Raw genomic sequence first — 53042 nt, 5'->3', positions numbered from 1 at the left:
AGCCGCGATGCGGCAGCAGCTGCACCAGCCCCTCAGCGGCGAGCACCTTGAGCGCCTCGCGCAGCGGCGTGCGCGAGATCTGGAGCCGCTCGCACAGCTCTCGCTCGGGTATCCGCGCGCCCGGCGGGATCTCCCCGTCGAGCAGGATGGCGCGGATGCGGCCGACGACCTCCTCATGCAGCATCGGAACTACTCCAGTTTGAATGCAAAAATGCAAATATGCGCCGAGAACGGTAAATTCCCGCTTGATAATCACAGATTTTGCATTCAAAACGGTAAAAGACAAGAGGACGTGAGGAAATGGACCAGGCGGTCGAGGCGGATGACCTCGTTTTCGAATGCAAAGACGGCATCGGGCGGATCACCTTCAACCGCCCGCAGGCGCGCAATGCCTTCACCTTCGCCATGTACGAGCGACTTGCGGCGATCTGCGAGGAGGCCAACCGCGATCATGCGATCAAGGTGCTGGTGTTGCGCGGGGCCGGCGACAAGGCTTTTGCCTCGGGCACGGACATCAACCAGTTCCGCGAATTCAGGACGCCGCAGGACGCGATCGACTACGAGAACCGGATCGACCGGGTGCTCACCACGCTCGAGCAATGCCGCGTGCCGACCATCGCTGCGATCAACGGCTTCTGCACCGGCGGCGGGGCGGGTATTGCCGCGGCCTGCGACCTTCGCATCGGCACGATGAGCACCAGAATCGGATTTCCGATCGCCCGGACGCTCGGCAATTGCCTGTCCATGTCCAATGTCAGCCGTCTTACCGCATTGATCGGAGCCGCGCGTGTCAGGGATCTGATCTTCACCGCGCGCCTCGTCGATGCCGCCGAAGCCACCCGCGTCGGCTTGCTTGGCGAGGTCGTCGACGACATCGCAGCGCTCGACAAGCGCGCCGACGAGGTGGCCCGGCTGCTCGCAAGCCATGCGCCGCTGACGCTGACCGCAACCAAGCAGGCGGTCGCCCGGCTGCAAAGGCCGCTGACTGGGGACGAGGGCGAGGACCTCATCCTGATGTGCTACACGAGCCAGGACTTTCGCGAAGGGCTCGATGCTTTCCTCAACAAGCGCGCGCCGCAGTGGCGCGGGCAATAGGACGCCCCCGATGCAAAGCTCGCAATCCCCCTCTCGCCGTTCCGGACCGCTCGCTGGCCTCAAGGTCATCGATCTCACCCACGTCATGGCGGGACCGACCTGCACCCTGATGCTCGCCGACATGGGCGCCGACGTCATCAAGATCGAGAAGTCGCCGAACGGCGACGACACCCGCCATTCGGTGCCGCCCAAGATCGGCGACGAGGCAGCCTCCTTCCTGATGATGAACCGCAACAAGCGCGGCATCGTGCTGGACCTCAAGACCGACGGCGGCAAGCAGGTGCTGCGGCGGCTGATCGCCACCGCCGACGTGCTGGTGGAGAATTTCGCGCCAGGCGCGATGGAGCGCCTCGGCTTCGGCTATGAGGAGCTGCACAAGCAGCATCCCTCGCTGATCTATTGCTCTCTGTCGGGTTTTGGTCGCACCGGTCCCTACAAGCATCGCCGCGGCTTTGACCTCGTCGCGCAGGCCATGAGCGGCATCATGAGCTTCACCGGCGAGCGGCCGGATGGACCGCCCGTCAAATGCGGGCCGCCGCTCTCCGACATCACCGCCGGCCTGCTCGCGAGCATGGGCATCTTGGCCGCCTACACGCATCGCCTGAAGACCGGCGAAGGGCAGTGGGTCGAGACCTCGCTGTACGAGGCTGCGCTGGTGCAGACCTATTGGCAATCGACGATCGCACTCGCCGCCGGCACGGCGCCGCGCGCGATGGGCTCGGCCCATCCGCTCAACGCGCCGTATCAGGCCTTCGAAGCCTCCGACGGCTGGCTCGTGGTCGGCGGCGCCAACAAGAAGCACTGGCTGCTCATGCTGGAAGCCCTCGGCGCGAGCGAGCTCGCCGCCGATCCGCGCTTCGTCAACGGTGCCGACCGCATGGCCAATCTGAAGGAGCTCGAGGCGGTCCTGAGCGAGCGCTTCCGCACCAAGCCGCGGGCGCATTGGCTCGCGGCTCTCGACGAGAAGGGCGTGCCTTGCGGGCCCGTGCACGACATGCTGGAGGCCTTGAGCGATCCGCAGACGCTGGCGCGCGAGATGGTGGTCGAGGTCGAGCATTCCACCCTCGGCCCCGTCAAGACGATCGGTCTTCCCGTCAAGTTTTCGGAGACCCCGGGCAAAGTGCGCTCAGGCGCGCCGGTCTATGGTGAGCATACGCGCGAGGTGCTGGCCGAGCACGGGTTCGACCAGACGCAGATCGAAGCGCTCGAAAAAGAAGGCGCAATCGTTTCGGCCTTGGAAAGGCGCGAGGAACGCGTCGCCTGACCGAACGTCGATACGACAAGAACAAAGACAAAGATCAGCTGGAGGAAATCATGGGTCGGACGTCAACATTTCTGCTCTCCGCAGCCGCGGCCGTGCTCGCCGGCACGATGCCGGCGCTCGCCGCCTGGCAGCCGCAAAAACCGATCGAGTTCGTGGCGACCGCCGGGCCGGGCGGCGGCACCGACAATCTCGCCCGCGCGGTGCAGAACATCATCACCAAGTACAGGCTGACGGAGCAGCCGATCGTCGTCGTCAACAAGGGCGGCGGCAGCGGCGCCGAAGGCTATGTCTACGGCAAGGCCTCCGCCGGCGATCCCTACAAGGTGATCTTCGGCACCTCGAACGCCTGGCAGCAGCCGCTCGTGTCCAAGGTCGCCTTCAACTACACCGATCTCACCCCGATCGCGGCGATAGCGCAGGACGAGTTCCTGCTCTGGGTCAAGCAGGACGCGCCCTACAAGACTGCGGGCGACTATCTGAAGGCGGCCGCGTCCGGCGAGTTCAAGATGGGCGGCGCGCAGTCCAAGGACACCGACGAGGTGCTGACCCGCATGATCGAGAAGGTCGGCAAGGTCAAGCTGACTTACATCCCCTTCAAGAGCGGCGCCGAGACCGCCGTGCAGCTCGCCGGCGGACACCTCGATTCCCACGTCAACAATCCCAGCGAAAGCGTTGGGCAATGGCGCGGCGGGACGCAGCGACCGCTGTGCGTGTTCAGCCCGAAGCGCCTGCCGCAAGGGCCAAAGGTCACCGCGACGGAAGGCTGGAGCGACGTTCCGACCTGCGTCGAGCAGGGCCTCGACATCAAGCAATATGAGCAGCCGCGCACCGTATGGCTCCCCGGCAAGATCACGCCGGACCAGGCCGCCTACTATGTCGACCTCATGAAGAGGGTGCAGGCGACGCCTGAATGGAAGGACTACATCGAGAAGACCTCGCAGGTCGATACTTTCCTGACTGGCGCCGAGTTCGACAAGTTCATCAAGGAGGACCTCGAGCACGTCAAGCAGGTCGCCGGCGAGCAGGGCTGGCTGGTGAAGTGAGGCGACCATCGTGCCACAATCTCCACTGTCGTCTCGGCGAACGCCGGCACCCGTACCGCGTGATCTCTCGATGACGGTTGATCGTCGTACCGATGTGGCTTCGGGGCGTCGTCAAATTCCTCCCTGGGATTTTGGGTGCCGGCGTTCGCCGGGACGACCTGTAGTGGTGGGTAAAACACGCCATTCGACTGGAGCACTCGATGATCTCGCGCCGCGCGCTTGAGCTTGCGACCGCCGCTCTCACCGGCAGCTTCGGTGTCGCCGTCGTCGTCTCCAGCCTCGACAACGGCATCGGCTGGTCGAGCGCGGGCGTGGACGCCGGCACGTTCCCGTTCCTGACCGGCATCATCATCGTTACTGGGAGCCTCTACAATCTGGTGCGGGGCGTGCTGCCGGTTGCCTCGCTCGCAAGCGTGCCGATCGCGATCACGGGAATCGAGCTGCGCCGGCTCGCCGGCCTGTTCGTGCCGGCCGCGATCTTCGTGGCCGCCATCCCGCTGCTCGGCCTGTATCTCTCCTCGGCGGGTTATGTCTTCGCGGTGCTGGCGATCCCCAGACATCAATCCGTGCCGCGCGCGCTCGCCATGGCAGCGACCACGGCGCTTGCGCTCTATGTCGTGTTCGAGCGCATGTTCCAGGTCAGCCTGCCACACGGCGCGCTGGCCGTTGCGCTCGGCTTGTGAGGGGAGTCCGATGGACAATCTCCAGGAGCTCCTCCACGGCTTCACCATCGCGGTCACCATGCCGCATCTGCTGCTGATGGCGGTCGGCGTGCTTCTCGGCATCCTCGTCGGTGTGCTGCCGGGGCTGGGTGCGCCGAACGGCGTGTCGCTGCTCTTGCCGCTCACCTTCGGCATGCAGCCGGTCTCGGCGATCATCCTGCTCTCCAGCATGTATTGGGGCGCGCTGTTCGGCGGCTCGGTGACCTCGATCCTCTTCAACATCCCCGGCGAGCCGTCCTCAGTCGCGACCACCTTCGACGGTTATCCCATGGCGCGCGATGGCCGGCCGACCACGGCGCTCGCGACCGCCTTTGGCTCGGCCGCCTTCGGCGCGCTGATCGGCGTCATCCTGATCACGTTCCTCGCGTCCTGGGTGGCGCAGGTCGCGCTCGCCTTCGGGCCGCCGGAGTATTTCGCGGTCTATTTCCTGGCCTTCGCCAGCTTCGTCGGCATGGGCGGCGCAGCGCCGATCAAGACCGTGGTGGCGCTCGCCATCGGCTTTGCCATCGCCGCCATCGGCATCGACACCGTCTCCGGCAGCGTCCGTCTCACCATGGGCGTGGACGAGCTGGTCAAGGGCGTGAACTTCGTCGTCGCTGTTATGGGCCTGTTCGGCATCGGCGAGCTCTTGGTTGCCGTCGAGGAGGAGTTTCATGCCCGCGCCGTCTCCTCCAGGATCGATTGGCGCGAGGTGTTCCGCGCGGTCGGAAGGCTGCCGCGGCACGGCGTTGCGCTGCTGCGCAGCGCCGCGATCGGCTGCTGGATGGGGATCACGCCAGGCGGTCCGACCGCAGCCTCCTTCATGAGCTACGGCATTGCCCGTCGCTTCTCACGCCGCGGCCGCTACTTCGGCACCGGCGAGGTCGAAGGCATCATCTCGCCGGAGACAGCCGACCATGCCGCCGGCACCAGCGCGCTGCTGCCGATGCTCTCGCTCGGCATTCCCGGCTCCGCCACCGCGGCGGTGATGATGGGCGGCCTGATGATCTGGGGCCTCAATCCCGGGCCGATGCTGTTCGTGGACCAGAAAGACTTCGTCTGGGGCCTGATCGCCTCGATGTATGTCGGCAACATCGTCGCCGTCGCGCTGGTGCTGCTGACCGTGCCGGTCTTCGCCGCCTTGATGCGGATTCCGTTCGTCGTCATCGCCCCGCTGATCGTCATCATCTGCGTCGTCGGCGCCTATTCGGTGTCGAACTCCTATCTTGACGTGGTCATGATGCTCGGCTTCGGCATCGTCGGCTATCTCTTCAAGAAGCTGTTCTATCCGCTGGCGCCGCTGGTGCTCGCGATCGTCATCGGCGACAAGGCCGAGGATGCGTTCCGGCAGTCGATGCTGATGTCGAAGGGATCGCTCGGCATCTTCTTCGCCAACAAGCTGGTGACCTGCCTGATCGTGGGCGGCATCGCGCTGCTGCTGCTTCCGCTCGCCTTGCAGCTTGCGCGCCTCTTTCGCAAGCCCGCGCCATCCGCCAATGAGACGACGACAGCTCAGGAAAAGGTGATCATATGACCGCAAAGCCGCTCATTGCACTGGCGATGGGAGATCCCGCCGGCATCAGCCCGGAGCTGACCGCGAAGCTCCTAGCGCAGTATGACATCCGCGCGCGCTGCCGCCTGGTCGTGATCGGCGACCGCCGCATCTTCGACGAGGGCGCGCGCGTTGCGGGCGTCACGCCGGAGCTGACGATGGTAGAGCAGGGCGCTGATCTACGTACGGCCAAGGGCAATGCGTTGTTCATCGATCTCCGCCACCTCGCTCCCCAAGAGGTCGAGCCGAAGACCGCGACGCTTGCCGGCGGCAAATTCGCGCTGGCTAATTATCGCCACGCGCTCGAGCTTGGCCGCGATGGCCGGGTCGATGCCGTCTGCTTCACCCCCTTTAACAAGCAGGCGATGCGGCTTGCCCGCGCCGAGTATGACGACGAGATCGCGTTTTCCGCGGAAGTCGTCGGACTCAAGACGCCCGCAAGCGAATTCAACGTGCTCGGTGAACTCTGGAACGCACGCGTCACCTCCCACATTCCGCTGAAGGACGTCGCCGCAAACCTGTCCAGCGAGCGTATCCGCCGCGCGCTGAAGCTCACCGATGCATGCATGCGCAACGCCGGCTTTGCGCGGCCGCGGATCGCGGTCGCCGGGCTCAATCCGCACGCCGGCGACGGTGGCAGTTTTGGCCGCGAGGAGATCGATGTGATTGCGCCTGTGGTCGCGGCCGGGCAGGCGGAGGGCATTGCCGCGGAGGGGCCATTCCCGGCCGACACCGTGTTCCTGCGCGCGAAAGCCGGTGCGTTCGACGCGGTGCTGACGATGTATCACGACCAGGGCCAGATCGCGATGAAGCTGATGGGGTTCGATCGCGGCGTGACCCTGCTCGGCGGCTTCCCATTCCCGATCTGTACGCCTGCGCACGGCACCGCCTACGACATCGCAGGCCAGGGCATCGCATCGATCGGCGCCAGCCGCGCCGCGCTGCTGCTCGCGGCGGAGATGGCGGCGCGCCGCGCCGTCTGATCTGCGCGCATCAAGGGGGCGAGTGCCGACTGCGCTCGCCTTGCGGGGATTAGACTTTCCGGGAAAAACCGGAAACTTCCGCGGTCGCGACGAGTTGACGTGCCATGGACATCTCCGCCTTGGAGCTGGGAACATGGTCGACGACGGCCCGCTACGGACAGCGGTGGAGACCGCATGGTGCGTGTACCGCGCCCGGCATCTCGATGTCGATGCTGCGGATGGCCGTCGCTGTCTCCTCGAGCGTCATCTGCAAGGGAGGCGGGAAGCGCGCGACAGTAACGGCGATGCCCAGGACCTCACGGGGTTCGGGCTGGCCTATCTCGAGCGCCTCTCCGACGACACATGCTAGGCCGCAGTGAGCGCCTTGCATGTCGCACGGCACGCGTAAGAAGACTGGCGTGGACGTTGCTTGCGATGTCCAACCTCCTGTCAGCAGCCATCGTGCTGATCTTTCGCTCAGCGGTATAGCGGGCATCCATGCGCATCGCTCAGCTCGCTCCCCTGGCCGAAAGCGTCCCTCCGAAGCTCTACGGCGGCACCGAGCGGGTGGTGGCCTGGCTGGTGGATGAGCTGACCAGGCTCGGACATGACGTCACGCTGTTTGCCAGCGGCGACTCCCGCACGACCGCCAGACTTCACCCCGTATGGCCCCGTGCGCTGCGTCTTGGCCGCAAGGGGGCGGATCCGAGTGCAGCCTGCGCGATGTTGATGGAAGCGATTGCGACGCGAGCCAGGGATTTTGACGTGATCCACGCCCACATCGACTGGCTGCATTTGCCGTTGCTCAGCCGCCTCGGCGTGCCGTTCCTGACGACCCTGCACGGCCGTCTCGATTTGCCCGGGCTGCCCGACGTCGTTCGGCAGTTCCCGGAGGCAAGCTTCGTGTCCATTTCCGATCATCAGCGTCTGCCGCTTCCGGATGCGAAATGGAGCGGAACGATCCAGCATGGATTGCCATCCGAGGCGTTGTGCCCCTGCTATGAGGAAGGATCCTATCTGGCGTTTCTTGGCCGCCTTACGGCGGACAAGGGTCCGGAGGACGCCATTCGCATTGCGCACGCAGCCCGAATGCCTCTCCGCATCGCCGCAAAGATTCCACGGGCGGAGACCGCATACTTCAGGAAACGCCTCGAGCCCCACGTTGACGGCGAGACGATCCAGCTTGTCGGCGAAGTCGACGACGTGAAGAAGCAGCCCTTCCTCGGCGGAGCCGCGGCTCTCTTGTTTCCGATCGATTGGCCGGAGCCGTTTGGCCTGGTCATGATCGAGGCGATGGCCTGCGGGACCCCGGTGATCGCCTACCGCTCTGGATCGGTCCCTGAGGTCATCGAGCATGGCGTGACTGGCTTCATCGTCGAGAACGAGGAGCAGGCCGTCGAGGCGGTCGGTGAATTGGGCAAGCTGGATCGAAGGACGGTGCGCGCCCGTTTCGAGCAGCGCTTCACCGCGCGCCGGATGGCGCGACAGTACGAAGACCGCTACCGCGAGCTGGTTGCCGCTGCGGGCGGAGAAGTCGATCCGCAACGGTTGGAAATTTGAAAGGAGGCAGCGATGTCGCTGACGAAAACGGGGCAGGTTTGCATCTTTGTTGTCTTCGCGCTGGCAACGTTGCCAGCGTTCGCCGCCGAAATGACCGCGGATGCCGTCAATTCTGCCGAGCCCTCGAAGAAGAGTCTCTCGAACGAGAAGCCGACGCCAGCGGGCGTGCGTCTGCAGGTCCTTCTCGACAGGGCTCATTTCTCGCCCGGCGAGATCGATGGCAGGTTCGGCGAGAACGCGAAGAAGGCGCTGCGGGCCTATGCCGAAGCCCGGCAACTGCCGAGTTCGGACATCCCGACCGAAGAGGTCTGGAAGGCACTGCGGGCGGACGACCGGCCGGTGACGCTGACCTACACCATCACCGAACAGGACGTGGCGGGACCGTTTCTGAACAAGCTGCCGTCGAAGATGGAGGACATGAAAGGCATCCCGAAGCTTGGCTACACCAGTCCGCGCGAAGCGCTGGCCGAGAAGTTCCACATGAGTGAGCGGCTCCTGGCCGCGCTCAACCCCGGGCGCCAATTCGATTGGGCCGGCGATACCATCGTCGTCGTCGACACCGCGAGCGCAGGCGATGAGGCTCCCGCCAAGGCCGACCGGGTCGAGATCGACAAGGTCAGGCAGACCGTCAAGCTGTTCGACAAGTCCAATGCGCTGATCGGGTTCTATCCGGCAACCGTCGGGAGCGAGGAGAAGCCATCGCCTTCAGGTACGCTCAAGGTGACAGAAATCAGCAAAAATCCCTTCTATCGCTACAATCCCGCTTATCGCTTCAAGGGCGTCCATTCCCGCAAGCCCTTTACCATCAGGCCCGGTCCAAACAACCCGGTCGGCACGGTCTGGATCAACCTTTCCGCCGAAGGCTACGGCATTCACGGCACGCCGTCGCCGGACAAGATCTCCAAGGCGGAGTCCCATGGCTGCGTGCGTCTGACCAATTGGGACGCCGAACGCGTTGCGGCGCGTGTCGCCAAAGGGACGCCGGTCGCGTTCGTGGACGATCATTATCCGACCGCTGCCAGGTAGAGCTGCGCATCGAAATAGTTGGATGCGCGGAGGGCATTGGTGTTACCGGCGCCCGTCATGAAGACGTCGCTGACCTGCTGCAACCATTTTGCGACGGTTCCGTTCCCATAGAGGCGCCGCCATTCACGCGCGGAGTTGCGACTTGCGATTGCGCATGCGCGGCAGGCGTGAGGAGAAGGAATGAAGCCGTCAGAAATGCTCTTCTCATGGCTTCCTCTCGCTCAGAACGGATTGACGTAGTTCAGGATGGCGATCTGCCGCAGGATCACGCGGCGGACGACATGGGTCGGCTTGACGCGATCGGTATAGATCGCCGCCGTTCCGGCGCTGCCGGCCGGCAGGCGCCCTGCAAACTCGGCATCGTCGAGCTTCACGCGAACGACGAAAGGCGCGGCCTCGATCGCTTTCGGCATGACGGCGGTTCCCGACGTCTGTGTCTGTCCCGGCGCAATCGCCTGAAGCACGCTCTCGACCTTCCCAGCAAAAATCTGCCCAGGCGCGAATTTGAAGGTCGCCTCGACCTCCTGGTCGGGCGCCACATAACGCGCATCGATCTGGTTGATCTCGACACCGATGATGGTGGACGAGGTATCGATGAAGGCCATCACCGGCGACAGCGGCAAATTGGCGACGCGCGCGCCCTTGCGCAGCGCAAGATTCGTGACGTAGCCGTCGCTAGGCGCCCGGACTACGGTCTTGTCGAGATTCCACTGCGCGGCCTCGAGCTGGCCGGAGAGCTGATCCGCCTCGGACTGCCGCTGCTCGACATCGAAGCCGCTGCCGGCGTCGCGCTCGTAAAGTTGCGTCATCTGGCCGAGCCGGGTCTTGGCGAGCTTGAACTGGGCCTCGATCGCCTTGACCTGGGCGGCGTAGGGCGTCGGATCGATCTTGAACAGCACGTCGCCGGATTTGAGCGGCACATTGGGGCTGACCGGGACATCCGTCACTTCGCCGGCAACATCGGGCACAATGGAGACCGCATTGCGCACGACGAGCGCATTGCCCTGCGGCGCGCCCCATCCCATCGGGATGAAGAGACAGATCAGCACGATCGCCATGACGATGAAGGGCGACGCCTTCCAGAACAGGTTGAAGCGCACGACGCGGAAGTGCACCAGAAGGAACAGCAGCACTAGGTAGGTGTTGAGGATCGCGACGGCCATCACGCATCTCCCGCCTTGCGCGCGGGCACGTCGAGATAGGCCCAGATGAATGCGATCGGCCACAGCGCGAAGCCGAAGAACAGCGTGATCCAGCCGGCGACGGTGACGGCCTGCGCATGCGGATGGTTGCGCGACTTGGCAATGTACCCCGGCAGCCAGCCGGCGATGCAGACGACGCTGATCGCGCTGGCGAGCAGGATCACCAATACGATCCATGCGAAGATGTCGTAGCCGCTCATGACGGCCGCCTCGTCATTGCGAGGCCCCTGTGTTGCTATGCTCAAATGCGAACACTGTCTTCCAGTCCTTGGCCATGTCGACCACGGTCCAACCACGCTGCACCGCTTCATCCCAGGCCTTGTCCAGCTTTCCGATTTTGGACCGCCGGTCGTAGGCATATTCGCGGGCTGAATCGGTGTGATGGACGATGCCGAGGAAGCGCGCGCCGGACCCGGCCGCGGTCCACTGCAGCATTTGCTGGTCGCCGTCCGAATTGCCGAAGGCGAGGATCGGGCGGCGGCCGATGAAGCGGTTGATGCCTGACGGCTTTCCGGGGCCGTCGTCGATGAATTCGACCTTGGGCAGCTTCGTCAGGAGAGGACGTCCGTCGGGGCTAATCTTGAATTGCGTGACGCCGGAGGAGCCGACGACCTGCTCCGGCGGAATGCCATAGGCTTTCTCGGCCCACACCCGCATGAATTCGACGCCGCCGCCGGAGACGATGAAAGTCTTGAAACCGTTCGCGCGCAGATAGGCGAGCAGCTCGACCATCGGCTGATAGATCAGTTCGTTGTAGGCGCGGTCAAAGTGCGGGTGCCTGGCCCGCGCGAGCCAGCCGGCTACCGATACGGCATAGTCATCCGTGTTCATGCCGCTATGTGCGGCGGCGATCAGCCCCAGCAGGCCCTTCTCGCCCTGCGACGCGAGGCCCTCCTTGTCACCCGAGAGGAATGCCTTGAACGGTTGCTGATGCCTCCATTCGGGGTGCTTCGGCGCCATCGCCCTGACGCTGTCGAGGCCGAAGGCAAGCTGGAAATACATCGGCTGCTCGCACCACAGCGTGCCGTCATTGTCGAACACCGCGACGCGCTCGGCGGGCGGCACGAAATCGGTGCCGCCCTGTGTCGTTACGCGCGTGACGAAATCGGTGATGGCCTGCTTCGCCGCACCGTCGTTCCAGGATGGCAACGGATCCGCATGAGCGCGCGCGCCGTCTTCGGGGACTGCTAGCCCGATGATCAGGATAGTGATGAATGCAGTCAGGGTCCGAAGCATTCCGGCCATCTCGTGAAGCTGGGTTCGGTCGAGCCGACCGGCCGTCGCGAATGCTTGATCTTACCGGCTCTGAAGCTGCTGCTGGATGATCCGGTTCAAGTTTGCCCGAACCTTTTCCGTATCGATGCCTTCGGCGAGCGCCTTCTTCTGTTTGATGCCATCCATCATGCCTTCCAGGATGTTGGCCGGATTGAAGCTCGGCGGAAACGAGCGAGGCGGGAACTCCTTGAAAGTCGCCACGAAATCGAACACGTCCTGCATCATGCCGTAGGCGCCACCCACGTGGTTCAGATTCCAGTCCCAGAAGGTGTTGGACGTGATATCGGCTCGCTCGAACGGGTCCTGCATGAGATTGAATATCTTCTGCAGACGCAATGTGGTGAAGGGCTCCGCCCACAGACCCATCGTTCCCTGCATGCGCTGCTCCGAGAACACGTATTTGTAGTCGCCCTGCCGCATGCACACGAGTAGGCCGTCGTCGTCGGAATAGAAGAACTTGCCGCGGGCGCTCTTGGTGCCGTTGTTGTTGGCGGCGGTGCCGCTCACGTTGCGCAGGAATGCCGACTGGTCGTAGCCGTCCAGATGGACTTTGTAATTGATGCCGTTTGCGGTGTAGCCGGCCTTGAGCTTGTTGACGATGTCGGGCTCGCCGGCGATCGCGCACAGCGTCGGGATCCAGTCATTGTGGCTCATCAACTCGTTGCTGACTGTGCCCGGCTTGATGTTGCCGGGCCAGCGCACCAGGCACGGCACGCGGAAGGCGCCTTCCCAGTTGGTGTTTTTCTCCGAGCGGAACCAGGTCATGGCGCCATCCGGCCAGGTGTTCATATGGGGGCCGTTGTCGGTGGAATAGACCACGATGGTGTTGTTCGCGATCCCCATCTCGTCGAGCGCCTTGAGCAGGTTGCCGACGATCTCGTCGTGCTCAATCATGCCATCGATATATTCGCTGTCGCCGTGGGTGTAGCGGCCGCGATGCTCGGAACGTACGTGTGTCCGCAGATGCATGCGCGTCGAGTTGAACCAGGTGAAAAACGGCTTGCCCGCCGCATTCTGCCGCTTCATGAAGTCGATTGCCGCAGCCGAGGTCTCGTCGTCGATGGTTTCCATTCGTTTTTTTGTCAGCGCACCAGTGTCCTCGATGGTCTGCTTGCCGACCTTGCCGAAGCGTGGGTCCTCGGTCGGGTCGTCGCGATCGGTGGCCTTGCAGCGAAGCACGCCGCGCGGCCCAAACTTGGCACGGTAGGCGGGATCCTTGGGATAATCGGGCAGCTCCGGCTCTTCCTCGGCATTGAGGTGGTAGAGGTTGCCGAAGAATTCGTCGAAGCCGTTCACCGTGGGCAGCGATGGGTTGCGGTCGCCGACGTGGTTCTTGCCGAACTGACCGGTAGCATAGCCGAGGTTCTTGAGCAGGCCACCAATCGATGGATCGAGCTGGCTCATACCCATCGGCGCGCCCGGGAAGCCCACTTTGCTGAGCCCGCTTCGGATGATGTGTTGGCCTGTCAGGAACGCCGAGCGGCCGGCGGTACAGGACTGCTCGCCGTAATAATGCTGCAGCTTCAGGCCCTCGCGGGCGATGCGGTCGATGTTGGGGGTCTCGTAACCCATCAGCCCGTTGGAATAGGCGCTGATATTGGCGAGGCCGATATCGTCGCCCCAGATGACCAGGATGTTGGGCTTGCTTCCCGCTGGCGCGCTTGCCGCCGGCGCCGGAGAGGGCGTCGCCTTCTGCGCTTGCGCCAGCGCTTCGGATGTCAGCGTCGCCGCGGCAACGATCGACGAGGTTCCCAACAGGACGTTTCTTCGATTGATCGAATGGTCAGCCCCGGACTGGTTGTTCTTATTCTCCAACTCGCTGCTCATGCGATACTCCCTATGTTGCAGCAGATCCTTCTTGTTCGGGAGGCATCCGAACCACGCAGCGGAAGCCGACATGGCTGGTCGAGGTGTCGATCGGCTCGGCATGCCGCGCCGCAGGGCGATACCGGCGGCAATAGTTCGGCGCGCACAGATGCGAGCCGCCCTTCAGGACTTTGCGCGGAATGCGGATGTTGGATTGACATGGATCAAAGCTGGCATCCTCGCGGCCGCCGCGCGGATTCCTGGGAATGCAGCAGGGCTTTGCGGCCTCGGCGGCGTGCCGTGCCGACCACCAGTCGGAGGTCCACTCCCAGACATTGCCGATCATGTCGTAGAGGCCGTAGCCGTTTGGCGGGAAGGCCATGACCGGCGAGGTACGCTCGTACCCATCCTCGCCGAGATTCTGGACAGGGAAGCTTCCCTGCCAGATATTGGCCATGTGCTTGCCGCTTGGCATCAGCGCGTCGCCCCAGGCGAACTCTTCGGCCTCGAGCCCGCCGCGTGCGGCGAACTCCCACTCGGCTTCCGTCGGCAGGTCCTTGCCGGCCCAGCGGGCATAAGCCGCCGCATCACTGTAGGAGACGTGCACGACGGGATGATCGTCGAGGCCCTTGATGTTGCTGCCGGGACCGTAAGGGTGGCGCCAGTTGGCGCCGCGCATGAAAGACCACCACTGGCTCCAGTCGGTGAGATCGGTAATGCGCGGCAGCGGCGAGAACACCAGTGATCCCGCGTAGAGCATTTCCTTCAGCGCACCGGGATAGTTCTTTGGATCCGGAACGATCTGCGCTTCAGTGACATGGCCTGTCGCGTTGACGAATTGCTTGAACTGCCGGTTGGTGACCGGCGTGCGATCGATCCAGAAGCCGTCGACCGAGACGCGATGGCTCGGCGCCTCCTCGGGATAGTGATGGTCGGATCCCATGCGAAAGGTTCCGCCGGGAATGAAGACCATCTCGCCGGTCTTCGCATCGTCCGGCAACCACTCGCAACGATCGAGGTCTGCCCGCAACATGGTGGAAACTCCGCTGCGCGTAGTCTACCTCACGCTACGGCACAGACTTCGGCAGAGTTCGACGCACGTTGGCCCCATTGTCTGGCCTCCACTTTTGGCGGTCGGGGAAGAAGAAATCGCTGCACTGCGTCAACGTCTCTTTCCTTTCACGCTCAAATATTCCAGCACGCAGCAAAAACCTGCCGCGTGCGCTCTGCCACGCGCAGAGCGCTTCAATCTATATCGCTAAGGTTGCAAACGGTAACGGAAGATTGGCCTGCTGTGATGTGCAGTTTGTGCCACTACGCGGGAGCGTCTGGTGAGACTTAATGACCAATGTCGCAAAGTCCTCCATCTGCAGCACGATTTGGGAATGCCTCACATCAGATTCGGGGATGATTTGCCTCAAAACGCGAACTCTGTTTGTCGCACCCGCCTCGCGTCGTGGTAGTATTTTGCCGCGGCGTGCCGCAGAATTGTCGCGCTTGAGTAACAGAGTACGGCCATGGGGCAATTCCTTCTGGTTGATTCGCGCAAGCTCGACGGTTTCGAGGGACTTCACCAGGCCGTCCACGGCTCGCATGTCGACGTGATGCAGCTCGGACGCGGACGGTTGCACGGAACGTTATCGCATGTCGGTATCGGTGACTTCTCGCTCAGCATCGGCGCCTTCAACGTCGGCATGCGCACGCAGCGCGTCTCCAGCGACGACAAGCTGATCATCGGGATGCTGCTTGCGGCCGAGGAGCGCGTTGTGCACTGGTCGTTCGACATGCAGCTCAACGACGTGCTCGTGATCCCGCCGCTGATCGAGCATGATGGCGTCTTCCACGGCGCCTCCGCTTACGCCGCGATGCGCCTCGACCTCGATGCGGTTGCCTCACTGTTCGGCGGCGAGGCGCGGCTGAACGATCCCGACACCTGGCGCAGCCGCGGCCATTTTCGGGCGGATCCCGAGACCGGTGCGATCGCTTCGCGTCGCCTGATCCGCATCATGTCGCATCTGCGGACGAACAAGGACGGCTTGACGCCCTCGACTGCCGAGTTCTGGAAACGAGCGATCGTCGAATGCATGGCGGCCAACGTCATGTCGTCGCTGCCGCCCGACCACAGCGGCTGGCTGCCTTCGGCGCGACGGCTGATCCGCAGGGTCGAGGACTATCTCGACGAAGCCGGCACGCGCCCGGTGCATGTGTCGGAAATCTGCGCGGCGCTGGGCGTGTCGCGGCGCACCTTGCACCGCGCCTTTCAGGAGGTATTCGGCCTCGGCCCGGTCAGTTTCCTTCGGCACAAGCGGCTCTGCGCCGTTCATTCCATCCTGCGCCAGAGCGCGCCCGGCTCAACCACCGTGGCGGCGGTCGCGATGGAGCAGGGCTTTTACGAGCTCGGCCGGTTCGCCCAATATTACTTTGCAGTGTTTGGGGAGCGCCCGTCGCAGACGCTTGGAATTGCCGCGTTGCGGGCACAGGGAGCCGGCACCGCCAGGGCCTGACGTGTCAACGCCGATCGAGGGCGCGTAAAACACCAATGAAAACAACGGACCCCGCTACTGTGCATGGGGTTGTTTTCGCGGTTTGCCTTGAACCGGTCGGCGTTCGCTCACGCCCCGCAAACGATCACGCCGTACCAACCGAGCCCGCGATAGGTCTCATAGCCCGGCGTTGCGTGGAAGGCGATCAGGGCGCCGCTACGGTCGTGATAGAAGCCGGAGCGCTGGCCGTTCAGCGCGAGCGAGATCCGCTCGCTGAGAATGCCCTGGCCATCGGAGGCGGCGATCACGCGAAGGTTCGAATCGACGAGCAGCACGCGGGCCTTGTCGCTGTCGCCGACGCGCACGCCCCGCACGATCGCACGAGCCTGCGGCTCCCAGTCGAAATGGATGGCGAGCACGCCGATGGGCGCGCCGTGGGCCTCGCCGCCGGCACGCACGCTGGCGCAATAGGTCGCGACCTGGGCATTGCCGAGCAGCGGCTGGTTCTCGACATCGCCGGCGACGTAATCGTCACCGGAGCGAAGGGTGCGCGCCTCGCGAAACCATTTGGTGTGGGCGACGTTCTGGCCGGCGACACGAAAACGGTCGGCACGGCCGTTGGCGATGACGTTGCCGTCGAGGTCGCAGAGCCAGAGGTCGAGATAGACGGTGTAGGCGCCGAGGATGACGCCGAGCCGCTGCGAGGCGTTGGTGACGGCCGCCGGAGCCGGCGAGGCCGCGCAATCGACGACGGCGGAATCGGTCGCCCACCAGCGCACGTCGCAGGTGCGCTCATAGAGGTTGCGGTCGATCAGCTCGACTGCATTGAGCGACAGGTCGACCATGCGCTCGCCGCGTGAGCGCTGGCTCATGCGGTCGATCGAGGAGACGAGATCGCCGGTGCGCTTCGTCAGCTGGGTCTCGAGCTCGCGTGCGATGGTCTCGACCTGCTGGCCGACGCCGCGCACCTCCTGCGCCACCACCGCGAAGCCCGCGCCTTGCGCGCCGGCGCGCGAGCTCTCGATCAGCGCGTTCAGCGCCAGCATCTTCATCTGGTTGGTGATCTGCTGGATCGCCTTGGTCTTGTCGACCGCGATCTGGTTGACCTCCGCGGTCAGGCGGTTGATCAGCGCGGAGATGTCGGAATCGTCGTCAGCGGGTTCGTTGGAAGCGGGCTTGGCTTTGCGACCCAGCGCAGCAGACATCGGGGATCTTCCCTTGGCAATGAGGCCTGATCTGCAATGAACCCGGAACAACAATTCACAGATCGAATACAACTCTTTTTCGGGGATTCCGCCTAACGCCTGCTTAATTTGCTATTCCGCGGATTGCCCAAATGATAGTCACTTCGGCCTGCCCCGCCGGCCATCCACCACTTTGTGCAGCCCGGCCGTTGCAAATCGCCGGGGTTTCCCGGCCAATCCCCAAAAGCCAGTACCGGGCCAGCGTGATCACCCGGAATCAGAGTTCCCCAACCGACAGCCTCGTCATGACGCCGCCTGCCATAGCCTTGCCCGTCGAAGCGCCCCAGGCGTTCCTGGGGGTCGCGCGCTCGCTCACCGACAAGCTCTGGCGCGACCGGCTCGACGCGCGCGGGGCGGCCAAAGCGCTTGCCATCGTGCAGCGGCACCAGTTGCCGGAGCTGCTCGCGCGGGTGCTGGCGGGCCGCGGCGTCGACATCGACGCGGTCCCCGACTTCCTCGACCCGACCATCCGGAAACTCATGCCGGATCCCTTCACAGTGACGGAGATGGAGGCGGCCGCAAAGCGGATCGCGGATGCGGCGGCGAGGGGGGAGAAGGTCGCGATCTTCGGCGACTACGACGTCGATGGCGCGACCTCGGCGGCGCTGCTGGCCTGGCACCTGCGCCATTGCGGGCTCGATCCGCTGATCCACATCCCCGACCGCATTTTTGAGGGCTACGGCCCCAATGTCGAAGCAGTGCGCGCCCTGGCGGCCAAGGGTGCCACGCTGCTCGTCACGGTCGATTGCGGCACCACCAGCATCGAGCCGCTCGCCGAAGCAAAACGCCTCGGCATGTCCGTCGTCGTGATCGACCATCACCAGGCCGGCAACGAACTGCCGGAGGTCGATGCGCTGGTCAATCCGAACCGGCTCGACGATCTCTCAGGGCTTGGTCATCTCGCCGCCGTCGGCCTCGTGCTGGTGACGCTGGTCGCAGTCAATCGCGAGCTGCGCCAGCGCGGCTTCTGGAATGCGGAGATGCCCGAGCCCGATCTATTGGGCATGCTGCATCACGTCGCGCTCGGCACGGTCGCCGACGTCGCGCCGCTGATCGGCCTCAACCGCGCCTTCGTCGCCAAGGGATTGATCGCGATGCGGCGGCGCGACCATGTCGGCCACACCGCGCTGATGGACGTGGCCCGTCTCAACGGCCCGCCGGAAGCCTGGCATCTCGGCTTCATGCTGGGCCCGCGCATCAATGCCGGCGGCCGTATCGGCCGCGCCGATCTCGGCGTGCGGCTTTTGCTGGAAGTTGACAGCATCGAGGCGGCACGGATCGCGGCCGAGCTCGATCGCCTCAACAGCGAGCGCCGCATCATCGAGCAGGCTGCGGAAGCGCAGGCCGAAGCCGAGGCGCTTGCCTCGATCGGGCTGGAGGACAAGCTCGGCGTCATCGTCACGGCCTCCGAGGGATGGCATCCCGGCGTGGTCGGTCTCGTTGCCTCGCGCCTGAAGGAGAAGTTCTCGCGGCCTGCCTTCGCCATCGCGCTCGAGCCTGGGGGCATCGGCACCGGCTCGGGCCGCTCGATCGCGGGCGTCGATCTCGGCAAGGCGGTGCGGCAGGCCGTGAGCGACCGCATCTTGCTGAAGGGCGGCGGCCACGCGATGGCCGCGGGCGTCACGCTACGGAAAGAGAAGCTCGCCGAATTCCGCGCCTATCTCGAGAGCGCGCTGGCGCAGGAGGTCGCCGAAGCGCGTCACGTCAACGAGCTCGATATCGACGGCGCGGTCTCCGCGCGCGCGGTGACGGCGGAGCTGGCGACGACGCTCAACCGCGCCGGGCCATTCGGCAGCGGCAACCCAGAGCCGGTGCTGGCGCTGCCGGGGCATCAGCTTGTTTTTGCCGACGAGGTCGGCCAGGCGCATTTGAGGCTGCGCTTCAAGTCGGGCGACGGTTCGATCGTCAACGGCATCGCATTCCGCGCGGTCGGCCAGAAGCTCGGTAATGCGCTACTCGCCAATCGCGGCCAGCAATTGCATGTCGCGGGCTCGCTGTCGGTCGACCGCTATCAGGGCGCCGAGCGGGTGCAATTCCGCGTTCTCGACGTTGCGCTACCGGACCAGGGGCCGTCCGTGATCAGATAACGCAAGATCCGGACGAGATCATGCGTCAAAAATAGACCGCTCAAACAACAAGAATGGGAGTGAACATGGCGGGGCAGGTTGAGGGCAAGATCGCGCTTGTGACGGGCGGCGCGTCAGGTATCGGCGAGGCCATCGTCGAGCTGTTCGCGCGCGAGGGCGCCACGGTCGTCATCACCGACATCGACGAGCTGCGCGGGCCAGAACTCGCCAGGCGCGTGACAAAAGCCGGCGGCAAGGCGATCTTCCTGGAGCAAGACGTCACCAGCGAGGAGCGCTGGATCGAGATCGTCGCCGAGATCGCAAGGCGCTACGGCCGGCTCGACATCATGGTCTCCAATGCCGGCATCGGCATTGCCGTGCCCTCGATCGTCGACATGACGCTCTCCGACTGGCGTAAGCAAAATGCGATCAACCTCGACGGGGTGTTTCTCTCGGTCAAGCACTGCCTGCCCCTGATGCGCAAGACCGGCGGCGGCTCGATCGTCATGATGTCATCGCTCGCCGGCCTGCGCGGTGCGCCCGGCCTGTCGGCCTATTCGCTGACCAAGGGCGGCGTGCGGCTGTTCGCGAAGTCGATCGCGATGGAGTGCGCCGCCGCTGGCGACGGCATCCGCGTCAACTCGGTGCATCCCGGCATCATCGACACGCCGATCTGGGGCAAGATTCCGACCGGTGCCACTGGCGCCGGCCAGAATGCGCCGATCGATCCGGAGGAACGCGCCAAGATCGCAACTCCGCTTGGCCGCGCCGGCCAGGCGGCGGAGATCGCCTCGGGCGTGCTGTATCTGGCCTCCGACGCCTCACGCTATGTCACCGGCAGCGAGCTCGTGATCGATGGCGGCATGAACGCCGGCGGCGTGCCGCGTCGAGCGTGAGACGCGCAGGGCAGGGTGGCGGTCGCAGGGGCTGACGCGCAGGCGCAGCCCCTGTAGAACGCTGGGAGCTTCCGACCGACAAAGGTGTCTTTCTACATGGCGCACAGCCTTCATTCGTCTTCGTCCGCGCCCGAGCGCGCCCGCTCGAACCGGCCGGATCTCGCCACCGATGCCATCCGCACCGCGCGCGAGGACCTCGCCGCCTGCTTCCGCATGGCCGCACGCAACGGCTTTGAGGAGGGCATCTGCAACCACTTCTCGGCCGTGGTGCCGGGCCATGACGATCTGTTCCTCGTCAACCCCTATGGCTACGCCTTCCGCGAGCTGACCGCGTCAAAACTCTTGATCTGCGACTTCCACGGCAATGTGCTCGACGGCGAGGGCGTGCCGGAGGCGACCGCCTTCTACATCCACGCCGAGATGCACAAGCGCCTGCCGCGCGCCAAGGTCGCCTTCCACACCCACATGCCCTATGCCACGGCGCTGTCGATGACCGAGGGCGATCCCCTGATCTGGGCCGGCCAGACCGCGCTGAAATTCTACGGCCGCACCGCGGTCGACCGCGACTATAACGGCCTCGCGCTCGACAGCCGCGAGGGCGCGCGCATCGCCTCCGCAGTCGGGGAAGCCGACATCGTCTTCATGAAGCATCATGGCGTAATGGTGCTGGCGCCGACCATCGCGGAAGCCTGGGACGATCTCTATTATCTCGAACGCGCCGCCGAGGTGCAGGTGCTGGCGATGTCGACGGGACGCAAGGTGCTGCCAGTCGATCCAGCGATCGCGGCCGAGACCTACCGGCAGATGCGCGAGGGCGATTCCGAATCCGCGCGGCTGCATCTCGCCGCGATCCGGCGGCAGCTGGATGCAGAAGAGCCGCAGTACCGGCACTGAAAGTAGGCTGTCATTCCGGGCTGGCGCCAAGTGGCGCGGCCGGGAACGACGGAGTCAGCTCTACGGCCCCTGCCGCAGCCTTGCGAGCACCTTCAGCCCGCCATATCCATCTGCCGGCGTGATCCCGGCGCGCTGCTGGAAATCCTTGATCGCCTTCATGGTGTCGTTGCCGACGCGGCCGTCGGTGCCACCGGTGTCGAACCCGGCCTTGGTCAGGCGCGTCTGCATCTCCTGCACCTCGGCAAGCGTCAGCGCGCGCTCGGAGCCGGGGAAAGGCTGGATGAAGGGCGGCGCGCCGAGGCAGCGGTCGCCGAGATGGCAGATCGCCAGCGCATAGTTCATCGAGGGATTGTAGCTCTTCACCGAATAGAAGTTCGGTCCGAGCAGGAACGTTGGCCCGCCCGCGACCGGCGTCCACATCTGTGCGGAGGCGTTCGGCTGCGGGAACGGCTGGCCATCAGCGCGGGTGACCCCGGCCGCCTGCCACGCCGCATAGGTGCGGCTGCCACTCATCTCGCCGGACGCGCGCACCTCGTAGCCCCAATGCTCGCCGCGGTGCCATTTGCCGCGGTTGACGAGGTATTTTGCGGTCGAGCCCAGCGCGTCATCCGGCTTGCCGAACGGCGAGACCTTGCCGTCGCCGTCATAGTCGATGCCGACATTGAGCCAGACCTCCGGCATCCATTGCGAATGTCCCATCGCGCCGGCCCATGAGCCGCGCATCTCTTCCGGCGTGCTCCAGCCCTTGTCGACGATGCGCAGCGCGTTGATCAGCTCGGTCTCCCAATAGGCTTTGCGGCGCGGCTCATTCCAGGCGAGCGCGGCGAGGGAGGGAAACACCGGCGTCATGTGGTTCTGCTGCACCAGAGGATCGCCGTAGGCGGATTCGACGCCCCACAGCGCCAGCAGCGTGCCGCGCTCGACGCCGAAGTCGCGCTCGATCCGCGCGAGCAGCGCCTCGTTGTTCTTCAGCGCGATCTTGCCGTTGATGATGCGCCAGTCCGAGACGCGGCGATTGATGTATTGCCAGACCTGCTCGTGGAATTCGGGCTGGTTCCGCATCTGCCTGAACACGCTCATGTCGGGCTCGACTCGTGCCATCGCGCGCTGCCATGTCGCGGCCGAAATGCCCTTGGCCATGGCGCGCGCGCGAAAATTCTCGCGCCATTCGTCGAAGCCCGGAGGCGCCGCAAGCACATGCGCAGGCGATGCAAGCAGGGCGGCTGCACCGAGCGCGGATTTCAGCAGGGTGCGGCGGCTGTGAGGGGACAAGGAATCAGCTTGTTTCATGGGGTCATTCTAGCCGGAAAATGGCGCATGTGAGTCGGTTCCGGGAACGCCGGGAACAGCCCACTCGCCCGGAACAAACTGTCGCGCTGTCGCATTCCCTCCGCACGATCATGATGAGAGAAGGGGAAGTTTGATTGCCGCCGCCATGGTTACTGCGATAGCGGCACGCGTGTTCGCCGATGAACTCGGCGTTCCTGTCGATCGGTTGGTGCCAGCGTAACGTGGGCCCATGAAATCAATCTGTTCACCAAGCATTTGAGGTGGAATGAAGATACGCGCGCATGCGGAAAGCCATGTCGTCGAACTGGACGACGGATCGCGGTGGCAGATTTTCCCCGGCGATCTCGCGACGACGCTGAGCTGGAAGCCCGAGACGGATTTGCACCTGGAGCGATGCCGCGACCGAGTGAGCTCGCATGTGCTGGTGAATGAAGCCGACCAAAGCCGCGTGCGGGTGATCTCGGCGGACGAGACCTGGCCCGACGGTGAGGTTAAGAAAGTGTTGAAGGGCGACTAGACCGTCCTTGCGCGGCCGGGGATACCCCAACTTTGGACTGCCGCTTCACTGTCGGTTCGTTTCCGTCTGCGCAAACTGTGCGTGTGCGGGACTTGTTCAGCATCATCTGCGCCAATCCCTGGCCATTCGCCGGCGGACTGGCGTTCGTGGCCATGATGATCCCCGTCGAGAATTTTGGCCGCGGCATTCAGGGTGATGGCGGCATCGGCGGTGATTTTTCCGATGCCGGCGGATGTGACGACGGCGGCGGGGACGGCGGAGGCGGCGACTAGATCGTGCCCCCGTGATGCTGCGAGCGTTGTGCGGCTAGTCCTCCTGCAGATCCGTTGCAATCCCTGCGAGCCACCGGCGAATGCTTGCCTCGGTCTTGGCATCGAGGCCGCTGGCAAGACGCTTCTCCAGCGCAATCACGCGTTCCCGGCACGCCTTCAGCAGTGTCGCGCCGCGCTGCGTCAGCGTCCATTGCTGGATGCGGCCATGGATGGGATGCGGCGTCATCACAATCGCGCCGTCGCGTTCGAGATTGCGAATGATCACGCCGACCGTCTGCGGCGTCAGGAAGGTGAGGCGGGCGACGTCGGCGCCCGACAGGCCCGGATAGGCGTTGAGCATGGTCAGCACCGCGAATTGGGGCGACGTCACGCCGAGATCCGCCAGCGTCCGCTCCATCGTCAGGCGAACCGCGGCGTGAGCCTGGCGCAGGAGATAGCCGAGATAACCCTGCTCGCCGCGTTTGCCCTCGCCGGGGCCCGGCACCCCTACGGCATCGTCGTCGGCAGACGTGGCGGTCTTGCGCGCCGTTTTCGATCTTGTGATGGCGGTAGCCTTGCGTGACATATAAGAGCTCTTATAAGATACAAGTACTCTTATAATAGCATGGGATGAACGGCGATGTCACACGCCCGCAGTGAATACGAGGATTTCAAGCGGATCGCGCCCGATGCGTATGATCTGGTGCTCGCTTTGGGCCAGGTGGCGGCCAAGGCCGGCCTCGACAAGGAGCTGCTCGAGCTCGTCAAGCTGCGCGCCTCGCAGGTCAATGGCTGTGCCTTTTGCGTACAGCATCACGTCTTGTTGTCGGAGCGGATCGGCGTGCCCGCCGACAAGCTCCATCTGGTCGCGGTCTGGCGCGAGGCGCCGATCTTTTCCGCGCGTGAGCGCGCGGCGCTCGCCTGGGCAGAGGCGTTGACCTTGCTGCCGGACGGTGTCAGCGAAGACGTCTATGCGGAGGCGAGCCGCGAATTCTCCGAGACGGAGTTGACGTACCTGACCTCGGCGGTCGCCTCGATCAACGTCTGGAACCGTTTTGGCGCAGCATATTCGCTGGACGCCGGCGAAGCGGCCGGTCGTGGCGCATGCTGCAGCATCCTGATCGCAACGAGGGGAGATTGCCATGACAGCAATGAGTTTGATCGCGACGCCGCGCCCGGTGCCATCGCGCGCGACGGCTCTGGCAGTCGTTGGCGGACTTGCCTGCGCGCTCGCGATCGGCAAGGCCCTGCCGCTGACGATGGACACTGTTTCCGGCGCATTGGCGCCGCTCTGCGCCACCGCCGCGGGGAGTTCGCCGCTCGACAAGGTCGAGCCGATCGGCTCTTACGCGCTGCCCAATGTGCCGGGCAAGCGGGTGACCATCGTGCGCGTGATCTACGGCCCCGGCGGTTTCTCGCGGCCGCATCGCCATGCGGGATCCGTCACCGCCTACATCACCAAGGGAGAGATCCGCTCCCAGCTCGGTGGCGGCCCGGTCGAGACGTTCGGCGTCGGTCAGTCCTTCTTCGAGCCGCCGGGCTCCACCCACTTGGTCTCGGCCAATGCCAGCGCCACCGAGCCGGCGGAATTGATCGCGGTGTTCGTTGCGGACGAGGGCGCGCAGCTGACGACATATCTGGAGTGATCGGTAAAGACGCGGCCGCTCAATTCTCCTCGCCGGTCGCGCCTTCGCGTAGGTCCGGCTTGACCACGTCGTCCGGCAAGGCATGCGCGACCGGCTGCGGCGTGCCCGCGATCTCCGGGCCGACCTCGCGGCCGCGGCCGCGGATTAGGCGTTCATAGGCGGACACAAGCGTGACGTAAGGGCTGACCCAGATCCAGCCGTCGCGGGTGAACACCTGCACGTCGAAATGCAGATGCATCGAGGTGCCGGCGGGATGGTCGAGATAGTTCGAGACCACGCCGATCTTCTCGCCTTCGGTGACGTTGCGCCCATTGAGCATGCCGTCCGCTGTCAGCACCTGCGGGTTCATGTGCATGTAGCGGAAGCGGATATGCTCGGTCCGGCTGTTGACCTCGAGCGTTACGGCCTGGTCCTTGGCGCCGCGGATCACGATGGCGTCGCGAACCGCGACGACGCCGCGCTGCTTGGGATCGCAGGGCGCGCCGCCTTCGCCGGGCGCCGGGCAGGCGGCCGCGCGGATGTCCTCGCCCTGATGGCCGTAACCGCCGGCGCATTGCCAGACCTCGAAACTTCGGGACTCGCAGAAATTGTCACGCCAGGGATAAGCGGTTGCACCGTCGTTCTTGTCGCGCTTGGCGTAGGACTGCGAGCGCACGAAGGCGGGCGCCTTCTCCAGCGGAAAACGGATCTGCGCATAGGCCATCGCGTCGGGATGACCACCTCTGTTGCGATAGCTGGTGTTCGGGATGATTTCGCCGCTCGGCCGATAGCTGAAGTCCGCCGAGCGCGCCGCGGGGCGATCGATGACGCCAGAGGCCATGTCCGCCAGCGGCCGCATGCGCTGGCCGCCGGCGACGCGCAGCGCCTTCAGGAAGCGCTCGGCGACGGGATAGGCTTCCTTGCAGGCGAGCCGCCGCGGCTTTGGGGACGCTGTCGAGGCACTGGATCGACACCACATAGGCGACCCCGAAGCGCGTGAAGGCGTAACGCACGTAACCTTCCCGGATGAACCTGCGCAGGTCGGGATAGGTTGCCGCGAGCGGCTTGACCGGCTCGCCCTTGCCGCCTGATGGATCGGCGATGTCGTAGATCAGGGCCGAGCCCGTGATCTGCACCTCGACGGGCCTCGCGAACACGCGGCTCGGCATGCCGTCGCCAGCGCCGGGCTCGAGCGAGAACGTGGCGCTGTAACCGGCCGGGCCGGCATCGAACAGATCGACGGGATTGAAATCAGCCTGGAAGCGCGACGGCGACAGGCTCGCAGGTGCGCCGCTTCGCTGCGCCTCGAGGTAAGCCGCTGTATCGAACGGCAGCAGCACGGGCACGGAGCTGCGAGCGATGCCGGTGAAGAACTGCGAAGAGACTGCGTTAAGCTGCACCAGTGCCGGCATCGCGCGGCGATCGTAGCGCGGCACCGAGCGACGCGGCGCAAAAATGAAGTCGCCCGCGATCTGCGGGCGACTGCCGATCTCGGTGCGGAACTGGTCGAGCGCTGCGCGCCAGTCGACGCGCAGGGCCGTGAGCGAGGGGCTGCGGAATTCGTCCGCCGCGAGCGGCGGGGTGATGAGGAGCGAAAGCGGCGCCAGAAGAAGCGAGACGACGCCGAAGCTCTTCCTACCCACTGCCTCGCCCCCCGGCGGTACCCGTTCCGATCCCCGGCCTGTCGCTTAGTCCTTGGCGCGCTCTGCGTAAGAGCCGTCCTCGGTCATGACCACGACGCGGGTGCCGACCGTGATGTGCGGCGGCACGGTGGTCCGCACGCCGTTGGAGAGCACCGCCGGCTTGTACGACGACGAGGCGGTCTGGCCCTTGGTCACGGGCTCGGTCTCGACCACTTCCAGCGTCACGCGCTGCGGCAGCGCGATCGACACCGGGTTGGTGTCGTGCATCGACAGCTTGACGGTCATGCTCTCCTGAAGATACGCGGCGGCATCGCCGACGACGTCCTTCGGCACCTGGACCTGGTCGTAGGTTTCCGGGTTCATGAAATGGAAGCCGTCGCCGTCTTCATAGAGGTAGGTGTAGTTCCGCTCCTCGATGGTGGCCTTTTCGACCTGGTCGGTGGTCTTGTACCGTTCGGAGATCTTTACCCCATCCGAGATTCGGCGCATTTCGATCTGGCTGACCGGGGTGCCCTTGCCAGGATGGATGTTCTCGGCGCTCACGACGACATAAAGCTTGCCGTCTTGCTCGATCACGTTGCCCTTGCGAATAGAACTGGCGATGACTCTCAAAGCTGTATTTCCTGCTTGCTTGGCCCGGCATCGGCCAGGACGTGGTCAAATCGATGGGGGAGTTGGGGCCTCAAATCGGACCTCGGCGCCCGTTTCGGGCCGCAACATACTGATTTTGCCGTTCGATGCCAGCCTTTTGCTCACGGCCAAGGCGGACGGCTGATGGCTGGGGACAAGCCGATTTCGCCGTTTTGGTCGCCCGAGCGGCATCTCGACCGTCGGCCGTTCCTCCAGGCGCGGGGAGCCATTACCGGCGCAATACGGGGCTTTTTCGCCGAGCAAGGCTTCGTGGAGGTCGAAACCTCCGTCCTCCAGGTTTCTCCGGGCAACGAGACCCATCTGCATGCGCCCCGGACCGAGATCATGCGTCCCGACGGCAGCCGGGCGCCTCGATACTTGCGAACCTCACCGGAATTTGCCTGCAAGAAGCTCCTGGCGGCCGGGGAGCCCCGAATCTTCGAGCTCGCCCGGGTATTCCGCGACCGCGAGCGCGGCGATCTGCATTTACCCGAATTCACCATGCTGGAATGGTACCGGGCCAGTGCCCCCTATGACGCCATTATGGCCGACACCGTGGTCGTTATCGCCCGCGCGGCGCAGGCGACCGGGATCGAGGCCTTCTCGTTCCGTGGCCGGACCGCCGACCCCTTCGCCGAGCCGGAGCTTCTGACGGTTGCGGGCGCTTTCGAGCACTTCGCCGGCATCGACCTGCTGTCGACAATCTCAGGCGCCGAAGGTAACCGTGCCGCGCTCGCACAGGCGGCGGCCGGCAAGGTCCGTGTCGCCGAGGATGACACCTGGTCGGACATCTTCAGCAAGGTCCTGGTCGAGCATGTCGAGCCGCATCTGGGGCAGGGACGTTTAACCGTCCTGTTCGAATACCCATCTCCAGAGGCGGCGCTGGCGCGGGTGAAAGCTAGCGATCCCAGGGTCGCGGAACGCTTTGAGGTCTATGGCTGCGGCGTCGAGCTCGCCAACGGCTTTGGCGAACTGACCGACGCCGAGGAGCAGCGCAAGCGCTTCACGGAATCAATGGCGGAGAAGCAGCGCCGCTATGGAGAGGCCTATCCGCTGGATGAGGAGTTTCTGGCCGCGGTTGCCGCAATGCCGGAGGCGAGTGGGGTCGCTCTCGGCTTCGACCGGCTGGTGATGCTGGCGAGCGGCGCAACACGGATTGATCAGGTGGTGTGGACGCCGCCTGCAGAAGAAGCGTTAAGCGAGAGATGACGAAGACCAATCTTGCACGTACCTTGCGCGAGCCGGCCGAGCTCGTGGCCGAAGGCCTCGCACCCGCCGCGGCGCTGCGAGCGCTCGAGCGCGTTGCCGCGCGCTATGCGATCGCGATCACGCCGGCGCTGGTCGAGCTGATCGATCCAGCCGATCCCGACGATCCCATTGCGCGGCAGTTCGTTCCGACCGCCGCAGAGCTCGAGATGCAGCCGGGCGAGAACGCCGATCCGATCGGCGATCACCCGCACTCGCCAGTTCCGGGCATCGTGCATCGCTATCCCGACCGCGTGCTGTTCAAGCTCGTCCACGTCTGCGCGGTCTATTGCCGCTTCTGCTTCCGCCGCGAGATGGTCGGCCCCGGCAAGGAGAACGCGCTGTCGGACAGCGCCTACCGCGCGGCAATCGACTACATCCGTTCGCACAGCGAGATCTGGGAAGTGATCCTGACCGGCGGCGACCCCTTGATGCTGTCGCCGCGCCGGATGAGCGAGATCATGGCCGATCTTGCCGCGATCGATCACGTCAAGATCATCCGCCTCCACACCCGCGTGCCCGTGGCCGATCCCGCACGCATCAGCGAGGAGATGGTCGCAGCGCTGAAGGTTCCGGGCGCGACCACCTGGGTTGCGCTGCATGCCAACCATGCGCGCGAGCTTACGGAAGACGCCCGCGCCGCTTGCGCGCGCTTCGTCGATGCCGGCATTCCCATGGTCAGCCAGTCCGTGCTTTTGCGCGGCGTCAACGACAACGTCGCCGCTTTGTCCGATTTGATGCGAGCGTTCGTCGAATGCCGGATCAAGCCGTATTATCTGCATCACGGCGATCTCGCGCCGGGCACCGTGCATTTGCGAACGACGCTGGCCGAGGGGCAGGCTTTGATGCGGCAGTTGCGCGGGCGGGTGTCAGGGCTGTGTCAGCCCGACTATGTCATCGATATTCCCGGCGGCGCGGGCAAGTCTCCGGTCGGACCGAATTACGTGTTGCCGGCACAAAATACCGCACCCGATGCGGGTGATGCGCGAGCCGAAACGCGCTATCGTATCGTGGATTATTGTGGCGACGTTCATCTCTATCCGCCCGAAACCTGAGCAGGTGAGATGCGAGCCGCGCGGGACTTTAGGATTGGAGGCGGAAATGAGAAAAATCGTCGTGGCAATGTCACTCCTGGTGGCGTTCGGCAGCGCAGGCTTTGCGCAGACCGGGAGCAAGGGCACCGGAACGTCGGGACAATCGGCAGGCTCTGGCGTGCTGCCCGCGCCGGTCGGTCACAGGCAGCCGCGCGCGAGCGACGTGCCGAACGAGAAGAATCTGAGCGATCCGAACAATCCCGTGAACAAGGAAGACGCGGCGCTCGACAAGAAGATCAAGAGCATCTGCCGCGGCTGCTGATTGCTTTCACCTCTCCCCATCGGGGAGAGGTGAAAGGGCGAACCAATCTAGCCTCGATTCTCAGGCCGTCCTTTCGTGCAGGCCCGCGCGCTGGGTGTTGCGGCGGATTTCGACCGCGTCGGCGAGCTGCTCGAGCACGGTTGCCGTGGTTGCCCAGTCGATGCAGCCGTCGGTGATGCTCTGGCCGTAGGTGAGCGGCTTCCCCGGCACCACGTCCTGACGCCCGGCGACGAGATTGCTCTCGATCATCACGCCCATGATGCGGTTTTCGCCGCCGGAAATCTGAGCGGCAATGTCGGCCATCACCAGCGGCTGGTTCTCCGGCTTCTTGCTCGAATTGGCGTGGCTCGCATCCACCATCACCAGCGGCGCGACGCCGGATTTCGCCAGTTCGTTGCAGGCCGCCGCGACGCTTGCGGCGTCGTAGTTCGGCTTAGCTCCGCCGCGCAGGATGACGTGGCAGTCCTCGTTACCCGCGGTCGAGGCGATCGCCGAGCGGCCGAGCTTCGTCACCGCCATGAAATGATGCGGATGCGAGGCCGACTTCACCGCGTCCGCCGCGATCCGCACATTGCCGTCGGTGCCGTTCTTGAAGCCGACCGGGCAGGACAGCCCCGACGCCAACTCGCGATGGATCTGGCTCTCGGTCGTACGCGCGCCGATCGCGGCCCAGGACACGAGATCGGCGATGTATTGCGGCGTGGTCATGTCGAGGAATTCGGCGCCGGCCGGCAGGCCGAGATTGTTCACGGCCGACAGCACGTTGCGCGCCAGGCGCAGGCCCTTGTTGATGTCGAAGCTGCCGTCGAGATCGGGATCGTTAATCAGGCCCTTCCAGCCGACGGTTGTGCGCGGCTTCTCGAAATAGACCCGCATCACGATCTCGAGCTGGTCGGCAAGGTCCTCACGCAGCTTGGCCAGGCGCTCGGCGTAGTCGAGCGCGGCCTTGGGGTCATGGACGGAGCAGGGGCCAACCACGACCAGCAGGCGGTCGTCTTGGCCGGTGAGGATGGCATGGATGGCGTTGCGCGCCGCCATCACCACACGCGTTGCGGTGAGCGTGCGCGGAACTTCTCGCATCACCTCTTCCGGCGTGCTCAGCTCTTTCAGTTCACGGATACGAAGATCGTCGGTCGTGCTCAGCACGGCGGGCTCCTGTCTGTTTTAGAACCTGCCGGCCAACAAAAAAGCCGCCAGGTCTGGCGGCTTGTTCGGACGTTTGCTGCAATTTTTCAGATTGAGCGCGATCCTCCCGCCGCCAGCGAGCTGTCGTAGCTAAAGTACCAAAAATAGCTGGTGGCGACGGTGATCATGGCAGGCCATATAGCGCGTCATCGGCGGGTTGTCACCCCCAAAACGGCGCGCCGCGTGACGAGATACCTCAGGTGTTGCTGTTGCGCGCCGCCAGCGCCATGCCGATGAGGGTGGCGCCGCCGAACAGCAAATTGATACCCACGAGAATGCCGATGGCCCATTCCGCCGAGCTCGGCAGGCCCGTGATCACCATGAACGAGATCGCGATGTCGACGAGGCCGGAGATCATCAGCCACGACCAGCGGCCCCCGGGCTCGCGGCGGTGCTCCAACGCGTACATGATGGTGGCGACACCTTCGGCAAGGAAATAGGCGCCAATCACGATGGTCAGCGTCAGCACCGCCTGCATCGGGCGGGCCAGCAGCAGCATGCCGGCGAGGCAGGCGAGGGCGGCGGAGATCAGCGACCACCAGAAGCCCGGCGTGGCGCGCGCCCAATAGGTCACGATCAGCCCGCCGATGCCGCTGACCAGGAACATCCAGCCGAGGATGATCGCGATCGCGAGGCTGGCGAGTGGCGGGACAACCAGCGCGGCGATACCCAGGACGGCGAGCAGGATGCCTTCGAACAGGAAAGCCTTCCAATGCGCCTTCACCGTCCGGCTCATGGCGGATTGCAGCCGTGAAAGATCTTCGGGCGATGTCATCGGCAGGCTCCAGACTGAAAGCTGTGCGCTCAATTTAGGACGCGTACATCACGCTTGCGATCCCGCGACTAACCGCCGGGCGCCGACGAAAAGCCTTCGCCGCTGGTGCGGATGCGGTTGCGGCCGAGAATGTAGATCGCCGTTGTGACAACCAGAAGCGCAAGGCCGAGCAGGATCGAGACGAAGCCGATCGGGATCAGCGCCAGCGTCAGATTGCGCTCGGGATTGATCAGCCAGTGGTGGATCGAGGTCAGCACGAAGGCGAGGCCAAGGAAGCCAACGCCGCCACCCGCGAGCAGCAGCGCCCACATCCGCCGCAACTGGCTGAGTCGCTCCCGCGCAATGTCAGTTCGGGGCGCATGATGGCGTGCAACCCGACGGACCAGCCGGACGGCAAAGGCGATCGAGCTGAAGCCGATCAGAAGGCTCGCGCCGCCGAGCCACATCCGCAAGCTGGGATCGAGCTCCGGCATGCGCTGGAGCGTGAGCAGCGGGAAGTCGAAAGCCGAATGCAGCGCCAGGGGCCCAGCGAAGATCAGGAGGCGGCTGGAGAGACGCGCCCAGTCGCGATGGTGACGGTTCGCGCCCAGCGCCGTGCCGGCCCGGGCGATCGTGAGATAAGCGCCGGCGATGATGCCGAGCGCGCCGTGGAACGGCACGGTCAGCACACTGCGCAAGGCGGCGAGCGAGCGCCACATCTCGGCATGCTGCACGAGATAAGCGAGGTTCTCGTAGGCGGCGAAGCCGAGACCGACCGCGGCACCATAGACCACCGTGTCCATCGGATTGGCAAAGGTGCGCCGCTTGGTCGAAGAGACCAGCACGATGGCGATGACCTTGACCGCCTCCTCGGGCAGCGCCACGCCGAACACCGAATGCATCGCCAGCGCTGCCCAGGGATTGTCTGGAGCCGCAACCATCTTGGCGAAGGGCGCGCGGGCAAGGCCGAGCAGCGAAATGCTGGCGGCACCAAGCAGGAACGCGGTCCAGACCTGGGCCGGCGGTCCCGGCCGCTCCTCGGCGGCAATAACGAGCCATAGCATCAGCAGCGCCGGGGCGATGGCGGCCGTTCCGATCACGGTGGGTAACGCTTCAATCAGGTACATCGGCGTCGAAAATAAGTTCCCTTGATCCGCTTAGCTACGTCCACCGATGCGACCATGTGTCATGCGCTCGCTGTCGGTTCGCTTAACGACCGCTGCAGCCTCCATTCATACGTGCCGCCGCGAATGTTTGGAATCCAAGCGCAATCAATTGCATGACGGAGCCTGTTCGTCATCCATAGCGAGAGGTTCGTCGCCTTTGAGAGGACAGGTGGCCGGCAGGCCGGTCCAGTCACGCTTCGTCGCGCCCGCGCGAGGGCGACGCAATCCGGCGGGTCCGCACCTGCTCCAGCTCCCAGAAGGCGCGTACGAGGCACGTGCCGAGGCAGGAGACGATGAGGAGCAGCAGGAAGGCCTGGTCGACGGCAGGGATCTGGATCATGGCAATGATAAAGTAACCCCCGTGCCACGCGCTTCCGCTTCGTCCGCATGCGCTTGCGGACGTGTGAGGCGCGTCAGGCATTCGCCACGCTCAATGCGTGGTGAACGGCGGCGCGTCGGGCGCGATGTCGAAGGCGCCGAGATGGAATTCCTCGCCGACGGCCTCGGCCGGCTCGGACGGTTGCGCGAGCAGCGTGAACGCGGCCTGCGGATATTGTTGCCAGATCGCGAGATCGCCAGCGGTGATGGTGAGCCAGCCGAAAGTGTACATGTAGCGGCCCGGCTCGGTGACCCGGCCGACCCTGTCCCAGGTGATCTTGTTGACTGCCATCCGGTCCCCCGATCGCAAGTCCGCAAATGTCGTCCGGCCAAAGGCGCAGACCTACAAAAGTTGATCCCGCATTGGGGCCGCTCTAGGGCAGCCGCAGCCGTAACCCCGCTCAGGCGGAGTGCGGCAAGGGCGAAGGATCAGCCGGACGAGGTCGTCCCGCTGCTGCTTTCGGCGAACTTGACCGCAAAGCCGTGGTCGAATTTGCGGATCACGCGCCCGACGCAGGCGCCGACCGCCAACGCGGTTCCGGCCGGCGGGCAGGTTCGTGCCGAGGCCCGCGGCTGGCCAAAAAGGCAGGATCGAACGTGAGCGTCAGATCGCACGACGAAGTTGCATGGCTGCACATCTGACGATACTGGCGACGTCTTGCCGGAAGGGCATGAACCTGCGGACCGCACGGTTCGTCTCCCACCCGGCGACCGCTCGCTCGCCGGGACGATGCAGGAAGGTCGCGACATGATGTTTGCCGAGCTTGCTGGCTTGGACATGACCGACGCGGATTTTTACTGGGCACAATTTCACGACGCGGTGCTTGAAGAAGCCGTCTTGGCATGGTGACGCTAGGTGCGCTGATCCTGGGACATGCTCGACAGGGCTTGAGGATAGCCGACTGGCGAGGATGGAGCTCGAGCCCGGCGCGCGCGCAAACTGATTGGGCGAGGCCCGCCGGTTCACGCTGGCGGGCTTGTACTCGGGCTGATGACGTGGACCAAATCGCTGGAGTTAATCCGTACATTCTATTCGCGCTGGCAGTCACAACTGGGGCGTGCATGCGGCATAATCGCACTGAGGTTGCTTTTCTTTGCGAAACATCTCAACAGGGTGTCTAATGATGGTTAAACTCTGAAGGTTTAGCATTTTGGGGTTCATGGTCATGCGCCACTTTTCGAGGCGACGACACCCCGAGAAACGCAAGCCACCCTCCAAGTGGGTCGTCGTGTACGGAGGCATGTCCGTGGAGTGTAGCGACGAGGCAAGCGCGAAGAATTTGGCGGCCAAGCTCCGTCGGAAAGGGTACCGGCTGGCGGCTCGAACGGCGGAGGGCGTGTCGCCTTCCTGGCGAATTGATCCCGAGGAGCTGGACGAGTGGCTGAGCCGGGAAACCAAACTGAGTTGATGGACAGGCCGCTTCTGCAGGGCAAGGCGGTGAAATACAAGACCCCGCCAATTCACGCTGGCGGGCCTTTCTCAGCGTCGGGTTGGTGTGGGGAGCCAGTGAGGATTTCGTACGCTCGCTCTGCCTGCTCCTTCGTCAGATTGGCTGCGAACTCGGTCCCGACCACCGCCGGGCCTTTGCGCTCACGATCGTAGACCATCCAACCGAGGCCTCCCATGCGAACGAGAAATCTGTTCCGAGGCGCGGCGCTGTCAGTCAAGAGCAGTCCTCCTGATGCCCCTAACAAGTACGCCACGCCTATTCCTACGGTTATGTGAATCACCCAGGGAAAAATGGACGCATCTCTGGCCGTGTTCCTGGCGGGAACCTCGGCCAGTGTGCTCAAACAAACAGAGCAGCGCTCGGGCCGCCTCAGCCCGCGTCTTGGCGGACCGCGATCGCAAGCCGCTGATTGCCTCGTTCGAAGTCGGGCTGGACATCGGCCCGCGTGATCCGCAGTCTTGGCAGACAAACGCGGCTCGAGATCGGACAGCCGAACATCGTCAGGCCAACGATCGGCACTCAGCGCGACGTGATGGCCGCAATGGCACTAGATCAGGATCCCGCGTAGGCCCTCTCGCGCATCTCGCCGAAACTTAAGCGGCCGACCATCGGCGTGCGTTGGCGTGTGGCGTCGGACAGGGCGAGGCATGCCGCCATCAAAGCGGCATCGCAAGCACCTCGCAAATTTTCGATTTACTGGTGGCTCTGAACGCGCGCGAGCTACTGCGCCTCGTGGGTGTGGAGAAGATCCGACGGCAGCGGTTCTATATGGAGGGGCTAGCAGATCCGCAGGGCTCACGGGTTATGAGCGCGTGCCCGTGCCGCCAATTTTTTAGCACGTGTCCGTTCCAACATTCATGGCGCTTTTGAGCGAAGCCAATCGAGGCCATGATTATCAAGGCTACGACCACACACGCAGCTACGAGGTTACGCGTCACGGTGCCACTCCAAGGTAAACCTGTGACTGGCTACTCGGGCATCATACTGCGCCCGTGGGTCTGGAAAAGCAGCGTGTGGTGGTCACGCAGAGAGCGCTCAAGGGCGCCGCTTATATCCAAAGGGATACAGACCCGATTGCCGAATCACCCTACACCTCGGCATGCCTCGGCGGCGCCCCATTACTGTCGAGGCCTCCAACAGCGGCTCCGGCGGGTTGTGCCGGGGCCGTTTTTTGCGACCTGGAACAATGAGTGCGCTCGGCGTGGGTGCATCAGTCTGGAAACCTGAATATGCGGGCCGCAAGGACAACTGCGCGACAAGAGCGACAGCGATGGTCGTCATCATGACGACCTCCCGGCGGCAGCCGACTCAGTCCATGCGCGTTTATTGGCCCTGTGTTGGACACGGCAGCGGGACTGAGAGCTAAATGATTGATTTAGTTGGCGCTCCCTAGCGGAATCGAACCGCTCTCTCCACCGTGAAAGGGTGGCGTCCTAACCGATAGACGAAGGGAGCAAACGCAGCGCCCCGCCGCTTTTCGCGGCACGGCCGCTGGCCGACCGAGTCAGGCCCGGCGGCGTGCAGCGGGCGAACGTATAGTGGCCTTTGCGCCGCCGGGCAAGCCGTTCGGGAACGGGATGTCCGAAGCGGTGGATAGCGCCGGCTCCAGGATCATTTGGGGCCGATCTCAACGGTTTCTTAGGGTTCCCTGAGATAGCGCTGGAATGGGAGATCTTAAAGCCGATGCCTCAGCCGAAGAAGCGCGCAGCCCGCAAGCTGCTGTCGCAGCATGCCTGGATCACGCTCGACGGCGGATTCGCCGCGCGGCGCTGCCTGGTCCAGGACATCTCGGAGTCGGGTGCGAAGATCACGCTGGACGAGGATGCGAGCCAGCTGCCGGGCGTGATCCGGATGGCGTTCGCCCGCGATGCGCGCACCGGGCGGAGTTGCCAGGTGGTCTGGCGCCGCGGCAAGTCGGCCGGCGTCAGGTTCCTCTGATCCCGCTAGGCGCGCCGGATGGCGCGCCGCGCCGGTCCGGGCTAGAACAGGGCATGCGCACGCCGCCGCTCGTCCTGATCCCATTGCTGGTCTCGCTGCTGGCCACGTCCGCCACCGCTGCGGAGGGCTTGCGCCTGCCGCCCACCGAGCCGCCCCAGGCGACCAAGACGCTCCCGCTGAAGGGCACCGGCGGGAGCGCGAAGGCGGGCTCATGCGCCTCCTATGGACGCGGCTTCCATATGGTCGAGGCGACCGGGACCTGCGTGAAGATCGGCGGTGCGGTCAGCGTCGAGACCACGGTGCGGCGGTAGTCGGCATGGTGCCGGATCTGCTGCGGCCCGAGATCGTCTTCCCGTTCGTGATGTATTGTGCGCTCTTGTGGTGGGTCGGGCGCGGCCTGAGCTGGCCGGCGAAGCTTGCCACGGCCGTGGTGACGCTGGTGCTGATCATCTGCGTGGTGCTGGTCGAGCGCGGCTGGCGCTAGACGCCAAACAAAACTGCGAAAGCAACCCCATGCACAGTAGCCGTCAGGCCTCCGGCGTGACGCCGCCCGCTTGCGCGGGGAGGCCGATTCAGCGTGGCCCCGGCAGGCTTTGAGCCGCGCCGCCGGCTCACGACATCGGCGGTGCGACGAATTGCGCAAATCCGCTGCGCTTGCCGAGCTCGGCGAGCCAGCGCGTCAGGTGCGGTTGGGCCGGGCGGGTGATGCCCTCGACGCCGAGCCAGCGCCGCGCATAGCAGCCGATCGCGATATCGGCGATCGTGAACTGATCGCCCTCCATGAAGCGGCGCGTGGCGAGATGGCGGTCGGCGATGGCCCAGACCTCGGCGGCGGCATCGGCATCCCGCTGCACCTGGATCATGTCGCGCTCGGCGGGCGCCGTGCGCACGATGCCCCAGAACACCGGGCGATCGACCGGCTGCACAGTCGACAACGTCCAGTCGAGCCAGCGGTCGACGCTGGCGCGGCTCTTCGGCGCCTCGGGGTAGATCGCCGTGCCGCGCCCATGCGCGAGACAGAGATAGCGCAGGATGGAGTTGGACTCCCACAACACGAAGTCGCCTTCGACCAGCGTCGGGATCCGCGCATTGGGATTCATCGCGAGATACTCGGCCTCGCGGGTCTTGCCGAACGCCATGCCGGCGTCGATCCGCTCGAAGGGCAGGCCGAGCTCGGTGAGGCACCACAGCACCTTCTGCACGTTGACCGAATTGGCACGGCCCCAGATCGTCAGCTGTTGGTCCGGCATCGAGCTTGCTCCCGCGGCGTGGTCGATTTGTGCGGGTGATAACGGAATTTCGCGTCGTGGAGGACGGCGCTTGCGGCGCGCCCCTCATGCAAAAAGCTCCGCCCGAGGCGGAGCTTTCGTGGCAAATGTTATGGTCGCGCCTCTAATGGCCGAAGAACAGCCATAACAGAATGATCACCGGGATCGGCACGCCCAGCAGCCACAGCAAGATACCTCGTCCCATTGCGTTCTCCTCCGATTGCTCTGTCGGAGGGACAATCCCAGGTGCGAGGGCTTGTTCCTGGGCGAGGTGCCTTACCAATGGCCGGTGTTGGGCATCGAGGCCCAGGGTTCCTGCGGCGGCTTCGGCTCGCCCTTTTGCAAGAGCTCGATCGAGTGCAGGTCCGGCGAGCGGACGAAGGCCATGTTGCCGTCGCGCGGCGGACGGTTGATGGTGACGCCGGCCTTTTGCAGCTTCTCGCAGGTCGCGTAGATGTCGTCGACCTCATAGGCGAGATGGCCGAAGAAGCGATCCTCGCCGTATGTCTCCTCGTCCCAATTGTAGGTGAGCTCGACCAGCGGGGCGCCGCGCGTCTTGGGCTGGTTTTTCAGCGCGTCGAGATCGTCCGCCGCGCACAGGAACACCAGCGTGAAGCGCCCCTTGTCGTTCTCGATCCGCCGCACCTCCGTCAATCCAAGCGCATCCCGGTAGAACTTCAGCGCGGCATCGAGATTGCGCACGCGCAGCATGGTGTGGAGGTATCGCATGGTTGTTGCTCCCTGACATTCAGAGGGTTTTGCAGAGGGTTTTGCTTTGGGCCGGACCGGCGGGAGCATCAATTAGCAGCAAAATGCGACAAAGGGCAGGGGCCGCTCTCAGAGGCGCTACGTTGAGGCGCTAGTGTCCTGAACCAGAAGTTCGCAACATTGGTCCGTTTTGTGCCGGGGCATTGTATCGGCAGAAGCGCTCGATGGAAGCAAGGATGTCGTCAGCGGACTTGGTCCATCGGAATGGTTTCGGATCGGCATTGTGTCGTTCGATGAACGAGGTGATGTCCGCCCTGAGGGCAGCGACACTGCGATAGACGCCGCGCCTGATCTTCTTATCGGTAAGGAGCGCGAAGAAGCGCTCGACCTGATTGAGCCATGACGAACTGGTCGGGGTCAGGTGCACATGCCAACGCGGCCTTTTGGCTAGCCATTTCCGGATCAGCGGCGTCTTGTGCGTTGCATAGTTATCCATGACGAGATGGACGTCGAGTTCGCCCGGTACGGCGGCCTCGATCTCGTCGAGGAACTTGCGGAACTCGGCGGCTCGGTGGCGTCCGTAGCATTTGCCGATGACCCGTCCGGTCGCAATGTCGAGAGCGGCGAACAGCGATGTGGTGCCGTGCCTTTTGTAGTCATGGCTCCTTCGAGCCGGCTGACCGGGACGCATCGGCAGCATCGGCTGACTGCGGTCCAGCGCCTGGATTTGGGACTTTTCGTCTACACACAGAACGATGGCGTGTGCCGGCGGCGAGACGTAAAGGCCGACGACGTCGCGCACCTTGGCGACGAAGTTCGGATCGGTGGAGAGCTTGAATGTCTCTAGCCGGTGCGGCTGGAGCCCGAAGGCCCGCCAGATGCGTTGCACCGTTGACACCGACAGGCCGCTGGCCTTCGCCATGCCCCGAGAACTCCAATGAGTGGCGTTCTCGGGGCAGCTTTCCAGCGTCCGCACGATCACAGCTTCGATGCGGGCATCGTCAATGGTGCGCGGCGCCCCGGAACGCGGCTCGTCGTGCAGCCCGGCCACGCGCTGCTCTACAAAACGCTGCCGCCACTTGCCTACCGTTCCCCGCTCCAGGCCTAGCTTGGCCGCCACCTCCTTGTTCTGACCGCCTTCCGCGCAGGTCAGCACGATCCGGGCTCTCAGAGCCAGCGCCTGCGCCGTTTTCCGCCGCATCGTCAGCGACTGAAGTTCGGCAAGCTCATCATCGCTCAATATCAGGGGCGCAAGCCGCTGGGCCGACATCAGATCCTCCGTCGCTGTTACAGCCGCCATCTCTGGCACAGCGACGCGAATCTACTGCGAATCTACGATTGCGAACTTGTGACTCAGGACACTAGCGCCGCCGCTGCGCGGGCGCGCCCGTTCCGTTCCAATAGGGTTGAGCCGAAGCGGCCGGCGGCACGCCTTGCCCGATCGGATTGCTGAACGGATTGCTGCTGGGCTGCGTCGCCACGGCGCAGCAGTACGCGCCGTTCGCAGGGCGGGGGCGTCGTTGCTGCTGCTGGGCGAGGGCCGAGGTCGCGTACAAGAGGAGAGAGATCGCGAAGACTGATCGAAGCATGGGTGTGCCTTTCCGATCAGGGGAAAACGGGGAACGGGCGCGGGTGTTCCCGAGCGCGTGGTCGATATGATATGGGGGTGCTTCTGTTTGCGATCGCGAGTGCACCCATTTGGCTTGGCGAGAAGCCCAGATTGTTGGCGAGCCGGTTCAGTGCACTGTCACGCAATTCGAAAATAAGAAAGCGCCGCACAAATCTTGTTCAAGGAAAGTGTGCAAGCGCCCCGAGCGAAGAGTCTCCTTATCATCAGCCTCCTTGGCAACCGTACATCATCTGCATTCAGATTGCGGTTTGGGGCCTTCGGCTGTCCGCGGCCTGGCCGCGGGCTCAATCTGCCAATTTCTGGCGATAGATTCCTTCAGGGTTACGGCTAAGCAATACACTGCGGATTGCAAAATGGGCCTGGTTTCTTTGTCGGCCTCAAGAGTCTGGAGAGCTCTATTTATCCCGACCATCCGAGCTTTCACCTCGTCGTCCTCAACGAGGGACAGTTGACTCCAATACAGCGCATAAAAGTTGTCTCGCGCATCTTTCCATTGAGGGGTTTCGGGGTCTAGTGACGCTAACTTGCCTGCAATGGCTGATGCATTCGTGTAGGTGGATAGCTGCAACTCCAGGAATGGCCTGCGCGCTTCCGTCTGGCGCGTTCGCTGCGCTGCTTCCGCTTGCGCGCGTGCATTCTTCTGTTCGTCCAGATAGCCATTCACCGCCCAAACCGCCGCCGCTATCGCGGTAAGCATCGGAAACATGACCTGCACGAGCGTCAGCACTCGTTCCGTCTTTGGAGAGAACGGTGCTTTCGATGTCTCTCTGACCGGCAACTTGCTCATATGCCCTCGAATAAGCTCTCATGCCAATTGAGCGGGCGGAGGAAACGTCTGGATCTATCTCAATTGGAGGTAGAATGAGCAAAATCGTTGCAGACTTCAAGGCTCTCAAGATCTCAGAGCAGCACGAAGTGTTCCCCCAAACTTCGTCCCTCTACTTCTCCACCGGCACGAGGTCCGCTATGTGAGTGCGGGGACGCGGAATTGGCTCTGAAGATCCTGCTCGGCTCGAACTTCACGCTGGCCCTGGTGGTGCTCGCATGCCACTTCGCGACCAGGGACGGGCGCGATGGGATGTAGCGGCGCTCAGGGCGGCGGACCACCTCGAGCGGAGCTTTGCACGCTGTGCCAGTTCGGGCATTAGAACGCGAACCACGCCAGCACTGCGAACACCGGGATTATCGCTACGCCGAAAAGCAGGAGGGGTGAAGGTTCGTTGCCTATGCGGTCATCGCTCATGCGAGCTCCCAGGAAAACTCCGTGACGGAGACGAAGCGCGACCTCCTGTCATGACCAGAAGCGCGTCGGCCCAATGTTGGAATGACGGGGCGGGAGCGACGTTCCAAAAGAAAGCTCCGCAACCTTGGGGGGCGGGGGCGCGGAGCCTTCCTCACGTCGAGCAGGGGCGGCCTGCTCCCGAAGCCAACGATCGCGGCACCGCGCGGTTCCTATCTGACCGACCAGGCAGCGCCGCGTCGGCCCGTTTCGTCAGAAGGACTGATCCAGCGATCAGGTGAGCCGATCCAAGTTTCCCAGCGGCTTGTTTCCCGGCGGCTTGGCGGGTTCGTTGTCGGGCTTTTTGGCCTGCTCCTTGCCCTCTTCGGCGAGCTTGCCGTCGCCCGTCACCTCGGCGATCACCTGTTTGGTCTTGCCGGCTATCTTATCGCGAATCCTCGTCATGCACGGCAACGCCTCACGTGCCGCGGCGTTGCTAACGAAAAGTCCGCGAAACCTTCTTGGCCGCGGATGAATTCAGGGGCCGTCGCGAACCCCGGCGGCGCTGGCCGCGACCAATCGCATGATTCAAAGCCCGATCAGCGCGATCCTGGAAATGCTCCTGTTCCCATGCGGCGGCTTCTTGTTTTCGTCCTGATGTTCCCGGCGATCGCCATGCTGTTGCTGGACGCATTCTCATTCGACGACACGGTGACCGCCGGCATGTTGCCCGGCATGATCGTAAGAGGATATCTCGTCGGCATCACGCCGGCGCTTGCGATCGCACTCGTGGACTGGCTACTCAGGCGGACTAGTTTGTCCCGCGTGCTTCTGACGGCTGTTTCGGGCTACGTCCTTGCAAGCGGCGCGGGCCTCTTGATGCGCGACGTGAGCGTCGTCGAGGCCTTGCAGCTCGGGCTTGCTGGCGCAATTCCAGCCGCTGTGTGCTCGGGGCTGTCGCAGTCACCGTACCGTGCGCCCAACGCTTGCCAAGCGGGAGAGGCCGAGCACACCCGCAGACAATCCTCGTGATGTCCATATTCGCCTGACCCACGGCAAAGACGGAGACGACTGGCGAAGGTGCGATGGTGCCGCGTTGCAACCGGCCGACGAGCGAAACCGGCTTTTACACGCCCGCCCGCTGATGTAGCGTGCAAGCGAGCCGCCAACGCGGTGTGCCGAAACCGCGTCAGTACCTGGCGGCGCATGTGCCCACGGCGGGCAATGACTCCATCATTTTTCAGACCCACCGTCGTGACGATCAGCTCGTCACGATGCGCGTTCTCATGATTTCAGAAGGACGACAGCCATGCATTTCTGTCTCACGGGGCAATACACGCAACGCGCTCTCAACGCGATTCTGGAAAACCCGACGACCAATCGTCAGGAGGCGGCAGCGAAACTGATCGAGGCGGCCGGCGGCAAGCTGGTCTCGATGTACAGCGTCGCGACCGACGGTCCCGGCGTTCTCGTGATTTTCGACGTGCCTGATCCGAATGCGGCACCGGCCATCTCCGGCCTGACCGTCACGGCGGGCACATTGCAGAACGTGAAGCTGATGCGGCTGTTCACGCAGGACGAGATCAAGCAGGTGCGGCAGAACGCGGCCAAGCTGCGCTCGTCCTACAAGCCGCCGGGCGGCTGATCTGCCGACAACAGGCGAGGCCGCCGTTCGTCGCATCGAGCGGCGGCCTTGCAAAGGTTAGGCCGCAATCCGCTGCTCGACCGGAGCGGTCAGGTGCTTGAGCACTTCGGCGTGCTCGAGGTCGGGGACCGCAATGGCGGTGTGGCTGTACATCGCGTGGGTCCGCGATGTCGCGATCCGGTCCAGGATCTCTTTGCCCTTGATCACGTGCAGGCCCATGCCCTCCCGGGCGGGGAAGATCGCCAGCACCACGTCATAGGCGGCGATGACGGCTCTGAGCGCTTCGGCCTTGTCTTCGGCGACGTCGACGAAAATGCGAACATCAGCCGCGAGTTCACGCAACTCGTGAAAATCCAGCACTGTGGGATACTCCAACGCAACGATACTGACGCGGAGCTTGGAGCCGTTGGGTTACCGAAGTCTGAACAATTTGAATCGAATAACAAGTTTCACGATGAGGTGACACGTCGCTGGGACGGCGTGCGAATTGAATATCTCGCCCACCGAACTTGAGCTATGCTCCTGCCGGAGATAACGGAGGGCGGCCGTGCGAAAAGCTGTCGTGGTTGCGTTCCTGGCGCTCGGTCTGACGCCGGCATTGGCGCAGGACGCTGCGAAAGCGCCTGACCAGAAAAAGGCTGATCCAAAATCGGACAATTGCTTCTACACGGTCGGGACCCAGGCCATCCAGGTCCCGATCGGCGCGAGTGTATGTCGGCGTCAGCCGGCACCTTACAACGACAGATATTCGCTGCTTCGATGCACCCCTCCGCTCGACGAGCTCGCCACCGACGTCAAGCGGGGCGATGCCCGCTGCGACCGCTACGATGAATGACGATTAGTCGGCTCTGACGGCGCGGTCATCGCAGGTGCGGCCTGGAGGCGGGAGCGCGCGCGGCCGTCATGGCGCGATGCGGTCGCTTTTGACGTGCTCGCGAAAGCCTAGATTTTGCCGCAAAGCGAGGCCTCTTCCTAAGGCCCAGCTTGCGTTTTGGGCCTCGATGGGGTCTAAGCCCCGTCACCTCATGACCACCGGCATGAATCGGAAGCGCGCGCGACCCGCGGGTTCGACCGCGTAATCATCAGGGTTTGCTCGCGCGCAGAGAAGGAATTCAGACATGGCGAAGATGACGAAGACCCAATTGATCGATGCAATTGCAGAAGGCACGCAGATCTCGAAGAACGACGTGAAGTCTGTGATCGAGTACATGGCGACGGTCGGCTACAAGGAGCTCAACGAGTCCGGCGAGTTCGTCATTCCCGGCTTCGTGAAGATGTCGGTCGTGAACAAGCCCGCGACCGAAGCGCGGATGGGCATCAATCCCTTCACCAAGGAGCCGATGCAGTTCGCGGCCAAGCCGGCCAGCAAGTCAGTGAAGGCCTCGCCGCTGAAGGTCGCCAAGGACGCGGTCTGATCCCGCCATGCTGCGCTAAGGCGCGACGAGATTGGGACGAATCGTCATCGCGCTTCAGGTTGTCGTTTGAGCATGATCTTTTCGGAAAACCGCTGCGCACTTTGCGCTAACGCGGTCCTCCGGGGTCCGGATCATGCTCAAGGCGCTGCACAAGAAAAACCCCGCGCTTTCGCAGCGGGGCCTTCTCGCCGACCGCGATGGGATTTCAGCGCCTGGCCGTCAGCCGTATCTCAAACTTAAGGTTGAAAATCCAAAAAGCAACCGCGCCGCCATGACGGAGTATGTTCGTCAGGCGGCGCTGCCGTATTGACTGGGCGCTGAAATCCCAGCTTTCATGGGTCCGCGCGATGCGCGTCCAATGCGACGTCCACCGAAATCGTGCGCGGAGACTGGACTTTTTGTTCTCATTTTGTTCTAGTGAGGCATCTTCTTTGGAGGTGACTCATGACTGTCGAAAAACAGCGCGAAGTGATCAGGCTCTGGAACGAACTGCGGAAGGTCGAAGGTCCGGCCGCAGAGGAGATCCGCATCCAGATCCTGGAATGCTTTTCCGAGAAGGGCAAAGGCAAGCGGGCGGCTTGATCCGCCTCGGTGCGCACCGACATTCGTCAGGCGCGCTCTCGTATCGGTTGCGCGCCTGACGCCCCCGTCGACGAGCCGCGATCGCGATGACCGCGGCCGTTTTGGAATTTCTTTCGACAGTGATTGCTGCCGATTGCGGCGCGGCGGCGTGCGCTTTCACCGATCGTTAGCAATCGCCGCGTGCTGATTTTCTCGATTCCGATTCGTTCTTTGCGAACGAAATGGAGTCGGATGCAGAACATCTCGTGCCTGCCGGTTTCGCGTGTCTCGGAACGAAGCAGCGTGATGCTTCGCATGTTCGCATCCTCATGCCAGCGTAGAGCATGCGCGAGCAGGCTATCGCCTATGAAAACGGCGTAGTTTTTGGCGCTACCGTTTCCACATCGTCATGGCCGGGCTTGTCCCGGCCATCCACGTCTTCACTTCTGCAGAACAAGACGTGGATGCCCGGGACATAGGCGAGCGAAGCGACGCCGTCCTTGCGGACGGCTATGCCCGGGCATGACGAGTTTGTGGAGCGATCGACTGCTCACAAGACACATCGAACCTGCAGCATTATCCGCATATGCGATTGCCCTGCATGCGCGAGGGAGCGCGACACGGACGCGTGCTGGTTCATCGAGATGTTCGTCGAGATCGCGAAATCGCGCGGGGTGGGATCGTGCTCGTTTGCATGCAAACGAATTGTTAAGATCTGCTCCGCGCTGATTTCTTCGATTCCGATTCGTTCTTCGAGAACGAAATGTAAGCGAAGCTGGAACAAAACCGGCCGCTGCACCGCGTCAGCCGCCGTCGCTTTCCGTCTCGACGCTTGCGATGTCCAGGGCTATCGTTCGGAGACGGGTGCCGGCGATGAAGAACGGACTCTATTCCATCCACATCCACATGCTCGACGGCGTGAAGGGCCGCGACAGCGGCGTCCTGATCCTGCGCGACGGCGTGCTGCTCGGCGGCGGGCCTTACTTCTGGTCGCGCGGCTCGTACAAGGTCGGCGGGCGCAGTTCGAACAGCGGGACCTGGAAGGGCGAGCTTGCCACCAACCAGCATACGCCGTTCGCCGACGCCTTCGTACGGCCGCTGTTCGGCGGGCAGGAGGTCACGAGCGGCTTTTCCGGGACGTATCGCGACGACGAGGCCGAGGTGTTCGGCACGGTGCTGGTCGCCGGCCGCCGCAGCCTGAGCTTTCGCGCGACGCTGAAGCGGCTCGCCGAGATCTGAAGCGGGCGCGCAAGCTCCTAACGAAAGCTTGCCCCAAAGGGGATAACCCTATTTGGTTAGGTTAAAAGCCCAATCGCGTTGCGCGCGCCGCTGCCTAGAGTAGGTGTTCTGGCAAGGACAAGAACGACTTTGCCAAGAAGCGGATTTTGACATGACGCCTTTTTCAGGACCGTCCTTTTATCAGGGCGACCGGCACACCTACCGCCGCGTCGCAATCGCCGGCTCGCTGTTCTGCCTCGCCTTCGTGGTGATCAGCTTCTCGGTGCGGCCACAAGCCGAGGACACGCGCGTGGCGGTCAAGGCCGACCGCCTGGTGCGCACCGCCGGCCAGGCGCCGCACGCCAATTAACGCTCGCCGCCAATGATGTGATCCTCGGCGGATTCGTCGGAGCATCCGACGCCCGCCGTCGCGAGCGCTACAAAGCCGGCATAGCCGGTCAGGTTGAGCAGAATTTCGAGCCATGCGGGCATGACTGGCCTCTTCTTCTCTTGAGGCTAGGCAACGTGCGCCGCTGGCGCATGTTCCCGGGATAGTTGCGTCAGAGCCGAGAGGAGGGGTCGAGCCGGCGGCCGAGGGTCGCAATCGATTCGCTTGAGGGCTGGTCCTTCAGGAACTCGGCGATGGCACGCGCCAGCTCACCGTCGCTCATCGGCGCCGGCGGCGGGCGCAGCGTACCGACCCCGAAGCTGCGGACGATCTCGTCGTAATGCTGATCATCGGACCTGGGAACAAGCCTTCGGATGCGCGCCAGCAAAGCGGATATCGGCAATCTCTCCTCCTCGATTCTCCGCCCCGCTGGCAGAAGCTTGCGTCTGCTGCCATGCGCTCCCGTGAAACTGAAAACCCCGCCTGCACCGCGGAGGATGCAGACGGGGTCTTCGTGCTGTCGCCTCAACCCGGATGGCGGAGGCTCCCGCACTTGAGCATTCAATCCGCCCGCCGCGCTTTCGTTCCTGCGGGACAGAGATTTTTTGCAGCCCGCGGTTCCCGGCTCTGCGCGCAACCATCGTAGGCGCAGGCCGTTATCGTCGCAGTACGCGAAGGAGGAGAAGCATGAAGAAGACACTGGCAGTTCTGGCCACCGTCGCGGCCGTCGGCGTGACGGCGATCGCGGCGCCTGCGCCGGCCGAGGCGCGTGGCCGCGGCATCGGACCGGGCCTCGCATTCGGCCTCGCCGCCGGCGCGATCACCGCGGGCGCCATCGCCGCGTCCCATCCGTACGGCTATTATGGACCGGGCTACGGCTATTACGGCGGACCCGCCTATTACGATTACGGCCCTGGCCCTTACGCCTATTATGATGGACCGTACTACCGGCACCACTACTACTACCGTCACTGGTAGGGTCTGACCAATCGGGATAGGGGGGAGTCTCGCGACTCCTCCCCTCCCACACCACCGTACATACGGGTCCGTATACGGCGGTTCGGCGGATTATGCAGGCCACTGTCCCGTGACGGAAGCCAAGCCGAGCGAAGCGAAGAAGCTGTTTGGCAGAGCAATGGCGAGCGCGGGGCTGTTCGCGAGCCGCCAAGGGCCATGCGGGGCGCCGGCAGTTTGCGCTGCCAGATCCCGGCCGACGCCACGGCGTCGCAGCTCGGCGAAGCGAGCGGGTCCATACTTCCATTGCTTCCAGACGACGGCGCGCAGCCGCCGCCTGATCCACCGGTCAAGCACGCGCAACACCGACGGGGTTTGGCAGAAGCCGAAGTAGCCGCGCCACCCGATCAGGTAGGCTGACAGCTCCTTGGTAATCTGCACGAGGCTTCGACCGCACGTGCGTCGCGTCAGCTCCAGAACTTTTACCTTGAAGCGGGCGAGCGCCTGCGGCGCGATGCGCCGTCGCGGTGGTTCACTTCCGCCGGTAAAGCTGAAGCCCAGGAACTTGCGAACGCTCGGTTTGGCGACCGCACTCTTGGCCTTGTTGATCTTGAGCTTGAGGTGCTTTTCGAGGAACCGTTCGAGGCCGGCCAACACCCGCTCGCCCGCCTTCTGACTGCGTACATAGATATTGCAGTCGTCGGCGTAGCGCACGAAGCGATGGCCGCGTTTCTCCAGTTCCTTGTCCAGCACATCCAGCATCAGGTTCGACAACAGCGGCGAGAGCGGTCCGCCTTGCGGCGTACCCTCCTCCGTCGGGCTGACCAGCCCTGCCTCCATCACACCCGCAGTCAAGAAGCCACGGATGAGCTTGAGGAGGCGCTTGTCAGCGACCCGTTTGGCAATGAGCCCCATCAGGATGTCGTGGTTGACCCGGTCGAAGAACTTTTCCAGATCGATGTCGACGACGACGGCGTAACCGGATGCGATGTAGGTCTGCGCCCGTTCCACCGCCTGATGCGCCGAGCGGGTCGGCCGGAAGCCGAAGCTCGCCTCGGAGAACGTTCCGTCCCAATCTGCCTGCAACACCTGCATCACCGCCTGCTGGATGAAGCGGTCGAGCACCGTCGGGATGCCGAGCGGCCGCAGGCCGCCCGACGCCTTCGGTATCTCCACCCGCCGCACCGGCTGTGGCTTATAGGTGCCGTCAAGCAACTGGGCGCGGATCGTGAGCCAGTGCTCCTTCAGATAGGCCGATAGCTCGCCGACGGTCATCCCATCGACGCCTGCCGCACCCTTGTTGCGCTTCACTTGCGCCAATGCTGCTTGCAGATTCTCACGCTCGACGACTACTTCCATCGACGGTCCTGCGACCGCCGGGCGTTCGAGGCTGGCTCTCACCGCGCTTGCTTCGGTCTCTCCGGCGGCGGAGCTTGCGGCTTCACCGCCTGCTCCGGTGCCCAAGTTCAGTTCGACCTGATTCTTCTGCCGCATGGCTCGCGCGAGATCGTTGCTCTACTAACCACTTCCACCGTTCGGGCCTTCGGCGGCACACGCCACCTACTATGCCCTCAGCTGACTTCTGCGCTGCGGTCGGGCCGCCTTACGACGACCTCAGTCCCGTTGCCGGGACACAACGCAGACCTCCCGAGGTAAGACCGACCGCCTTCACCGCGCGCCCGCCGAATTTACCACCCCGACCCTTGATGACCCTGGACTTCGCGATCAGTTGCTCGCTCGTCCGGCCGGGTAGGCCTCGTTATCCGGTGTTTGTCCATCGGGCCGCGGCTTTGCTCCACGCTTTCTTCAGACCCCACCTCGCGGTGACGCCCTTGCGCTTCGCTAATCCTTCGCCGCCATCAGGCTGGATAGAGGACTTCCACCTCCAAGCTGTCGTTCATACTCGGCACACAACCAAAAGCCCGGCGCGATGCTCCGGGCTTTTTTCATGCGCGATCTTCTTTTTCGCGATGATCAGGCGTGCTTACGGCCAGAGCGAGGGCCGTTCCGCCTTGCGGGCATTGTCGAGCGTCGAGACGAAATACTCTTCACGCTCGCGCTTGAATTTTTCCTGCGTGGCACGGAAGGCGGCAACACGGGCGGCAATTTCTTCACGTTCGTGGATTTTGCGTTGTTCGTCCTCGGTCATTGTCAAATCCCCTCGACACCTGAGTATGTGTGCACTGCTGGACTCAAGCACTGCCGCCGCATCATCTTGAGTCGCGTAAACACATGCATTGGCGCTTCTGATTGGGGCGTCAATGGGGAGGAGGCATTGCAGGATTGTGATATGCGAAGGGCGGAAGAAATTGCCGCGTGCATCGCGTTCGCGCTTGATCAGAACGTCAGCAGTCTTGTCGCTTGCGCCTATTGCAGCCAAGCCAAAACGGATTCGGGAGGCCGCTCATGATTGCATCGGATCTTCGCAGCGGCGTCGAACGGCTCGGCGACATGATCGCCGAAGCAAAGACCATCGTGCCGTTCACCGGCGCCGGCATCTCGACGGAATGCGGCATCCCCGACTTCCGCTCGCCGGGCGGGCTCTGGACCCGCTACCGTCCGATCGAATTCGGCGAGTTCGTCGCGAGCCAGGAGGCACGCGACGAATCCTGGCGCCGGCGCTTTGCGATGGAGCAGGTCTTCGCGGCGGCCAGGCCCGGCCGTGGCCACCGCGCGCTCGCCTCGCTCTACCGCGCCGGCAAGATTCCCGCTGTGATCACCCAGAACATCGACAATCTGCACCAGGCCTCGGGCTTCGCGCCAGATCATGTGATTGAACTTCACGGAAATACTACTTATGCGCGTTGCATCGGATGCGCCCAGGCCTACCCGCTCGACTGGGTGAAGCGCCGCTTTGACGACGACGGCGCTGCGCCCAATTGCACCGCATGTGGCGAGCCGGTGAAGACCGCGACGATCTCGTTCGGCCAGATGATGCCAGAGGACGAAATGCAGCGGGCAACCGAGCTGTCGCGGTCCTGCGACCTCTTCATCGCGATCGGTTCCTCGCTTGTGGTGTGGCCGGCGGCGGGCTTTCCGATGATGGCGAAGAACTCCGGCGCGCGTCTCGTGATCATCAATCGCGAGCCGACCGAGCAGGACGACATCGCCGACCTCGTGATCCACCACGACATCGGGGAAACCCTCGGGCCCTTTGTCGGAAATTGAGGCATCAATTTGATTCGCGCCTGTGCAAGCTGTTCATAGGTCCCGGCGAATCTCTTTTTTATCTATGCCTCGCAACCGGGAGTGTTATCTTTTGAGTCGGAAGATTCGCGTCGCGTCGAATTGAGAACATTCTCTTAAGACGCGTGATTCGAACGCCGCCAATGTGGCGGGTTGCATGGGCATGTGTGGGGTCCGGGGTTATGGGGTCGTCGGACGGATTTGAGTCCAAGAAGGTCGGAGTTCCCGCGGTGGGCGAGCACGGTGGCGCCGGTCGCGACAGCGCGCTCAGTCCCTTCACTGGACTAGGGGAGGGCAGCGCCAACCTCGTCGAGGTTCACGGCGTCATCAAATGGTTCGACGCCTCAAAGGGCTACGGCTTCATCGTTCCCGACAATGGCTGGCCCGACGTGCTCCTGCACGTGACGGTGCTCAGGCGCGACGGCTTCCAGACCGCCTATGAGGGCGCCCGCATCGTCGTCGAGTGCGTGCAGCGCGCCAAGGGCTACCAGGCCTTCCGCGTGGTCTCGATGGACGAATCGACCGCGATCCATCCGGCGCAGATGCTGCCGCCGCGCACCCATGTCACGGTTACCCCGACCAGCGGGCTGGAGCGGGCCCAGGTCAAATGGTTCAACCGGCTGCGCGGCTTCGGCTTCCTGACCTGCGGCGAGGGCACGCCCGACATCTTCGTGCACATGGAGACGCTGCGCCGCTTTGGCATGACCGAGCTGCGGCCCGGCCAATATGTCCTGGTCCGCTTCGGGCCCGGCTCCAAGGGCATGATGGCGGCCGAGATCCATCCCGAGACCGGATCGCCCGGCTTGCAGTCGCACTAAGGCTAGAGCGCGATGAGGTTTGGATGAAGCGTCATCGCGCTTTCCGGATCATGCTTTAGCCCTTATCATTCCCGGAATCGTGACAAGAGGCGCGCCGGCTGACTGGCGCGCCTCTGGCTTTTGTCATGATCGCCGCGTAAGGACTGTTCCGGTCCCATTCCGATCCGAGTGCCATTCCAATGACTTTTGCCATGACTTTTCCCATGCGGCTCGCCATGGGTCTTGCCAAAAGCCGTTTTGCCAAAAGCCTTGCCGCCATCCTCGTCATCGCCGGCCTTGCCGCCGCCAACGCCGCCAGCTTCCAGCCGCTCGAGATCGTCACCAAGAACGGCGTGCAGGTGTTCTCGGTCGAGATGGCGACGACCGAGGAGGAGAAGCAGACCGGCCTGATGTACCGCAAGGAACTGGCCGACGGCAAAGGCATGCTGTTCGACTTCAATCCCGAACAGGAGGTGTCAATGTGGATGAAGAACACCTACGTCCCGCTCGACATGATCTTCATCCGCGCCGACGGCCGCATCCTGCGTATCGCCGAGAATACCGAGCCGCTGTCGACCAAGATCATCTCGTCGGGAGGACCCGCCCGGGCCGTGCTGGAGGTGCTGGCGGGAACGGCGCAGAAATACGGCATCCGCCCCGGCGACCGCGTCGGTCACCCGCTGTTCGGCAGCAAATAACACCGCCGTTTGGAAGCTTGCTGGCGCCCTTGGAAGCGTGTATCGACGGGGCTCACCGGACATTCGGGGTATAGCGCAGCCTGGTAGCGCGGCAGTTTTGGGTACTGCAGGTCGTTGGTTCGAATCCAGCTGCCCCGACCAGTCCAGCCTGACGTTGAATCTCCTCGTCGACATCGTCGGCGGTTCGGCCAAGAGCGTCGTCCACGAAGTCTCCCGCGTCCTGAACGCCTGCGCGAGAGCGCGCGGTATCTCAGGTGGGTAGCGACGACCTGCGCGGCGGCGAATGACCAAAGCTTCTTCGAACCTTTGGTCGCCGCCATAGACATATCGGTGTTGGGTATTTCAGCGCCCAATGTCTAAACGGACGCCGCCAAGCGATGATACTCCGCTTGCGCGGCGTTGCGCTTTTCAAAGCACGGTCCGCGATCAGTTCGAGGCGTACCAGCCGAGCGGAAACGGCAGCAATGGCCAGACCAGATGGTTGTCGTTGGCGGCCTTCGGCGGCGCCTCGACGAATATCCGGATCAGCGGAGCGGGCGGCCTCCAGCGCACTGCCAAGCGCATGCATGCACATTGCAAATTCATTGTGGTCGTCCCGTTAATACTTTTCAAAATTCCGGCGCGCTTGAAATTCAACGTCGATCAAAATCACGCGCCCGACACGGCACGCTCATTCTCAAATGGTGCACCCATTCTAGGAAAATCGGCATCGGCTTTCAACCAGTCCGGACGGCTGTAGTAAGGTTGACCAGTTAGGTTAAGACAGAGCGGTTGTTGCGGTAGACCTTGCGATCACTATCAAATCGGTCCCGGCTCGCGACGGGGTACCTCCAATTGGTGCTCACACAAGATCACGG

At 63.8% G+C, this 53042-nt stretch carries 62 protein-coding genes, 2 tRNA genes and 3 pseudogenes (1 of these 67 running past the window's edge); 38 read left to right on the top strand and 29 right to left on the bottom strand.

All coding sequences use genetic code 11. The features are described 5' to 3' along the window. A protein-coding gene (locus tag ACVWY3_RS11915; protein ID WP_456838612.1) for a GntR family transcriptional regulator crosses the window boundary here: on the bottom strand, positions 1 to 184 show its 5' portion. Its footprint begins 482 nt before the window's first position; only the first 184 of its 666 coding nucleotides appear in the window; the start codon lies at positions 182 to 184; the stop codon falls past the left edge of the window. Positions 185 to 300: 116 nt separating this feature from the next. Between ACVWY3_RS11915 and ACVWY3_RS11910 the strand changes: the two genes are divergently transcribed. From ACVWY3_RS11910 to ACVWY3_RS11870, 9 genes are all read left to right on the top strand, one after another. Continuing rightward, positions 301 to 1095: an enoyl-CoA hydratase/isomerase family protein gene (locus ACVWY3_RS11910; protein WP_456838611.1), complete on the top strand. Its 795-nt coding sequence runs from the start codon at positions 301 to 303 to the stop codon at positions 1093 to 1095. A gap of 10 nt (positions 1096 to 1105) precedes the next feature. Beyond that, positions 1106 to 2359 (top strand): CaiB/BaiF CoA transferase family protein, encoded by a 1254-nt coding sequence (locus tag ACVWY3_RS11905; protein WP_456838610.1) that lies wholly within the window; start codon positions 1106 to 1108, stop codon positions 2357 to 2359. A 50-nt stretch (positions 2360 to 2409) separates the two neighbouring features. After that, the gene (locus tag ACVWY3_RS11900) at positions 2410 to 3402 is read left to right on the top strand and encodes a Bug family tripartite tricarboxylate transporter substrate binding protein (protein ID WP_456838609.1); all 993 of its coding nucleotides are present in this window, start codon (positions 2410 to 2412) and stop codon (positions 3400 to 3402) included. A gap of 200 nt (positions 3403 to 3602) precedes the next feature. After that, a complete protein-coding gene (locus ACVWY3_RS11895) occupies positions 3603 to 4085 on the top strand; it encodes a tripartite tricarboxylate transporter TctB family protein (RefSeq protein ID WP_456838608.1) in 483 nt (160 codons plus the stop codon). A gap of 10 nt (positions 4086 to 4095) precedes the next feature. Beyond that, on the top strand, positions 4096 to 5637 hold the full coding sequence (locus tag ACVWY3_RS11890; RefSeq protein WP_456838607.1) for a tripartite tricarboxylate transporter permease: 1542 nt from the start codon (positions 4096 to 4098) through the stop codon (positions 5635 to 5637). Further along, on the top strand, positions 5634 to 6638 hold the full coding sequence (locus ACVWY3_RS11885) for a 4-hydroxythreonine-4-phosphate dehydrogenase PdxA (RefSeq protein ID WP_456838606.1): 1005 nt from the start codon (positions 5634 to 5636) through the stop codon (positions 6636 to 6638). Before ACVWY3_RS11890 ends, ACVWY3_RS11885 begins: the two co-directional genes overlap by 4 nt. A gap of 133 nt (positions 6639 to 6771) precedes the next feature. Beyond that, positions 6772 to 6987, top strand: a complete 216-nt coding sequence (locus ACVWY3_RS11880) for a hypothetical protein (protein ID WP_456838605.1) — start codon at positions 6772 to 6774, stop codon at positions 6985 to 6987. A 128-nt stretch (positions 6988 to 7115) separates the two neighbouring features. Next, positions 7116 to 8177: a glycosyltransferase family 4 protein gene (locus tag ACVWY3_RS11875; protein WP_456838604.1), complete on the top strand. Its 1062-nt coding sequence runs from the start codon at positions 7116 to 7118 to the stop codon at positions 8175 to 8177. Between the two features lie 12 nt (positions 8178 to 8189). Further along, positions 8190 to 9203, top strand: a complete 1014-nt coding sequence (locus tag ACVWY3_RS11870) for a L,D-transpeptidase family protein (protein ID WP_456838603.1) — start codon at positions 8190 to 8192, stop codon at positions 9201 to 9203. A 221-nt stretch (positions 9204 to 9424) separates the two neighbouring features. Here ACVWY3_RS11870 and ACVWY3_RS11865 read toward each other — a convergent pair whose 3' ends face one another. The 5 genes from ACVWY3_RS11865 to ACVWY3_RS11845 are packed head-to-tail and all read right to left on the bottom strand — an operon-like array spanning position 9425 to position 14519. Next, a complete protein-coding gene (locus ACVWY3_RS11865; protein WP_456838602.1) occupies positions 9425 to 10366 on the bottom strand; it encodes an HlyD family secretion protein in 942 nt (313 codons plus the stop codon). Beyond that, complete coding sequence (locus tag ACVWY3_RS11860; protein WP_456838601.1) at positions 10366 to 10605, bottom strand: DUF3302 domain-containing protein; 240 nt, start codon at positions 10603 to 10605, stop codon at positions 10366 to 10368. Before ACVWY3_RS11860 ends, ACVWY3_RS11865 begins: the two co-directional genes overlap by 1 nt. 13 nt (positions 10606 to 10618) lie before the next feature. Next, positions 10619 to 11650 (bottom strand): HAD family hydrolase, encoded by a 1032-nt coding sequence (locus ACVWY3_RS11855; RefSeq protein WP_456838600.1) that lies wholly within the window; start codon positions 11648 to 11650, stop codon positions 10619 to 10621. 51 nt (positions 11651 to 11701) lie between these two features. Further along, on the bottom strand, positions 11702 to 13507 hold the full coding sequence (locus ACVWY3_RS11850) for an arylsulfatase (protein ID WP_456838599.1): 1806 nt from the start codon (positions 13505 to 13507) through the stop codon (positions 11702 to 11704). 10 nt (positions 13508 to 13517) lie between these two features. Continuing rightward, positions 13518 to 14519: a formylglycine-generating enzyme family protein gene (locus ACVWY3_RS11845; protein ID WP_456838598.1), complete on the bottom strand. Its 1002-nt coding sequence runs from the start codon at positions 14517 to 14519 to the stop codon at positions 13518 to 13520. Positions 14520 to 15003: 484 nt separating this feature from the next. Between ACVWY3_RS11845 and ACVWY3_RS11840 the strand changes: the two genes are divergently transcribed. Next, the gene (locus ACVWY3_RS11840; protein ID WP_456838597.1) at positions 15004 to 15990 is read left to right on the top strand and encodes a helix-turn-helix domain-containing protein; all 987 of its coding nucleotides are present in this window, start codon (positions 15004 to 15006) and stop codon (positions 15988 to 15990) included. 107 nt (positions 15991 to 16097) lie between these two features. On the opposite strand, the gene ACVWY3_RS11835 is transcribed toward ACVWY3_RS11840, so the two are convergent. After that, positions 16098 to 17174, bottom strand: coding sequence for a methyl-accepting chemotaxis protein (locus ACVWY3_RS11835; RefSeq protein ID WP_456838596.1), 1077 nt, complete (start codon positions 17172 to 17174; stop codon positions 16098 to 16100). 284 nt (positions 17175 to 17458) lie between these two features. On the opposite strand from ACVWY3_RS11835, the gene recJ reads away from it, so the two are divergent. From recJ to ACVWY3_RS11820, 3 genes are all read left to right on the top strand, one after another. After that, positions 17459 to 19300 carry a single-stranded-DNA-specific exonuclease RecJ gene (gene recJ, locus ACVWY3_RS11830; RefSeq protein WP_456838595.1) on the top strand — a complete coding sequence of 614 codons (1842 nt, stop codon included), beginning with the start codon at positions 17459 to 17461 and terminating at the stop codon, positions 19298 to 19300. A gap of 65 nt (positions 19301 to 19365) precedes the next feature. Next, on the top strand, positions 19366 to 20175 hold the full coding sequence (locus ACVWY3_RS11825) for an SDR family NAD(P)-dependent oxidoreductase (RefSeq protein ID WP_456838594.1): 810 nt from the start codon (positions 19366 to 19368) through the stop codon (positions 20173 to 20175). A gap of 96 nt (positions 20176 to 20271) precedes the next feature. Beyond that, positions 20272 to 21069, top strand: a complete 798-nt coding sequence (locus ACVWY3_RS11820) for an aldolase (protein WP_456838593.1) — start codon at positions 20272 to 20274, stop codon at positions 21067 to 21069. Positions 21070 to 21129: 60 nt separating this feature from the next. On the opposite strand, the gene ACVWY3_RS11815 is transcribed toward ACVWY3_RS11820, so the two are convergent. Continuing rightward, complete coding sequence (locus ACVWY3_RS11815; protein WP_456838592.1) at positions 21130 to 22359, bottom strand: lytic murein transglycosylase; 1230 nt, start codon at positions 22357 to 22359, stop codon at positions 21130 to 21132. Positions 22360 to 22624: 265 nt separating this feature from the next. On the opposite strand from ACVWY3_RS11815, the gene ACVWY3_RS11810 reads away from it, so the two are divergent. Both ACVWY3_RS11810 and ACVWY3_RS11805 read left to right on the top strand, forming a co-directional pair. Further along, positions 22625 to 22876: a hypothetical protein gene (locus ACVWY3_RS11810; RefSeq protein ID WP_456838591.1), complete on the top strand. Its 252-nt coding sequence runs from the start codon at positions 22625 to 22627 to the stop codon at positions 22874 to 22876. 83 nt (positions 22877 to 22959) lie between these two features. Further along, complete coding sequence (locus ACVWY3_RS11805) at positions 22960 to 23148, top strand: hypothetical protein (RefSeq protein ID WP_456838590.1); 189 nt, start codon at positions 22960 to 22962, stop codon at positions 23146 to 23148. 34 nt (positions 23149 to 23182) lie between these two features. Here the strand turns inward: ACVWY3_RS11805 and ACVWY3_RS11800 are convergent, their stop codons facing one another. Continuing rightward, on the bottom strand, positions 23183 to 23713 hold the full coding sequence (locus ACVWY3_RS11800; protein ID WP_456838589.1) for a MarR family winged helix-turn-helix transcriptional regulator: 531 nt from the start codon (positions 23711 to 23713) through the stop codon (positions 23183 to 23185). Positions 23714 to 23767: 54 nt separating this feature from the next. Here ACVWY3_RS11800 and ACVWY3_RS11795 point away from each other — a divergent pair. Both ACVWY3_RS11795 and ACVWY3_RS11790 read left to right on the top strand, forming a co-directional pair. After that, a pseudogene (locus ACVWY3_RS11795) lies at positions 23768 to 24248 on the top strand (carboxymuconolactone decarboxylase family protein). A 21-nt stretch (positions 24249 to 24269) separates the two neighbouring features. Next, positions 24270 to 24773 carry a cupin domain-containing protein gene (locus ACVWY3_RS11790; RefSeq protein WP_456838588.1) on the top strand — a complete coding sequence of 168 codons (504 nt, stop codon included), beginning with the start codon at positions 24270 to 24272 and terminating at the stop codon, positions 24771 to 24773. 19 nt (positions 24774 to 24792) lie between these two features. Here the strand turns inward: ACVWY3_RS11790 and ACVWY3_RS11785 are convergent. After that, positions 24793 to 26395, bottom strand: a pseudogene (locus ACVWY3_RS11785) (M23 family peptidase). Between the two features lie 45 nt (positions 26396 to 26440). Continuing rightward, entirely contained in the window at positions 26441 to 27007 is a 567-nt protein-coding gene (gene efp, locus ACVWY3_RS11780) for an elongation factor P (protein ID WP_456838587.1), read from the bottom strand. 162 nt (positions 27008 to 27169) lie between these two features. Between efp and epmA the strand changes: the two genes are divergently transcribed. Genes epmA through ACVWY3_RS11765 form a run of 3 tightly spaced genes read left to right on the top strand, consistent with a single transcriptional unit; the run spans position 27170 to position 29626 of the window. After that, positions 27170 to 28234: an EF-P lysine aminoacylase EpmA gene (gene epmA / locus ACVWY3_RS11775; protein ID WP_456838586.1), complete on the top strand. Its 1065-nt coding sequence runs from the start codon at positions 27170 to 27172 to the stop codon at positions 28232 to 28234. Beyond that, on the top strand, positions 28231 to 29325 hold the full coding sequence (locus ACVWY3_RS11770; RefSeq protein WP_456838585.1) for a lysine-2,3-aminomutase-like protein: 1095 nt from the start codon (positions 28231 to 28233) through the stop codon (positions 29323 to 29325). The genes epmA and ACVWY3_RS11770 overlap by 4 nt, the downstream gene beginning before the upstream one ends. 46 nt (positions 29326 to 29371) lie before the next feature. After that, on the top strand, positions 29372 to 29626 hold the full coding sequence (locus tag ACVWY3_RS11765) for a hypothetical protein (protein ID WP_456838584.1): 255 nt from the start codon (positions 29372 to 29374) through the stop codon (positions 29624 to 29626). 60 nt (positions 29627 to 29686) lie between these two features. Here ACVWY3_RS11765 and ACVWY3_RS11760 read toward each other — a convergent pair whose 3' ends face one another. The 6 genes and pseudogenes from ACVWY3_RS11760 to ACVWY3_RS11735 form a co-directional block, all read right to left on the bottom strand. Continuing rightward, a complete protein-coding gene (locus ACVWY3_RS11760; RefSeq protein ID WP_456838583.1) occupies positions 29687 to 30772 on the bottom strand; it encodes a 3-deoxy-7-phosphoheptulonate synthase in 1086 nt (361 codons plus the stop codon). A 235-nt stretch (positions 30773 to 31007) separates the two neighbouring features. Then, the gene (locus tag ACVWY3_RS11755) at positions 31008 to 31586 is read right to left on the bottom strand and encodes an HdeD family acid-resistance protein (RefSeq protein ID WP_456838582.1); all 579 of its coding nucleotides are present in this window, start codon (positions 31584 to 31586) and stop codon (positions 31008 to 31010) included. Between the two features lie 68 nt (positions 31587 to 31654). After that, on the bottom strand, positions 31655 to 32692 hold the full coding sequence (locus ACVWY3_RS11750) for a PrsW family glutamic-type intramembrane protease (protein WP_456838581.1): 1038 nt from the start codon (positions 32690 to 32692) through the stop codon (positions 31655 to 31657). Between the two features lie 229 nt (positions 32693 to 32921). Further along, entirely contained in the window at positions 32922 to 33071 is a 150-nt protein-coding gene (locus ACVWY3_RS11745; protein ID WP_456838580.1) for a hypothetical protein, read from the bottom strand. A gap of 90 nt (positions 33072 to 33161) precedes the next feature. Next, positions 33162 to 33401, bottom strand: coding sequence for a hypothetical protein (locus ACVWY3_RS11740; RefSeq protein ID WP_456838579.1), 240 nt, complete (start codon positions 33399 to 33401; stop codon positions 33162 to 33164). A gap of 51 nt (positions 33402 to 33452) precedes the next feature. Beyond that, positions 33453 to 33658 (bottom strand): annotated as a pseudogene (locus tag ACVWY3_RS11735) (PilZ domain-containing protein); the annotation flags it as partial. 109 nt (positions 33659 to 33767) lie between these two features. Between ACVWY3_RS11735 and ACVWY3_RS11730 the strand changes: the two are divergent. Then, positions 33768 to 33959, top strand: a complete 192-nt coding sequence (locus ACVWY3_RS11730) for a hypothetical protein (protein WP_456838578.1) — start codon at positions 33768 to 33770, stop codon at positions 33957 to 33959. A 1981-nt stretch (positions 33960 to 35940) separates the two neighbouring features. Here the strand turns inward: ACVWY3_RS11730 and ACVWY3_RS11725 are convergent. Further along, positions 35941 to 36015: transfer RNA gene (locus ACVWY3_RS11725), tRNA-Glu, on the bottom strand. Between the two features lie 228 nt (positions 36016 to 36243). On the opposite strand from ACVWY3_RS11725, the gene ACVWY3_RS11720 reads away from it, so the two are divergent. The 3 genes from ACVWY3_RS11720 to ACVWY3_RS11710 are packed head-to-tail and all read left to right on the top strand — an operon-like array spanning position 36244 to position 36982. Then, positions 36244 to 36498, top strand: a complete 255-nt coding sequence (locus tag ACVWY3_RS11720) for a PilZ domain-containing protein (protein ID WP_456838577.1) — start codon at positions 36244 to 36246, stop codon at positions 36496 to 36498. 53 nt (positions 36499 to 36551) lie between these two features. Next, a complete protein-coding gene (locus ACVWY3_RS11715) occupies positions 36552 to 36809 on the top strand; it encodes a hypothetical protein (RefSeq protein ID WP_456838576.1) in 258 nt (85 codons plus the stop codon). Between the two features lie 5 nt (positions 36810 to 36814). Further along, positions 36815 to 36982, top strand: a complete 168-nt coding sequence (locus tag ACVWY3_RS11710) for a hypothetical protein (RefSeq protein WP_456838575.1) — start codon at positions 36815 to 36817, stop codon at positions 36980 to 36982. 127 nt (positions 36983 to 37109) lie between these two features. Here the strand turns inward: ACVWY3_RS11710 and ACVWY3_RS11705 are convergent, their stop codons facing one another. The 5 genes from ACVWY3_RS11705 to ACVWY3_RS11685 form a co-directional block, all read right to left on the bottom strand. Then, complete coding sequence (locus ACVWY3_RS11705) at positions 37110 to 37748, bottom strand: glutathione S-transferase family protein (protein WP_456838574.1); 639 nt, start codon at positions 37746 to 37748, stop codon at positions 37110 to 37112. A 294-nt stretch (positions 37749 to 38042) separates the two neighbouring features. Continuing rightward, the gene (locus ACVWY3_RS11700) at positions 38043 to 38495 is read right to left on the bottom strand and encodes a VOC family protein (protein ID WP_456838573.1); all 453 of its coding nucleotides are present in this window, start codon (positions 38493 to 38495) and stop codon (positions 38043 to 38045) included. A 130-nt stretch (positions 38496 to 38625) separates the two neighbouring features. Continuing rightward, the gene (locus ACVWY3_RS11695; RefSeq protein WP_456838572.1) at positions 38626 to 39744 is read right to left on the bottom strand and encodes an IS630 family transposase; all 1119 of its coding nucleotides are present in this window, start codon (positions 39742 to 39744) and stop codon (positions 38626 to 38628) included. Between the two features lie 586 nt (positions 39745 to 40330). Continuing rightward, positions 40331 to 40891 (bottom strand): hypothetical protein, encoded by a 561-nt coding sequence (locus tag ACVWY3_RS11690; RefSeq protein WP_456838571.1) that lies wholly within the window; start codon positions 40889 to 40891, stop codon positions 40331 to 40333. 726 nt (positions 40892 to 41617) lie between these two features. Next, positions 41618 to 41788: a hypothetical protein gene (locus ACVWY3_RS11685; RefSeq protein ID WP_456838570.1), complete on the bottom strand. Its 171-nt coding sequence runs from the start codon at positions 41786 to 41788 to the stop codon at positions 41618 to 41620. Positions 41789 to 41953: 165 nt separating this feature from the next. On the opposite strand from ACVWY3_RS11685, the gene ACVWY3_RS11680 reads away from it, so the two are divergent. Next, the gene (locus ACVWY3_RS11680) at positions 41954 to 42355 is read left to right on the top strand and encodes a hypothetical protein (RefSeq protein ID WP_456838569.1); all 402 of its coding nucleotides are present in this window, start codon (positions 41954 to 41956) and stop codon (positions 42353 to 42355) included. A gap of 277 nt (positions 42356 to 42632) precedes the next feature. Next, positions 42633 to 42968 carry a GYD domain-containing protein gene (locus ACVWY3_RS11675; RefSeq protein WP_456838568.1) on the top strand — a complete coding sequence of 112 codons (336 nt, stop codon included), beginning with the start codon at positions 42633 to 42635 and terminating at the stop codon, positions 42966 to 42968. A gap of 57 nt (positions 42969 to 43025) precedes the next feature. On the opposite strand, the gene ACVWY3_RS11670 is transcribed toward ACVWY3_RS11675, so the two are convergent. After that, positions 43026 to 43328, bottom strand: coding sequence for a hypothetical protein (locus ACVWY3_RS11670; protein ID WP_456838567.1), 303 nt, complete (start codon positions 43326 to 43328; stop codon positions 43026 to 43028). Positions 43329 to 43515: 187 nt separating this feature from the next. Between ACVWY3_RS11670 and ACVWY3_RS11665 the strand changes: the two genes are divergently transcribed. The 4 genes from ACVWY3_RS11665 to ACVWY3_RS11650 all read left to right on the top strand — a co-directional run bounded on the left by ACVWY3_RS11665 (position 43516) and on the right by ACVWY3_RS11650 (position 44965). Beyond that, complete coding sequence (locus tag ACVWY3_RS11665; protein ID WP_456838566.1) at positions 43516 to 43803, top strand: hypothetical protein; 288 nt, start codon at positions 43516 to 43518, stop codon at positions 43801 to 43803. 283 nt (positions 43804 to 44086) lie between these two features. Next, positions 44087 to 44383 carry an HU family DNA-binding protein gene (locus ACVWY3_RS11660; RefSeq protein ID WP_235546533.1) on the top strand — a complete coding sequence of 99 codons (297 nt, stop codon included), beginning with the start codon at positions 44087 to 44089 and terminating at the stop codon, positions 44381 to 44383. A gap of 133 nt (positions 44384 to 44516) precedes the next feature. Further along, the gene (locus ACVWY3_RS11655) at positions 44517 to 44693 is read left to right on the top strand and encodes a hypothetical protein (RefSeq protein ID WP_456838565.1); all 177 of its coding nucleotides are present in this window, start codon (positions 44517 to 44519) and stop codon (positions 44691 to 44693) included. A 134-nt stretch (positions 44694 to 44827) separates the two neighbouring features. Continuing rightward, positions 44828 to 44965 carry a hypothetical protein gene (locus ACVWY3_RS11650; protein WP_456838564.1) on the top strand — a complete coding sequence of 46 codons (138 nt, stop codon included), beginning with the start codon at positions 44828 to 44830 and terminating at the stop codon, positions 44963 to 44965. Positions 44966 to 44991: 26 nt separating this feature from the next. On the opposite strand, the gene ACVWY3_RS11645 is transcribed toward ACVWY3_RS11650, so the two are convergent. Then, positions 44992 to 45261: a hypothetical protein gene (locus ACVWY3_RS11645; protein ID WP_456838563.1), complete on the bottom strand. Its 270-nt coding sequence runs from the start codon at positions 45259 to 45261 to the stop codon at positions 44992 to 44994. 556 nt (positions 45262 to 45817) lie between these two features. On the opposite strand from ACVWY3_RS11645, the gene ACVWY3_RS11640 reads away from it, so the two are divergent. Beyond that, the gene (locus ACVWY3_RS11640) at positions 45818 to 46183 is read left to right on the top strand and encodes a GrlR family regulatory protein (RefSeq protein ID WP_456838562.1); all 366 of its coding nucleotides are present in this window, start codon (positions 45818 to 45820) and stop codon (positions 46181 to 46183) included. 151 nt (positions 46184 to 46334) lie between these two features. Then, a complete protein-coding gene (locus ACVWY3_RS11635) occupies positions 46335 to 46532 on the top strand; it encodes a hypothetical protein (RefSeq protein WP_456838561.1) in 198 nt (65 codons plus the stop codon). On the opposite strand, the gene ACVWY3_RS11630 is transcribed toward ACVWY3_RS11635, so the two are convergent. Together ACVWY3_RS11630 and ACVWY3_RS11625 are read right to left on the bottom strand one after the other, a co-directional pair. Continuing rightward, a complete protein-coding gene (locus tag ACVWY3_RS11630; RefSeq protein ID WP_283079348.1) occupies positions 46529 to 46654 on the bottom strand; it encodes a hypothetical protein in 126 nt (41 codons plus the stop codon). The genes ACVWY3_RS11635 and ACVWY3_RS11630 overlap by 4 nt on opposite strands. Positions 46655 to 46722: 68 nt before the next feature. Beyond that, positions 46723 to 46953, bottom strand: a complete 231-nt coding sequence (locus ACVWY3_RS11625; RefSeq protein WP_456838560.1) for a hypothetical protein — start codon at positions 46951 to 46953, stop codon at positions 46723 to 46725. Positions 46954 to 47237: 284 nt separating this feature from the next. Here ACVWY3_RS11625 and ACVWY3_RS11620 point away from each other — a divergent pair, with 284 nt between their 5' ends. Then, entirely contained in the window at positions 47238 to 47528 is a 291-nt protein-coding gene (locus ACVWY3_RS11620) for a hypothetical protein (RefSeq protein ID WP_456838559.1), read from the top strand. 90 nt (positions 47529 to 47618) lie between these two features. Here the strand turns inward: ACVWY3_RS11620 and ltrA are convergent, their stop codons facing one another. Further along, positions 47619 to 48998: a group II intron reverse transcriptase/maturase gene (gene ltrA / locus ACVWY3_RS11615; protein WP_456837647.1), complete on the bottom strand. Its 1380-nt coding sequence runs from the start codon at positions 48996 to 48998 to the stop codon at positions 47619 to 47621. A 490-nt stretch (positions 48999 to 49488) separates the two neighbouring features. After that, positions 49489 to 49653, bottom strand: a complete 165-nt coding sequence (locus tag ACVWY3_RS11610; protein WP_456838558.1) for a hypothetical protein — start codon at positions 49651 to 49653, stop codon at positions 49489 to 49491. Between the two features lie 257 nt (positions 49654 to 49910). On the opposite strand from ACVWY3_RS11610, the gene ACVWY3_RS11605 reads away from it, so the two are divergent. The 5 genes from ACVWY3_RS11605 (at position 49911) to ACVWY3_RS11585 (ending at position 52924) form a co-directional block, all read left to right on the top strand. Then, on the top strand, positions 49911 to 50672 hold the full coding sequence (locus tag ACVWY3_RS11605) for an SIR2 family NAD-dependent protein deacylase (protein WP_456838557.1): 762 nt from the start codon (positions 49911 to 49913) through the stop codon (positions 50670 to 50672). A gap of 200 nt (positions 50673 to 50872) precedes the next feature. Beyond that, positions 50873 to 51508: a cold-shock protein gene (locus ACVWY3_RS11600; protein ID WP_027557961.1), complete on the top strand. Its 636-nt coding sequence runs from the start codon at positions 50873 to 50875 to the stop codon at positions 51506 to 51508. A gap of 191 nt (positions 51509 to 51699) precedes the next feature. Beyond that, positions 51700 to 52185 carry a DUF192 domain-containing protein gene (locus ACVWY3_RS11595; protein ID WP_456838556.1) on the top strand — a complete coding sequence of 162 codons (486 nt, stop codon included), beginning with the start codon at positions 51700 to 51702 and terminating at the stop codon, positions 52183 to 52185. A 64-nt stretch (positions 52186 to 52249) separates the two neighbouring features. Next, a tRNA-Pro gene (locus tag ACVWY3_RS11590) sits at positions 52250 to 52326 on the top strand. A 211-nt stretch (positions 52327 to 52537) separates the two neighbouring features. After that, complete coding sequence (locus tag ACVWY3_RS11585) at positions 52538 to 52924, top strand: hypothetical protein (protein ID WP_456838555.1); 387 nt, start codon at positions 52538 to 52540, stop codon at positions 52922 to 52924. Positions 52925 to 53042 lie beyond the last annotated feature (118 nt).

Source organism: Bradyrhizobium sp. USDA 4486 (assembly GCF_054057995.1).
This window is presented reverse-complemented; position numbering and strand designations above follow the sequence as displayed.

Coding starts and splice junctions, on each gene's coding strand:
- ACVWY3_RS11770 (WP_456838585.1), top strand. CDS start 28,231: ATGACGAAGACCAATCTTGCACGTACCTTGCGCGAGCCGGCCGAGCTC.
- ACVWY3_RS11810 (WP_456838591.1), top strand. CDS start 22,625: ATGAAGATACGCGCGCATGCGGAAAGCCATGTCGTCGAACTGGACGAC.
- ACVWY3_RS11755 (WP_456838582.1), bottom strand. CDS start 31,586: ATGACATCGCCCGAAGATCTTTCACGGCTGCAATCCGCCATGAGCCGG.
- ACVWY3_RS11595 (WP_456838556.1), top strand. CDS start 51,700: ATGACTTTTCCCATGCGGCTCGCCATGGGTCTTGCCAAAAGCCGTTTT.
- ACVWY3_RS11680 (WP_456838569.1), top strand. CDS start 41,954: ATGCGGCGGCTTCTTGTTTTCGTCCTGATGTTCCCGGCGATCGCCATG.
- ACVWY3_RS11640 (WP_456838562.1), top strand. CDS start 45,818: ATGAAGAACGGACTCTATTCCATCCACATCCACATGCTCGACGGCGTG.
- ACVWY3_RS11675 (WP_456838568.1), top strand. CDS start 42,633: ATGCATTTCTGTCTCACGGGGCAATACACGCAACGCGCTCTCAACGCG.
- ACVWY3_RS11885 (WP_456838606.1), top strand. CDS start 5,634: ATGACCGCAAAGCCGCTCATTGCACTGGCGATGGGAGATCCCGCCGGC.
- ACVWY3_RS11715 (WP_456838576.1), top strand. CDS start 36,552: ATGCGCACGCCGCCGCTCGTCCTGATCCCATTGCTGGTCTCGCTGCTG.
- ACVWY3_RS11695 (WP_456838572.1), bottom strand. CDS start 39,744: ATGTCGGCCCAGCGGCTTGCGCCCCTGATATTGAGCGATGATGAGCTT.
- ACVWY3_RS11820 (WP_456838593.1), top strand. CDS start 20,272: ATGGCGCACAGCCTTCATTCGTCTTCGTCCGCGCCCGAGCGCGCCCGC.
- ACVWY3_RS11700 (WP_456838573.1), bottom strand. CDS start 38,495: ATGCGATACCTCCACACCATGCTGCGCGTGCGCAATCTCGATGCCGCG.
- ACVWY3_RS11875 (WP_456838604.1), top strand. CDS start 7,116: ATGCGCATCGCTCAGCTCGCTCCCCTGGCCGAAAGCGTCCCTCCGAAG.
- ACVWY3_RS11815 (WP_456838592.1), bottom strand. CDS start 22,359: ATGAAACAAGCTGATTCCTTGTCCCCTCACAGCCGCCGCACCCTGCTG.
- ACVWY3_RS11905 (WP_456838610.1), top strand. CDS start 1,106: ATGCAAAGCTCGCAATCCCCCTCTCGCCGTTCCGGACCGCTCGCTGGC.
- ACVWY3_RS11705 (WP_456838574.1), bottom strand. CDS start 37,748: ATGCCGGACCAACAGCTGACGATCTGGGGCCGTGCCAATTCGGTCAAC.
- recJ (WP_456838595.1), top strand. CDS start 17,459: ATGACGCCGCCTGCCATAGCCTTGCCCGTCGAAGCGCCCCAGGCGTTC.
- ACVWY3_RS11635 (WP_456838561.1), top strand. CDS start 46,335: ATGACGCCTTTTTCAGGACCGTCCTTTTATCAGGGCGACCGGCACACC.
- ACVWY3_RS11620 (WP_456838559.1), top strand. CDS start 47,238: ATGAAGAAGACACTGGCAGTTCTGGCCACCGTCGCGGCCGTCGGCGTG.
- ACVWY3_RS11690 (WP_456838571.1), bottom strand. CDS start 40,891: ATGAGCAAGTTGCCGGTCAGAGAGACATCGAAAGCACCGTTCTCTCCA.
- ACVWY3_RS11745 (WP_456838580.1), bottom strand. CDS start 33,071: ATGATCCAGATCCCTGCCGTCGACCAGGCCTTCCTGCTGCTCCTCATC.
- ACVWY3_RS11895 (WP_456838608.1), top strand. CDS start 3,603: ATGATCTCGCGCCGCGCGCTTGAGCTTGCGACCGCCGCTCTCACCGGC.
- ACVWY3_RS11790 (WP_456838588.1), top strand. CDS start 24,270: ATGACAGCAATGAGTTTGATCGCGACGCCGCGCCCGGTGCCATCGCGC.
- ACVWY3_RS11835 (WP_456838596.1), bottom strand. CDS start 17,174: ATGTCTGCTGCGCTGGGTCGCAAAGCCAAGCCCGCTTCCAACGAACCC.
- ACVWY3_RS11685 (WP_456838570.1), bottom strand. CDS start 41,788: ATGACGAGGATTCGCGATAAGATAGCCGGCAAGACCAAACAGGTGATC.
- ACVWY3_RS11860 (WP_456838601.1), bottom strand. CDS start 10,605: ATGAGCGGCTACGACATCTTCGCATGGATCGTATTGGTGATCCTGCTC.
- ACVWY3_RS11850 (WP_456838599.1), bottom strand. CDS start 13,507: ATGAGCAGCGAGTTGGAGAATAAGAACAACCAGTCCGGGGCTGACCAT.
- ACVWY3_RS11585 (WP_456838555.1), top strand. CDS start 52,538: ATGTCTAAACGGACGCCGCCAAGCGATGATACTCCGCTTGCGCGGCGT.
- ACVWY3_RS11710 (WP_456838575.1), top strand. CDS start 36,815: ATGGTGCCGGATCTGCTGCGGCCCGAGATCGTCTTCCCGTTCGTGATG.
- ACVWY3_RS11605 (WP_456838557.1), top strand. CDS start 49,911: ATGATTGCATCGGATCTTCGCAGCGGCGTCGAACGGCTCGGCGACATG.
- ACVWY3_RS11900 (WP_456838609.1), top strand. CDS start 2,410: ATGGGTCGGACGTCAACATTTCTGCTCTCCGCAGCCGCGGCCGTGCTC.
- ACVWY3_RS11825 (WP_456838594.1), top strand. CDS start 19,366: ATGGCGGGGCAGGTTGAGGGCAAGATCGCGCTTGTGACGGGCGGCGCG.
- ACVWY3_RS11845 (WP_456838598.1), bottom strand. CDS start 14,519: ATGTTGCGGGCAGACCTCGATCGTTGCGAGTGGTTGCCGGACGATGCG.
- ACVWY3_RS11855 (WP_456838600.1), bottom strand. CDS start 11,650: ATGGCCGGAATGCTTCGGACCCTGACTGCATTCATCACTATCCTGATC.
- ACVWY3_RS11890 (WP_456838607.1), top strand. CDS start 4,096: ATGGACAATCTCCAGGAGCTCCTCCACGGCTTCACCATCGCGGTCACC.
- ACVWY3_RS11720 (WP_456838577.1), top strand. CDS start 36,244: ATGCCTCAGCCGAAGAAGCGCGCAGCCCGCAAGCTGCTGTCGCAGCAT.
- ACVWY3_RS11740 (WP_456838579.1), bottom strand. CDS start 33,401: ATGGCAGTCAACAAGATCACCTGGGACAGGGTCGGCCGGGTCACCGAG.
- ACVWY3_RS11910 (WP_456838611.1), top strand. CDS start 301: ATGGACCAGGCGGTCGAGGCGGATGACCTCGTTTTCGAATGCAAAGAC.
- ACVWY3_RS11765 (WP_456838584.1), top strand. CDS start 29,372: ATGAGAAAAATCGTCGTGGCAATGTCACTCCTGGTGGCGTTCGGCAGC.
- ACVWY3_RS11800 (WP_456838589.1), bottom strand. CDS start 23,713: ATGTCACGCAAGGCTACCGCCATCACAAGATCGAAAACGGCGCGCAAG.
- ACVWY3_RS11660 (WP_235546533.1), top strand. CDS start 44,087: ATGGCGAAGATGACGAAGACCCAATTGATCGATGCAATTGCAGAAGGC.
- ltrA (WP_456837647.1), bottom strand. CDS start 48,998: ATGCGGCAGAAGAATCAGGTCGAACTGAACTTGGGCACCGGAGCAGGC.
- ACVWY3_RS11865 (WP_456838602.1), bottom strand. CDS start 10,366: ATGGCCGTCGCGATCCTCAACACCTACCTAGTGCTGCTGTTCCTTCTG.
- ACVWY3_RS11650 (WP_456838564.1), top strand. CDS start 44,828: ATGACTGTCGAAAAACAGCGCGAAGTGATCAGGCTCTGGAACGAACTG.
- ACVWY3_RS11655 (WP_456838565.1), top strand. CDS start 44,517: ATGCTCAAGGCGCTGCACAAGAAAAACCCCGCGCTTTCGCAGCGGGGC.
- ACVWY3_RS11840 (WP_456838597.1), top strand. CDS start 15,004: ATGGGGCAATTCCTTCTGGTTGATTCGCGCAAGCTCGACGGTTTCGAG.
- ACVWY3_RS11610 (WP_456838558.1), bottom strand. CDS start 49,653: ATGACCGAGGACGAACAACGCAAAATCCACGAACGTGAAGAAATTGCC.
- ACVWY3_RS11600 (WP_027557961.1), top strand. CDS start 50,873: ATGGGGTCGTCGGACGGATTTGAGTCCAAGAAGGTCGGAGTTCCCGCG.
- epmA (WP_456838586.1), top strand. CDS start 27,170: ATGGCTGGGGACAAGCCGATTTCGCCGTTTTGGTCGCCCGAGCGGCAT.
- ACVWY3_RS11870 (WP_456838603.1), top strand. CDS start 8,190: ATGTCGCTGACGAAAACGGGGCAGGTTTGCATCTTTGTTGTCTTCGCG.
- ACVWY3_RS11880 (WP_456838605.1), top strand. CDS start 6,772: ATGGTCGACGACGGCCCGCTACGGACAGCGGTGGAGACCGCATGGTGC.
- ACVWY3_RS11645 (WP_456838563.1), bottom strand. CDS start 45,261: ATGCGAAGCATCACGCTGCTTCGTTCCGAGACACGCGAAACCGGCAGG.
- ACVWY3_RS11630 (WP_283079348.1), bottom strand. CDS start 46,654: ATGCCCGCATGGCTCGAAATTCTGCTCAACCTGACCGGCTATGCCGGC.
- ACVWY3_RS11750 (WP_456838581.1), bottom strand. CDS start 32,692: ATGTACCTGATTGAAGCGTTACCCACCGTGATCGGAACGGCCGCCATC.